The organism is Caenimonas sp. SL110 (assembly GCF_001044395.1).
Classification (GTDB): Bacteria; Pseudomonadota; Gammaproteobacteria; order Burkholderiales; family Burkholderiaceae_C; genus Ramlibacter.
In genome coordinates, this window is the sequence record NZ_JANU01000051.1 from 1 (window position 1) to 41,856 (window position 41,856).

The 41,856-nt window shown below is 61.7% G+C and carries 41 protein-coding genes, 1 tRNA gene and 1 pseudogene; 14 read left to right on the forward strand and 29 right to left on the reverse strand.

The features are described 5' to 3' along the window. Nucleotides 1-97 precede the first annotated feature (97 nt). A complete protein-coding gene (locus tag AQ12_RS19200; protein WP_048441580.1) occupies nucleotides 98-1,174 on the reverse strand; it encodes a tartrate dehydrogenase in 1,077 nt (358 codons plus the stop codon). 116 nt (nucleotides 1,175-1,290) lie between these two features. Between AQ12_RS19200 and AQ12_RS19205 the strand changes: the two genes are divergently transcribed. Continuing rightward, nucleotides 1,291-2,223, forward strand: coding sequence for a LysR substrate-binding domain-containing protein (locus tag AQ12_RS19205; protein ID WP_048441614.1), 933 nt, complete (start codon nucleotides 1,291-1,293; stop codon nucleotides 2,221-2,223). 13 nt (nucleotides 2,224-2,236) lie between these two features. Here the strand turns inward: AQ12_RS19205 and AQ12_RS19210 are convergent, their stop codons facing one another. The 4 genes from AQ12_RS19210 to AQ12_RS23570 all read right to left on the reverse strand — a co-directional run bounded on the left by AQ12_RS19210 (nucleotide 2,237) and on the right by AQ12_RS23570 (nucleotide 4,356). Further along, entirely contained in the window at nucleotides 2,237-2,806 is a 570-nt protein-coding gene (locus AQ12_RS19210; protein ID WP_048441581.1) for a histidine phosphatase family protein, read from the reverse strand. A 225-nt stretch (nucleotides 2,807-3,031) separates the two neighbouring features. Next, complete coding sequence (locus AQ12_RS19215; RefSeq protein ID WP_048441582.1) at nucleotides 3,032-3,361, reverse strand: AzlD domain-containing protein; 330 nt, start codon at nucleotides 3,359-3,361, stop codon at nucleotides 3,032-3,034. After that, nucleotides 3,358-4,077 carry an AzlC family ABC transporter permease gene (locus AQ12_RS19220; RefSeq protein WP_053076809.1) on the reverse strand — a complete coding sequence of 240 codons (720 nt, stop codon included), beginning with the start codon at nucleotides 4,075-4,077 and terminating at the stop codon, nucleotides 3,358-3,360. The genes AQ12_RS19215 and AQ12_RS19220 overlap by 4 nt, the downstream gene beginning before the upstream one ends. Before the next feature lie 78 nt (nucleotides 4,078-4,155). Further along, entirely contained in the window at nucleotides 4,156-4,356 is a 201-nt protein-coding gene (locus AQ12_RS23570) for a hypothetical protein (protein WP_152682865.1), read from the reverse strand. 650 nt (nucleotides 4,357-5,006) lie between these two features. Here AQ12_RS23570 and AQ12_RS19225 point away from each other — a divergent pair. From AQ12_RS19225 to AQ12_RS19250, 7 genes and pseudogenes are all read left to right on the forward strand, one after another. After that, nucleotides 5,007-6,461: a hypothetical protein gene (locus AQ12_RS19225; protein ID WP_048441583.1), complete on the forward strand. Its 1,455-nt coding sequence runs from the start codon at nucleotides 5,007-5,009 to the stop codon at nucleotides 6,459-6,461. A 4-nt stretch (nucleotides 6,462-6,465) separates the two neighbouring features. Further along, the gene (locus AQ12_RS19230; RefSeq protein ID WP_048441584.1) at nucleotides 6,466-7,260 is read left to right on the forward strand and encodes a hypothetical protein; all 795 of its coding nucleotides are present in this window, start codon (nucleotides 6,466-6,468) and stop codon (nucleotides 7,258-7,260) included. Between the two features lie 320 nt (nucleotides 7,261-7,580). Next, nucleotides 7,581-8,945 carry a hypothetical protein gene (locus AQ12_RS19235; RefSeq protein WP_152682866.1) on the forward strand — a complete coding sequence of 455 codons (1,365 nt, stop codon included), beginning with the start codon at nucleotides 7,581-7,583 and terminating at the stop codon, nucleotides 8,943-8,945. Then, nucleotides 8,942-9,631: a hypothetical protein gene (locus AQ12_RS19240; protein WP_048441586.1), complete on the forward strand. Its 690-nt coding sequence runs from the start codon at nucleotides 8,942-8,944 to the stop codon at nucleotides 9,629-9,631. Before AQ12_RS19235 ends, AQ12_RS19240 begins: the two co-directional genes overlap by 4 nt. Nucleotides 9,632-9,967: 336 nt before the next feature. Continuing rightward, a pseudogene (locus AQ12_RS23575) lies at nucleotides 9,968-10,214 on the forward strand (IS3 family transposase); the annotation flags it as partial. Nucleotides 10,215-10,313: 99 nt separating this feature from the next. Beyond that, complete coding sequence (locus AQ12_RS19245) at nucleotides 10,314-10,901, forward strand: thermonuclease family protein (RefSeq protein ID WP_082151693.1); 588 nt, start codon at nucleotides 10,314-10,316, stop codon at nucleotides 10,899-10,901. Between the two features lie 34 nt (nucleotides 10,902-10,935). Then, the gene (locus AQ12_RS19250) at nucleotides 10,936-12,735 is read left to right on the forward strand and encodes a DEAD/DEAH box helicase (protein WP_193388008.1); all 1,800 of its coding nucleotides are present in this window, start codon (nucleotides 10,936-10,938) and stop codon (nucleotides 12,733-12,735) included. A gap of 103 nt (nucleotides 12,736-12,838) precedes the next feature. On the opposite strand, the gene AQ12_RS19255 is transcribed toward AQ12_RS19250, so the two are convergent. The 6 genes from AQ12_RS19255 to AQ12_RS19280 form a co-directional block, all read right to left on the reverse strand. Continuing rightward, nucleotides 12,839-13,675, reverse strand: coding sequence for a phytanoyl-CoA dioxygenase family protein (locus AQ12_RS19255; protein WP_048441588.1), 837 nt, complete (start codon nucleotides 13,673-13,675; stop codon nucleotides 12,839-12,841). A gap of 95 nt (nucleotides 13,676-13,770) precedes the next feature. After that, nucleotides 13,771-13,860: transfer RNA gene (locus AQ12_RS19260), tRNA-Ser, on the reverse strand. Nucleotides 13,861-13,903: 43 nt separating this feature from the next. After that, on the reverse strand, nucleotides 13,904-15,226 hold the full coding sequence (gene serS / locus AQ12_RS19265; RefSeq protein ID WP_048441589.1) for a serine--tRNA ligase: 1,323 nt from the start codon (nucleotides 15,224-15,226) through the stop codon (nucleotides 13,904-13,906). Nucleotides 15,227-15,347: 121 nt separating this feature from the next. Beyond that, on the reverse strand, nucleotides 15,348-16,286 hold the full coding sequence (locus AQ12_RS19270) for a threonine/serine dehydratase (protein ID WP_048441590.1): 939 nt from the start codon (nucleotides 16,284-16,286) through the stop codon (nucleotides 15,348-15,350). Between the two features lie 102 nt (nucleotides 16,287-16,388). Further along, nucleotides 16,389-17,360 (reverse strand): 4-hydroxy-3-methylbut-2-enyl diphosphate reductase, encoded by a 972-nt coding sequence (gene ispH, locus AQ12_RS19275; RefSeq protein ID WP_048441591.1) that lies wholly within the window; start codon nucleotides 17,358-17,360, stop codon nucleotides 16,389-16,391. Further along, nucleotides 17,357-17,833, reverse strand: coding sequence for a peptidylprolyl isomerase (locus tag AQ12_RS19280; protein ID WP_048441592.1), 477 nt, complete (start codon nucleotides 17,831-17,833; stop codon nucleotides 17,357-17,359). Before AQ12_RS19280 ends, ispH begins: the two co-directional genes overlap by 4 nt. A 59-nt stretch (nucleotides 17,834-17,892) precedes the next feature. On the opposite strand from AQ12_RS19280, the gene radC reads away from it, so the two are divergent. Further along, complete coding sequence (gene radC, locus AQ12_RS19285) at nucleotides 17,893-18,570, forward strand: DNA repair protein RadC (protein ID WP_048441593.1); 678 nt, start codon at nucleotides 17,893-17,895, stop codon at nucleotides 18,568-18,570. 25 nt (nucleotides 18,571-18,595) lie between these two features. Beyond that, complete coding sequence (locus AQ12_RS19290) at nucleotides 18,596-19,234, forward strand: Smr/MutS family protein (protein WP_048441594.1); 639 nt, start codon at nucleotides 18,596-18,598, stop codon at nucleotides 19,232-19,234. Between the two features lie 10 nt (nucleotides 19,235-19,244). Here the strand turns inward: AQ12_RS19290 and AQ12_RS19295 are convergent, their stop codons facing one another. The 17 genes from AQ12_RS19295 to AQ12_RS19375 all read right to left on the reverse strand — a co-directional run bounded on the left by AQ12_RS19295 (nucleotide 19,245) and on the right by AQ12_RS19375 (nucleotide 36,792). After that, nucleotides 19,245-19,664, reverse strand: coding sequence for a hypothetical protein (locus tag AQ12_RS19295; RefSeq protein ID WP_048441595.1), 420 nt, complete (start codon nucleotides 19,662-19,664; stop codon nucleotides 19,245-19,247). A gap of 80 nt (nucleotides 19,665-19,744) precedes the next feature. Next, a complete protein-coding gene (locus AQ12_RS19300) occupies nucleotides 19,745-20,149 on the reverse strand; it encodes a group II truncated hemoglobin (protein ID WP_048441596.1) in 405 nt (134 codons plus the stop codon). A gap of 20 nt (nucleotides 20,150-20,169) precedes the next feature. Further along, complete coding sequence (locus AQ12_RS19305) at nucleotides 20,170-22,692, reverse strand: ABC transporter permease (protein WP_048441597.1); 2,523 nt, start codon at nucleotides 22,690-22,692, stop codon at nucleotides 20,170-20,172. 34 nt (nucleotides 22,693-22,726) lie between these two features. After that, on the reverse strand, nucleotides 22,727-23,581 hold the full coding sequence (locus AQ12_RS19310; protein ID WP_048441617.1) for a formate dehydrogenase accessory sulfurtransferase FdhD: 855 nt from the start codon (nucleotides 23,579-23,581) through the stop codon (nucleotides 22,727-22,729). A gap of 104 nt (nucleotides 23,582-23,685) precedes the next feature. Further along, the gene (locus tag AQ12_RS22265) at nucleotides 23,686-24,240 is read right to left on the reverse strand and encodes a hypothetical protein (protein ID WP_048441598.1); all 555 of its coding nucleotides are present in this window, start codon (nucleotides 24,238-24,240) and stop codon (nucleotides 23,686-23,688) included. Nucleotides 24,241-24,268: 28 nt separating this feature from the next. Further along, entirely contained in the window at nucleotides 24,269-25,486 is a 1,218-nt protein-coding gene (locus tag AQ12_RS19320) for a formate dehydrogenase subunit gamma (RefSeq protein ID WP_048441599.1), read from the reverse strand. After that, on the reverse strand, nucleotides 25,486-25,719 hold the full coding sequence (locus AQ12_RS19325) for a hypothetical protein (RefSeq protein WP_048441600.1): 234 nt from the start codon (nucleotides 25,717-25,719) through the stop codon (nucleotides 25,486-25,488). The genes AQ12_RS19320 and AQ12_RS19325 overlap by 1 nt, the downstream gene beginning before the upstream one ends. Beyond that, nucleotides 25,716-26,333: a formate dehydrogenase FDH3 subunit beta gene (gene fdh3B / locus AQ12_RS19330; protein WP_048441601.1), complete on the reverse strand. Its 618-nt coding sequence runs from the start codon at nucleotides 26,331-26,333 to the stop codon at nucleotides 25,716-25,718. The genes AQ12_RS19325 and fdh3B overlap by 4 nt, the downstream gene beginning before the upstream one ends. Before the next feature lie 19 nt (nucleotides 26,334-26,352). Then, on the reverse strand, nucleotides 26,353-29,328 hold the full coding sequence (locus AQ12_RS19335) for a formate dehydrogenase subunit alpha (protein ID WP_048441602.1): 2,976 nt from the start codon (nucleotides 29,326-29,328) through the stop codon (nucleotides 26,353-26,355). A 29-nt stretch (nucleotides 29,329-29,357) separates the two neighbouring features. Then, complete coding sequence (locus tag AQ12_RS19340; RefSeq protein ID WP_048441603.1) at nucleotides 29,358-29,567, reverse strand: formate dehydrogenase; 210 nt, start codon at nucleotides 29,565-29,567, stop codon at nucleotides 29,358-29,360. A gap of 144 nt (nucleotides 29,568-29,711) precedes the next feature. Beyond that, a complete protein-coding gene (locus tag AQ12_RS19345) occupies nucleotides 29,712-30,329 on the reverse strand; it encodes a molecular chaperone (RefSeq protein ID WP_048441604.1) in 618 nt (205 codons plus the stop codon). Further along, complete coding sequence (locus tag AQ12_RS19350) at nucleotides 30,326-32,368, reverse strand: 4Fe-4S binding protein (protein WP_048441605.1); 2,043 nt, start codon at nucleotides 32,366-32,368, stop codon at nucleotides 30,326-30,328. The genes AQ12_RS19345 and AQ12_RS19350 overlap by 4 nt, the downstream gene beginning before the upstream one ends. Next, entirely contained in the window at nucleotides 32,328-32,984 is a 657-nt protein-coding gene (locus tag AQ12_RS22555; protein WP_048441618.1) for a DUF3306 domain-containing protein, read from the reverse strand. The genes AQ12_RS19350 and AQ12_RS22555 overlap by 41 nt, the downstream gene beginning before the upstream one ends. Then, entirely contained in the window at nucleotides 32,977-33,525 is a 549-nt protein-coding gene (locus tag AQ12_RS19360) for a DUF3305 domain-containing protein (protein WP_048441606.1), read from the reverse strand. The genes AQ12_RS22555 and AQ12_RS19360 overlap by 8 nt, the downstream gene beginning before the upstream one ends. A 14-nt stretch (nucleotides 33,526-33,539) precedes the next feature. Continuing rightward, nucleotides 33,540-34,631: an iron-sulfur cluster carrier protein ApbC gene (gene apbC, locus AQ12_RS19365; RefSeq protein ID WP_048441607.1), complete on the reverse strand. Its 1,092-nt coding sequence runs from the start codon at nucleotides 34,629-34,631 to the stop codon at nucleotides 33,540-33,542. Nucleotides 34,632-34,697: 66 nt separating this feature from the next. Further along, nucleotides 34,698-35,432 (reverse strand): zeta toxin family protein, encoded by a 735-nt coding sequence (locus tag AQ12_RS19370; RefSeq protein ID WP_152682867.1) that lies wholly within the window; start codon nucleotides 35,430-35,432, stop codon nucleotides 34,698-34,700. Between the two features lie 25 nt (nucleotides 35,433-35,457). Continuing rightward, a complete protein-coding gene (locus AQ12_RS19375) occupies nucleotides 35,458-36,792 on the reverse strand; it encodes a hypothetical protein (protein ID WP_048441608.1) in 1,335 nt (444 codons plus the stop codon). Nucleotides 36,793-36,935: 143 nt separating this feature from the next. Between AQ12_RS19375 and metG the strand changes: the two genes are divergently transcribed. The 3 genes from metG to AQ12_RS19390 all read left to right on the forward strand — a co-directional run bounded on the left by metG (nucleotide 36,936) and on the right by AQ12_RS19390 (nucleotide 41,005). Then, nucleotides 36,936-39,023: a methionine--tRNA ligase gene (metG, locus tag AQ12_RS19380; RefSeq protein ID WP_048441609.1), complete on the forward strand. Its 2,088-nt coding sequence runs from the start codon at nucleotides 36,936-36,938 to the stop codon at nucleotides 39,021-39,023. Nucleotides 39,024-39,106: 83 nt separating this feature from the next. Beyond that, entirely contained in the window at nucleotides 39,107-39,334 is a 228-nt protein-coding gene (locus AQ12_RS19385) for a hypothetical protein (protein ID WP_048441610.1), read from the forward strand. 45 nt (nucleotides 39,335-39,379) lie between these two features. Next, the gene (locus AQ12_RS19390) at nucleotides 39,380-41,005 is read left to right on the forward strand and encodes a SulP family inorganic anion transporter (protein ID WP_048441611.1); all 1,626 of its coding nucleotides are present in this window, start codon (nucleotides 39,380-39,382) and stop codon (nucleotides 41,003-41,005) included. A 17-nt stretch (nucleotides 41,006-41,022) separates the two neighbouring features. Here the strand turns inward: AQ12_RS19390 and AQ12_RS19395 are convergent, their stop codons facing one another. Next, a complete protein-coding gene (locus AQ12_RS19395; RefSeq protein ID WP_048441612.1) occupies nucleotides 41,023-41,517 on the reverse strand; it encodes a hypothetical protein in 495 nt (164 codons plus the stop codon). Between the two features lie 35 nt (nucleotides 41,518-41,552). Here AQ12_RS19395 and AQ12_RS19400 point away from each other — a divergent pair, with 35 nt between their 5' ends. Further along, a complete protein-coding gene (locus tag AQ12_RS19400) occupies nucleotides 41,553-41,768 on the forward strand; it encodes a DUF3460 family protein (RefSeq protein ID WP_048441613.1) in 216 nt (71 codons plus the stop codon). Nucleotides 41,769-41,856: the final 88 nt, after the last annotated feature.

The following is a 41,856-nucleotide window of genomic DNA, read 5'->3' on the forward strand; positions in this document are numbered from 1 at the left end:
TACGAATCAAGCACTTGAGTGGTGTTTCTTAAGAGTCCGCAATGACAGCCGGATTTGTCATGCCGGACTCGATCCGGCATCCACCGCGCAGCGGCGACTACGCGTCGTTCGCTTCCAGCGCCTGGCACACGGCGCGTGTGACCTGCGTTGTTGTCGCAGTGCCGCCGAGGTCTCCCGTATGCAGCGCCTTGTCCGCCGTGACACGCTCGATCGCGCGCATGAGGCGATCCGCAGCGGCCTGCTCGCCCAGATGCTCCAGCAGCATCACCACCGACCAGAATGTCCCGACCGGGTTCGCAAGGCCCTTGCCCATGATGTCGAAAGCCGAACCGTGAATGGGCTCGAACATCGACGGGTAACGGCGCTCAGGGTCGATGTTGCCCGTCGGCGCGATGCCCAGGCTGCCTGCCAGTGCCGCAGCAAGATCGGAAAGGATGTCCGCGTGCAGGTTCGTCGCGACGATGGTGTCGAGCGATGCAGGCCGGTTGATCATTCGCGCCGTGGAAGCATCGACCAGTTCCTTGTCCCACCTGACGTCCGGAAACTCTTTAGAGATCTGCAAGGCGATCTCGTCCCACATCACCATTGCATGGCGCTGCGCATTGCTCTTGGTGATGACGGTCAGCAACTTGCGAGGACGCGACTGCGCAAGCTTGAACGCGAACCGCATGATGCGCTCCACGCCGGCGCGCGTCATGATCGATACATCGGTCGCCGCTTCGATCGGATGGCCCTGGTGCACGCGGCCGCCGACACCTGCGTACTCACCTTCAGAGTTTTCGCGAACGATGATCCAGTTGAGGTCTTCGGACTTGCAGCGCTTGAGCGGCGCATCGATGCCTGGAAGAATTCGCGTGGGCCGAACATTGGCGTACTGATCGAACCCCTGGCAGATCTTCAGGCGCAAGCCCCACAGCGTGATGTGGTCCGGAATGTGCGGATCGCCGGCGGATCCGAACAGGATCGCGTCCTTGTTGCGGATGGCCTCCAGCCCATCGCTGGGCATCATCACGCCATGCGCGCGGTAGTAGTCGCCGCCCCAGTCGAAGTTCTCGAACTCGAAGCGAAAGGGTGCGCTGCCCGTGGCGAGCACCTGCATGACCTCCTGCCCGGCGGGCACGACTTCTTTACCGATGCCGTCGCCGGGAATGGTTGCAATCGTGTATGTCTTCATGGGGTGTCCCTTGTTTTGCGTGCTGCTGAAGCATCAGACTTTAAGTCGCAGCACGCACTCCAGACTGCAGCCGAATTTGAGTCATTGTCAACTCAAGGTTGATAATGCCTTGCATCATGTCCAGTGCTGCCTCGCCCGCGATTTCGCCCGCCGACCTCGGCTTCTTCACCCTGCTCTCGTCATCGGGCAGCCTGAGCGCCGCTGCTCGCGAACAGGGGTTGACCACCGCCGCCGTCAGCAAGCGGCTCGCGCAGATGGAGGCACGCCTGGGGCTCACGCTCATCAACCGCACGACGCGCCGCATGAGCCTGACCGCCGAGGGCGAGGTTTACCTTGAACACGCCCAGCGCATCCTGGGCGAGTTGCAGGACATGGAGCAACTGCTGGGGCAATCGAAATCGACGCCCCGCGGACTGCTCCGGGTCAACGCCACATTGGGCTTTGGCCGCAGCCATGTCGCGCCGGTTATCTCGCGCTTCGCACGCAAGTACCCGCAGGTTGAAGTGCGCCTGCAACTGTCCGTGGACCCTCCACCGCTCACCGAAGATGCGTTCGATGTCTGCATCCGGTTCGGCCCGCCGCCCGATGCGCGCGTGATCGCCCGGATGATCGCGCCCAACCGACGGCTGCTCTGCGCGTCGCCCGCCTACCTGGCGCGTCATGGCGAACCCAGGGTACCGGCGGATCTCGCCAGTCACAACTTCATCGGCATCCGGCAAGGTGAAGAGGCGTACGGCGTTTTGCGCCTGACCCGCGGGCGCGCAGGCAAGCCGGAGAACATCAAGGCGCGAGGAACCATGGCGACCAACGACGGTGAAATCGCGGTCAGCTGGGCACTCGATGGGCACGGCATCGTGCTGCGCGCCGAATGGGACATCGAACGCTACCTGCGCAATGGGCGGCTCGTGCAGCTGCTGCCGCAGTACAACGCACCCAACGCCGACCTGTACGCGGTCTATCCGCAGCGCCACCAGGGCACGGCGCGCGTGCGGGCGTTCGTGGATTTCGTGGCGCTCTCGCTGGCTCGCAACATCGCAAGAGTGCAGTAGCCGCCCGGCTGAACTAGGGAATGCGCCCGATCACTTCAAGTGGGCCAGTGCCTGCAGGCACGCGCACCACAAGTCCATCACCAGACGACAGTGTCTCGCCGGTGAGCTGGGTAATGTTGACCTGATGCGTGACCACGACCAGCGCGCCAGGCCCTTTCCAGTTGGCCAGCAGCGCGCGGGCGCCGGATGTCTGCCTGTCCATTTCGCCGCGCCGCTCGAAAAACGAATTGAACAGCGGCTCATCGCGCAGCGGCGCCATGCCTTCAAATCCCAGCCGAGCCGTGTCACGCGTGCGGCACCACTGCGAGTGCAGCACCGACTGAACGCGGACGCCGCGCTCGCGCACCAGTTCACCCAGGCGGCGTGATTCGGCGCGGCCCTGCGCGTCGAGGTTGCGCTGCGTGGCGCACTGGTCGATCTTCATGCCGGGCGGGTCGCCGACACCGGGCGCAGTCGCGTGCCGCAACAGCACGATCGCGCCGGGCCTGGAGAGCGCAGACCAGCCGGCCTCGTCGGCAAGCGCGGTCAAGCTGGTGACTGCGAGCAACAAAGCGGCACCGCAACGCGATAGGTGGGAGAGCATGGCCGATGATAGGAAGAAAGAAAAAGCCTGCACGCGGCAGGCTCTTGAGGAATTGGTCGTGGGCTCTTACGCGACCCACGCTACGGCACATTCACATGCAGGAAAGCTCGTTATTGTTTTTCGTCGGAGAACTCTCGTTACGACGTGCGCCGTGAGATGCGGCTATGCCTGGCCAGGCAGTTCCGGTAGTGCAACTTTGCCGGAAGAGGCGCGATTGTAGCGGAACTACCACCCCAGCCACGCCCTTGCCGCCAGCATGGCCCCGGTGCCGACAACAATCGTCCAGAACAGGCTGCGCTTCCACAGGTAGAACGCAAGCCCGGCCACAGCGCCTACCAGGCGCGCGTCGAGCACGCTGTGGATGAGCTGCCCCTGCGTCATGAACAGCTCGGGCGCCACAACGGCTGCCAGGGCTGCAGTGGGCGCATAACGCAAGCCTTCGCGCAGCCATCGGGGCATGGGCAGTTCGCCTTCGGGCATCAGGAAGAACGCGCGGCAAAACAGCGCCACCAGGCCCATGCCGATCGAGGTGAAGAAGATTTCGACGGGGGTCATGCCTTCTCACCCGCGGGGCGCCCGTGATGCGCCAGCGCACCGAACGCGACCGCCGCCGCAATCGCCACCAGGATGTTGAGCTTCAAAGGCAGCGCGTACGCAGCAACGGCTGCGCATGCGGCCACGAGCGCAGCCACCCAGGTCGAGGGCGAGCGCAGCTGCGTGCACAGCATCGCAAGCAAGGCCATCGTGCCGGCAAAGCCCAGCCCCCACGACGTGGGAATCGCGCTGCCCGCCACGATGCCGATGGTGATGGAAACCTGCCAGGCCACAAACGTGATGAGGGCCGATCCGAGAAAGTATTGTTCGTACCGAACGCCGGGTTCGGGCGACTCGAACCGGCGCGCGAACACCGCGAAGTTGGAATCCCCGATCAGGTAGCTCATCGCCAGGCGCCGGCCGCGCGGCAGGTGCGCGAAGTACGGCCGGTAGTGAAACCCGAAAGCCAGGAAACGCAGGCACACGCACAGGCAGGTGGCGCAGACCACCCAGACCGGCGCGCCTGATGCGATGAGCGGCAAGGCTGCGATCTGCGCGGAGCCTGCGTAAGTGACGATGGACATGAAAAGCGCCAGCGGCACGCCCATGCCGCTCTTGGCCATGGCAACGCCCGCGACCAGACCCCATGCGAAGATGCCGATCGCCATCGGTGCGCCATCGCGCACGCCCTCGCGAAAGAGGGGTCGGCGCGTGAGTGCGATGAATTGAGAAACCAATTTACTTCCCTGCGGCCTGATGCTCGCCTGCCGTATTCTGAAGTGCAAACGAGGCTGCACAAAAATCAGGCGTCCCGTTCAATGTTCTTCCGCAGGGGAACCCGGCGCAGAGCGCACGCGTATGACGGTGGATGCGATGCCGCTGGCGATGATGAGCGCGATGCCCATCCAACCCATGAGCGTGATCCGGTCGTCGAACAGCACGAAGCCGCCGCTACACTCCCGCGCTCCGGCCTGCGGATGGGGACTGGCACCGGGACCGCCCGTACGATTTTGCACAGGCGTTAGGCGCCACTGCGAGGGCGGCGGCGCAAGTCATCTCGCATGACGTCGGAGTCGGAGCGAGAACGCTGTAACAGTGACGCGATCCCACGCAGTCCAGGGCCCCCAATGGGCTCGCCTGGACTGCGGCCACGGCTGAGGCGGTGATCACGACGGCGGCGCTGGACGAGGCCAGCCAGCGCATGGTGCCGCCAGCACCGGGTGTAACCGGTGCGGACTTCGCGAAGTGGCGCTCCAGTGCAACGGGGGCGCTTGCCCAGCTCGCAGTGATGCACTGCCCGACCCACGATCTTGCGGCTGTAGGAGTCCAGGATCAGGTACGTCTACTTCGTGCGCCACGTAGCGCTGGTAACGTCAAGCGTCAGGGTAATCCTCGTCGCGATCCGTAACCACTTGTGTATTGTGCTGCCTGTACTGCGATCTTCAATAAGCGCTTCCTCGACTAAAACAAGCCATGACGCTCAGAGTAACTCCAAGCTTCAAAAGGCTTCTAGAAATAGCCGCTCGGACTGCAGGTCAAAGCCTTACAAATTTTATCGATACGCCAGTTGCCCAAAACTGCAGGGGTACAGGCCTAACGGTGCGAAGCGAGAAGGAAGATGGTGCGTCAGAACCCTCAAAAACATAAAGCTCGGGGAAGGTGATCTATGGCAGCGATCAGCACTTACGCGGGACAGCTCGCGGAGAAATTACCAGACTATCGGGAATCCGGCCAGAAGGACGGCCGCAAAAATCGCCCGCCGCACGACGCTGCGAACCTCGATCAACATGAAGTCGGGCTCCGTGCGGAAGCAGAGAGTTATCTCAATCGCGAGCAGCAGCTATTCGACTCGGCGCTCACCGAAGCTTCGAGGGAAGCTACCCAAGCACGGCAGAAGTCAATTCAACATCAACTGGCTGTCGAACAACTCATCAGTGATACAGGGACCGTCGCCGCCGTCGAGGCAGAACTTTCTTCTGACCGTTCGGCGATTGTGCATGCCGTCGAGGCCAGACTCAGATCTGAGGCTGAGCTCAACTATTTCAGGGCTGTCAATTCAATCAATGAAGAGGCGCACTACCCGGAAAGCATCGTGTGGCACCTCGGCGTAATTGCGCTGCTAGCGGTTTTGGAGATGGTTGCGAACGCGTTCTTTTTTGAAAACAGTCAGGGCTTGCTCGGCGGTCTATTCGTAGCTGGAGGAATTGCGCTCGTAAACATGCTTACGGCACTCCTCCTCGGTCTTTCATTTCGATTTAGAAATCTCAGCGCGCTGGAAACGAAAATCGCTGGCTGGGCAGCACTATTCACGTTCGTGCTCGCGACGGTATTTTGTAACGCTCTTTTTGCCTCGTTTCGCAGTGAATATCAGCTGGTGACCGATCCCAGCGAGCCCACGCAAGTCAGCGAAGCATTTATCCAAGCGTGGCAGCAAGCCGTAAGGGTCTTTCAAGCTGACATGATCCTGAAGGACCAGCAGAGTTTCATCCTCTTTGTGTTTGGGATCACCCTCAGCGTACTTGCATTCTGGAAGGGATACACGATTGACGACCGATATCCGGACTATGGTCGTAAAGACAGAAAACACCGACGCCTGTTAGCCAACGAGGCTCGTCTAAAGGACACTGCCCGCCAACGAATCAAGGAACTCTTGCACACTAGGAAAGCTGCCGTCCATGCGGCTATCCAAGAACCGAACACTCAGGTCGGGATGCTGGCGCGCAGAGTCGCAGATCTGAACCATTCACGAACACACCTTCAAGCACAAGCTGCAGCCATCGTTCGAGAGTACGAAATGGTAATTGACGCCTACCGGCATGCGAATGTGAGCGTCCGGGCCATACCTCCTCCGGCGTACTTTGACGCTAAGCCTCAGCTGACTTTTCGAAGCGACCCCTCCCACGCTCAGGCAGTTCTTGATGAACTCGCAAAAGTGCAGGATGAAGTCAAAAGAATTGCAGACAGTAGCAAGGACGCCCTGAACCAGAGACTGCAAGCGCTCCAACAGGATACGTCTGAGGTCTTAAACAAGACGATGTCCGTATTTCTTGCTGATATTCACAAGGAAGCAAGCGATAACGTATCTGCAGGTGTACAGGTCATTCGTCGCGTCCAGGTCTAGGGCTATGGCATTCTCAAAAAAAGACAAGCAGGGCTTCGGACTTATTGCAGGGGCACTACTCATTGCCCTGACCCTCGTGGTCGCTAAGTTTCAATCCGAAAAGAGTCTGAAACCGGACGCCAGCGGTTGCATATCACCAGTGACCGCCGGGACTGTTTTCGTGATCGACAATACGGAAACAGTTTCCCAGCAAACCCGGGATGAAATCGTTGCTCGCGCTTTAGCCCACGTTGAACACAAGGTTCAGGCAAACGAACGCGTCACAGTCTTCAGCGTAACAGACGTGAGTCGGCAGAACTTAGTGCCTGTCTTTTCGAGGTGCAAGCCACAACGAGAAGGGAATCGACTGGTAGAGAGTCCTCGCCTACTCGAGAAGAACTTCAAAGCCAAATTCCATGAGCCGCTTGGAAAGGCGCTAAGCACCATCTCATCAGATTCAAAGGAATCGCCAGTCGCTCAAGCAATCATCGATATCTCCTTGACGCAATATCTGCGCAACAAAAAGAACTCGCTAATGGTATTTAGCGACATGCTGGAGCATGTTCCAGGGAAATTTACCATGTACCCGCCACAGGCTTGTCGTGATCAGCAATCCACGGTGAAAGCGTTCCGCGAATCCCGGAACGGTGCACGCGAACGCCCGACCTTTGTAAATACATCCGTCTCTTTGAACATCATCCCAAGAACACAGGTAAGCCGCGCAACGCTGGCCTGTCGCGATCAGCTTTGGCCATGGTTTTTTGGCGATAACCAAGGGCCGGACGTCTCATTCACTCCCGATTTCCTTCCAGGCTACTGACCATGTTTAACAGCGAGCCACAGCCATCGACTCAAAGCCAATTGGCACCGAAGTCGTTTTTTCCGACCATGCGAAATCTGGCAGCCTTGTCGTTTTTCCTCTTGGTAGGGGCCACGTTCTCCGGTCAGACTCCTTGGATAGCGACTTTGGTCGGGGTCGCCCCTCTCGTTTGGTACCACGTCGGCTATTTGAGTCCCCGTGCACGAACTGGACTCAGTCAAGCAGCAATCGACAGCGTTTACTATTTCGGCTTTCTAGTCACTATCGCTGCACTCGGGGTCAGTGCTGTGTCTCTAGCTACAGGGGGAGGCAAAGTCCCAATGGATGTCATTGCCTTTCAGTTCGGGCTCGGGCTTTTGGCCACTGGCTATGCAGTATTCGCCCGTATGCATCTGACCAGCATCTCTACATGGATTGACGAACAAAGCCCCGAGGTGGTACTAGACCGATACTTAAAGCGCACGCAAGAGCTGGTTACGAACGTTGAAATCGCTTCAACTCAGTTCTCCAGCTTTGCTTCGAGCTTAATGGCTCGTACGGAAGCAGCCACCACCAGTGCCACAGCAACCGCCGAGAAAAGCATGCTCGAGTTGGCCCGAGTATTCGATCAACAACTACGACAAACACTAGCGTCAGGAAACCAGGGTCTTACAGATCTACGATCTCTCGTGAATGAGACGTCGTTTGCAGAGGAACGAGAGGCGCTTGCGCGAAGCGTAAAGGTAACACTGGAATGTGTGCTTCACCTGAATAAGGCGCTCCTGGAGTTTTCGACGAGATCCACCGAAACCGCGGCAGCGACAACCCATTTGCACGACGTATCAATCAAATTGACCGACAGCATGGCTACCCTCTCAGACAGCCTCGAGCAGGTCGGAGGTCCAAATGGGACGATCATAAGAAGCGTCGATTCTTTCGAGGGCGCTCATTCCAATGCAGTTCGCACGACTCAAGCACTGAGTGAAGTCGTTGAAGAGCTATCCGCACTGGGCGGCTCTTTAGGCGGTGTTGGAACCACGTTCAAGCAACTCAAGACCCTAACGGCCAAAGCTCAGCAACAACTCGAGACTCTGGCACAAGCCTCTGGCCAACTTGAGCTCGCAACCGAGTCTTTCGTGAAGTCGAGTCACAGGACTCAAGAATTCGCCGATGGGATTGAGCGCGTTACGGGCGTACTTCCGGGAATGGGTGATCGCGTATTGGGACTCGATGGCCAGCTTGAACAACTCCGGGTGACAACCTCAGCGGTCGAGCACCACCTACAAGCGCTTCCAAGGCCGGTCGACGATGCGATCATGGTTACCAATGAACTAAGGTCAGCGTTGAGTGCCATGCAGGCGATGCTGCAGAGCGCGGGAGGAGATGCTCAAAACCTCTCGACAAACACGCAAGAGGCGTTGGATTACCTGAAGCAAGCTCATAAACTAACGGCAGACGTTAGTGGCCTTCAGTCAACAACGAAGGCCGTTAACGACCTGTTGGCGGAGATTGCCGCAAACGGCGTTAAGGCTACGGCCACCTTGACACAGACATCGGACGCTTTGCACAAAACAGTATCAATCGCGGCAAGTTCCTTAGACAAAGATGTCCAAACAGCAAGTCGAGCGGCCAGCCTATTCACCGAAAAGCTGACGGTTGTCGCGCAAAACATAATCGACGAAACGCGGAAGGCTCGGGTCGTATGAAGCAAGGGGACGATGTCTTCTTCTTCACGCTAATTGATTTTCTCCTGCAAGTTTTTTTCTTCGGGCTATTAATTTACGTTGTCGCTCAGGCTTTCGCGGGAAAGCCCCTAACTAAGGAAGAAGCTGCAGCAAGGCAGATGCTGCTCGAAGGCACCAAGGTGTCGAGTTTAGTTGAGCTGACCGATCTCCTTACAAAGATGGGGCCCCTAGAGCACCTCCCCGGTACCTCGGAGTTCTTCCAGAAGAACGGCGGTAGAGAAAGCGTGACCAAGGCAGTCGAAGCGGTGAAATCTTCAGGTGGCACCGAGAACGTTCGACGCATGAAAGCAGATATCGAATCCAGAGATCAAGAGCTTGAAGGGCTGAAGGGCGAAATGAAAGCTTGGGGTACCCCTTCTTGCGTCTACGAGACTGTAGGCGGAAAAGTGCGGCCAAAGACTATTGCCAGGGTGCGAGTGTTTGATGACAGGATTGAGCTTGAAAATCCGTCGCTCGAGATGGATTCGATCCTGAAAGGTTTGAACCGGGAGTTCGCCTCAGTTGAGAAGCTCAGCCATGCAAATTTCCGGGAGACATTTATGCCATTGGTGGCGCAGAAGCCGAACTGCAGATACTTTCTTGAAGTCATTGCTAGACCTTCTTTGCTATCTTCCATGAACGTAGTGTGGTCCGCCTTCAGGACATAACAAGCATGGACAAAGATCCACTCGCCGCTCTAAAAAAAAACTCGACGAAATGGAGCAGGCCATTGTCATCAGATTCCGGCCGACTGAGCAGCCAACCTCGCGGCCAAACCAGAGACCAGATCTTTCGTTCATTGGCAACATTGTTTCCTTCTTCCGCGGAAATCGAAGGTGACCGAGATACGCAGCCAAGCCTGCAAGCCCACTATTTTGGATTATCGTAGCTGGCGGCTGGCCTGCAACCTGATGCTTCTCACTCGGCTACGTGCAGATAGCGGCAACAAAGGAGATAACATGTGGCGCGGATTGTCACTGGGACAATACTACTCTCGCGAGACCGAGGCGCGAGCATGGGCAGCAGGCTTCGGGCGTTGGTACAACTTCGAGCATCGCCACGTGGCATTCGCTACGTCAGCCCGGCCCAGCGCCATGCCGGTGAGGATCATGCGATTCTCGCGGCGAGGCATGCGCCGTACACCCGCGTTCGCAAACGCAATGCGGCACATAGGTCAAGCGACAACAGCGACTGGACACCCATCGGCCGGTGACACTCGACCCCGAATGCGACTCGGGCATCAAGACGCACTCGGGTCGTAGGCATAAACCAGACTACAACGCTTTCAGTGAAATTGCGCTTTTCTCTGTTCTTCATCCAAGAACGGTCAGTTTTCTTCGGAAAGAGGCAATGAAAATTCAACGGACTTTGCAGTTCATCGCCCTTTCAATTTGGCTCCTATTCGCGAGCGGTGCGCAAGCAACCGAACTCGCTGGCCGTGTCGTTCGGGTCTTCGATGGGGACACCATAGACTTCCTGACCGATACTCACACGCTTGTCCGCGTGCGACTTGCGGGCATCGATGCGCCTGAGCGCAAGCAGCCGTTTTCACACGCTGCAAAACTCGCTTTGATCGATATGGCACTTTCCAAACGGGCAATGCTCCAGGTTGAAAAAGAGGACAGATATGGTCGCTTGGTTGCCAAGCTGATCGTAGAGGGGCGAGATGCCAATTTGTTTCTGATCCGACAAGGACTAGCGTGGCACTACAAGAAGTACGAGCATGAGCAAGGTGCGCAGGACCGAGTCCGATATGCCGCCGCGGAAGTCGCAGCCAAACGTGAACGATTGGGTCTTTGGGAACATCCCCTCCCAATTCCACCTTGGGACTTTCGCGCTCGAAGTCGCGCGCGTCCTCGGGAGGTCGCATACTTCACCGAGTCCATCACGAATGGCGTTGTAGGCGGACTTCTAGTTGTGATCAGGCGAGCCACATAGCTCGACGCGCGTATCCTCCGCCCAAGGGGAACCCATGGCAGTACTAATTCCAGCTTTAGGCGCATGTGCCAGCCGCATGACTTCCGGCGAGCGCCGTCTTGCCGAGCGCCTGGAGCAAAAGCTCGACGACGATTACGTGCTCTGGTATGACGTGCCGGTTGGCCCGAAGCAGACGCACCCTGACTTCGTTCTCATTCATCCTCGACGCGGTCTTCTCATCCTGGAAACCAAGGACTGGAAGCTCGACACAATCCAGGAATGCAGCAAACAATCCTGGACCCTCACGGTGGAGGGTCGACCCAAGGTCGTCATCAACCCCGCAGCGCAGGCCCGTCACTGCGCCATCCAGGTCATCAACGCACTGGAGCGCGACGCTCAACTCATTCACCCCGAAGGCCCGAATCAGGGAAAGCTGGCGTTTCCGTGGGGAAGCGGCGTGGTCTTCACCAACATCACGCGCAAACAGTTCGTTGATTCAGAACTGGATCAGACGATCGATGCCCACCTCGTCATCTGCAAGGACGAGATGCTCGAATCGGTCGAGCCGGAAGAATTTCAGCAGCGCCTGTGGAACATGTTTCCGCACGCATTTGGCAAGGCAATCTCTCTGCCACAGCTCGATCGCGTGCGGTGGATCATGTTCCCGCAGGTTCGCGTTCCCACACAGACGACGCTGTTCACAGATCAGGAAGAAGAGTTGCCCGACATGATGCGGGTCATGGACCTTCAGCAGGAGCAGCTTGCGCGCAGCCTTGGGGACGGTCATCGCGTCATTCATGGGGTCGCGGGCTCTGGCAAGACCATGATCCTGGGCTATCGCGCAGAGCACCTTGCCAAGCTTCCTTCGACCAAGCCAATCCTGGTCCTTTGCTACAACGAGCCGCTGGCCGTGAAGCTCGATGCGATGTTCAATGCAAAGGGTCTCGCCGACCGCGTGCACGCCCGTCACTTTCACAAGTGGTGCCGCCAGCAACTGGTCACCTATGGTCAACCCCTGCCGCCACAAGGCAAGGCGATGTTCGACCAGATGATCGACAACGTGATTAACGGCGTGGATCGCAAGCAGATTCCCTCGGGCCAGTATCAGGTTGTGATGATCGACGAGGGGCATGACTTCGAGCCGGAATGGTTGAAGCTCGTGACGCAAATGGTGGACCCGGAGACCAACAGCCTGCTCGTTCTCTACGACAGCGCGCAGTCGATCTATGGCAAGAGCAAAGCCCGCAGTTTCAGCTTCAAGAGCGTCGGCATCCAGGCCGCTGGGCGCACCACGATCCTGAAAATCAATTACCGCAACACGAAACAGATTCTGCAAACGGCCAACAAGGTCGCAGGGGAATTTCTGCAGCCCCATGCACAGGATGAGGATGGCGTGCCTTTGGTACAACCAGTGAGTTGCGGCCGCGATGGTCAGGCTCCGCTTGTCGTGCGGCTGCCCTCCCCTCGTGACGAACCGGCCAAAGTCGCAGAGCTATTGGCAGCAGCGCACGAGGAGGGTCACGCCTGGGGCGATATGGCCGTCCTTTGCAGGGACCATGCGGCAATGGACGCCTGCGCTAAGGCTCTCCATTTGCGTAAGCTCCCGCACAAGGTACGTCACCGTTCGGGTGACTTCGACCCGCTGGCAGACACGATCAAGGTCATGACCATGCATGCGAGCAAGGGGCTGGAATTCCCGGTGGTCGCAGTGGTCGGAATAGGGCAGATGCCCAGGGAAGGCGAAGAAGTTGCGGATGAGGCGAAACTGTTTTATGTCGCTGCAACACGGGCAACGCAGAGGTTGATGATGACTGTTGCGGGCGATGGTGCGTTTGCGAAAACGTTGACTGCGTAGAAAGCAAAGCGCGCAGTTGTGGTGATGGACGCAGTCGCCGCTGCGCGGTGGATGCCGGATCGAGTCCGGCATGACAGCCTTATGGAGAGTTGCCCGGTGAGCTTCACCCAACCAGCATCGGAAACAGCCGATGCGCCATCGCCGCACCCGCTGGCAATTCTTCCGCAAGCCCCGGAAAATCCGGCGACGTTTTCCACCGTCTTGGCGCGTGCCGGATGTCATCACCCAGGTACCTCACCGAAAACACGCGTCTGCGATTGCTGCCTTCCACTCCACCTGCCGCATGCAGGGTCAGCATGTGAAAGCACACCACATCGCCTGGCTCGATCTCCCAGCCGACGATGCGATGCGCGCTGCGATCGGCCTCGATATCCGGCAGGTCAGCGAGCGAGCCCTCCGGGAACCACTTGGCCTGGTTGTCCATGAAGGTGCGTGGCATCAGCCACGGTCCCTTGTGAGAGCCCGCGACGAATTCGAGCGTGGCCGATCGGGAGACCGGGTCCACCGGAATCCACATGCTCACATTCTGGTGGCCGTCGATGTTGTAGTAGGGCTGGTCCTGGTGCCAGGGCGTGCGCTGGCGCGTGCCGGGTTCCTTGACGAGCACATGGTCGTGATAGAAGCGCACGGTGCGCGACTGCATGAGGCGCTGCGCAACCAGCGCCAGCGGTGTCTCGCGGATGAAGCGCTCGTACTGCGCTATGTCTTGCCAGTTGCAGAAGTCTTCGATGAAGCGGCCCGGGTCGTCGGGACGGCTCGCAACGATGGCGCGTGGGCTGGGTGATGCCAGGTTGACCTCGATTCCCTCCCGCAGCAGCGCTACTTCGGCAGGCGTGAGGAGCTGGCGAATGCATACCGCGCCATCGCGTGCGAAATCGCTGATGTGCTGATCCGTCAGGCGGTCTTGCAGGCGCTGGGTGAGTGGCTGCGGGTCGATCATGGGGCTATGTTCCGGGTGATCTGGTGACAACGCAATATTACGGCGCAAAAAAAACGGCCTGAGCTATCAATTCAATAGCGTCAGACCGTTTGTAGTGGCGGAGAGGGTGGGATTCGAACCCACGGTAGGGTCGCCCCTACGCCTGATTTCGAGTCAGGTACATTCGACCACTCTGCCACCTCTCCAGATGATGTTCGCTGTGGTCGCGAAGACCGAAATTCTAACCGATCAAATGGCGCCTTCCGGACGCAGGGTTTCGATACCGCCCATGTATTTGCGCAGGGCCTCAGGCACCGTCACCGATCCATCCGCATTCTGGAAATTTTCAAGCAGCGCAACCAGCGTGCGGCCCACGGCCAGGCCCGATCCGTTCAAGGTGTGCACCAGCTCGTTCTTGCCCTGCGCATTCTTGAATCGCGCCTGCAGCCGCCTGGCCTGGAAAGCCTCGCAATTGGAGACCGAGCTGATCTCCCGGTAGACGCCCTGCGCAGGCACCCACACTTCGAGGTCATAGGTCTTGGCGGAACTTGGCCCCATGTCCCCGGTGCACAGCAGCATCACGCGATAGGGCAAGCCCAGCTTTTGCAGGATGGCTTCGGCGTGGGTGACCATGGCCTCCAGCGCTTCGTAGCTCTTGTCGGGGTGCGTGATCTGCACCATCTCGACCTTGTCGAACTGGTGCTGGCGGATCATGCCGCGCGTGTCGCGTCCGGCACTGCCCGCTTCCGAGCGGAAGCACGGCGTGTGCGCGGTCAGCTTGATGGGCAGGTCGCCCTCGGCCACGATCTCGTCGCGAACGAAATTCGTCAGCGTCACTTCGCTGGTCGGGATGAGGTAGAGCGCCGAGTTGTCGGGCTGCTCTTCGCCTTCTTGCCCGCCCTTTTTCGCGGCGAACAGGTCGCCCTCGAATTTGGGAAGCTGGCCCGTGCCGCGCAAGGTTTCGGCGTTCACGATGTACGGCGTGTAGCACTCGGTATACCCGTGCTCCTGCGTCTGCGTGTCGAGCATGAATTGCGCGAGCGCGCGATGCAGTCGCGCGAGCTGGCCCTTCATCACGGTGAATCGAGAGCCGGCCAGCTTCACACCCATCCCGAAGTCGAGGCCGAGCTTCTCGCCGATGTCGGCGTGGTCCTTGAGCGGGAAGTCGAATTCGCGCGGAGTGCCCCATTTGCGCACTTCGAGGTTGCCGTGTTCGTCTGCGCCGACAGGCACGGATTCATGCGGCAGGTTGGGCACAGCCAGCAGCAGGTTCTGCATCTCGGGCTGGATCTGCTCCAGGCGCGCGGCGGATGTATCGAGTTCGCCCTTGAGCGCAGCGACTTGCGCCATCACCGCATCGACGCTTTCGCCTTTGGACTTGAGCTGCCCAATCTGTTTGGACAGCGTGTTGCGCTGCGATTGCAGCTCTTCGGTGCGCGTCTGTATGGACTTGCGTTCGGCCTCCAGGGCGGTGAACGCATCGACGTCGAGAAAAGCCTGCGGGCTCTTGCGTGTCTCAAGGCGGGCGACCACCGAGGGCAGGTCTTTGCGGAGTTGGATGATGTCGAGCATGGGGGGATTTTATCGGGGCTGTTGAAGGCATGGATTGCGGATCGAGTCCGCAATGACAGCCATTGTTGTCATGCCGGAATCGATCCGGCATCCACCGCGAAGCGGCTACGGCGCTGAACGCTCAGGAAATCGTCGAAGGATCCAGGTTCGCGCCGCAGATCACCAGGCACACCTTCTCATCCGCGCGCGGCTTGTACGCACCGCTGTGCAAGGCCGCGAGGCCCAGGGATGCCGACGCTTCCACCGCGAGCTTCATCTCTTTCCACAGCCACAGTTGCGCGTGGCGTATCGCTTCATCGGGCAGAACCAGCGAATCCTTGACGTATCGCTGCGTGAGGTCCCACGCCAGCTCACCAATGCGTTTCGCACCGAGTGAATCCGCAGCGATGCCACTGACCGACACATCCACCGGCTTGCCCGCGCGGCGCGCCTCGAACAGAGTCGGCGCCAGTTCCGGTTCCAGCGCAACAACGCGCGAGCGACCCTCGAACCACGCCGCAATACCGGCGATGAGCCCTCCTCCGCCCACGCTCACCAGCACGCTGTCGGGCGTGCCCCCATCGGCCTCGATCTCCTGCGCGAGCGTGCCTGCGCCGGCCACGACTTCGCTCTGGTCGTAGGCGTGCGTGAGCAACGCGCCAGTGGCCTTCTGCCGCGCGAGGCAGGCTTGCAATGCTTCGGCGTAATTCGCGCCCGTGACCACGACATCGGCACCGAGTTCACGCAGCTTGGCCTGCTTCATCGCACTGGAGATCGTGGGCACGAAAACTTCGCATTTCACGCCGAGCGCCCTGGCTGCGGCTGCCGTCGCGATGCCCGCGTTGCCACCGGATGCAACGATCACGCCGCTCGCCGGGATGTCGTTGGCCAGCAGGCGATTGAGCATGCCGCGCGCCTTGAAGCTGCCGCCGACCTGCAGGTGCTCGAGCTTGAGCCAGACTTCGGCGCAGTCGATCTCGAAGTCCGCGCCGCGCAGTTTCCACAGGGGGGTGTGGCGGATGAAGCCGGGTTGGCGGGCGGTGAAGCGGTGTGCAGCTTCGGTGATCTGTAGAGGGGTCATGGAGTCAGGAAGTCAGGAAGGCATGGATGCCGGATCGAGTCCGGCATGACAGCCAATTGCAATCGGGTCCGGCAGGACAGCCAATGGAGTGCACAGTGGTTGTCAAGAAAGCTTCAGGCCCTTGGGCAGAGGAAACTTCACTGTCTCCTGGATGCCGTCCATCTTGCGCACCGAAACCGCGCCCATTTCCTTCACACGGTCGATCACCTGCTTGACCAGCACTTCCGGCGCCGAGGCACCGGCCGTCAGGCCCACGCGCGATTTGCCTTGGAGCCATTCGGGTCGCAGCTCATCGGCGTGGTCCACCATGTAGCTTTGCACGCCCAGCTTGCGCGCGAGTTCTGCGAGGCGATTGCTGTTGGAACTGGTCGGACTGCCCACGACGATGAGCACATCGACCTGCGGCGACATGATCTTGACCGCGTCCTGTCGGTTCTGCGTGGCGTAGCAGATGTCCTGCATCTTCGGTTCGCGAATCAGCGGGAAGCGCCTGCGAACAGCCGCCGATATCTCGGCGGCGTCATCGACGGACAGCGTGGTCTGGGTCACGACCGCGAGTTTTTCCGACTGCAGCGGCTGCACCGTCGCCACATCGGCCACGTCTTCGACCAGATGGATGCCGTGATCGAGCTGGCCCATCGTGCCTTCGACTTCGGGGTGCCCCTTGTGGCCGATCATGATGAATTCGTAGCCCTCTTTCGCGAGCTTGGCGACTTCGACGTGGACCTTGGTCACCAGCGGGCATGTCGCATCGAAGATCTCGAAGCCGCGCGCCCTGGCTTCATCCTGCACCGCCTTGCTCACGCCATGCGCAGAAAACACCAGCGTCGAGCCGGGCGGCACATCGGCGAGGTCTTCGATAAAGATCGCGCCCTTGGACTTGAGGTCGTTCACGACATACGTGTTGTGAACGATTTCGTGGCGCACATAAATCGGCGCGCCGAACTTGGTCAGCGCACGCTCGACGATTTCGATGGCGCGATCCACGCCTGCGCAAAACCCGCGCGGCTCGGCCAGCAGGATTTCGACATCACCTGCAGCATGGGTGTCTGCATCGGTTACCGCATCGGTCATAGGACGCCTATCACTTTGACTTCGAATGTCACGGGCTGGCCTGCCAGCGGATGGTTGAAATCGAACAGGACGGCATCAGCCTTGCCGTCACCATCGCCGTCCTTGCCCACCTGCCGCACCGAGCCCGCATAGCTCGACATGCCGTCAGGCGTGGGAAACTGCACGACATCGCCCACCGCGTATTGCTCCAGCGGATCGCCCATCTTGTTGAGCAGCGCGCGCGCCACCCATTGCATCATTTCGGGATTGCGGTCACCAAAGGCTTCGCCGGGCGGGATGTCGAAGCTGGCGTGCTGGCCTTCTTCAAGGCCCAGCAGACGCTGCTCGACCGCAGGTGACAACTCGCCGCTGCCCAATGTGAGCGTGGCCGGCTTGTCGTTGAACGTGTTGATGATGTCGCCGGCCGGGCCGGCGAGCCGGTAGTGCAGTGTGAGAAATGAACCCGGCTGGACCCGGTTGGCGGTGGAAGGCATGTTTGTACCGATAAACTGCCATTTTAGGATGGGCCCAGAGCCCTGGCACCTGCAGGCCCATGAATCTCAAAGACCTTCCCATCGACGCCCAGCCGCGCGAAAAGCTGCTCGCGCGCGGCCCGGCCGCCCTGTGCGACACCGAATTGCTCGCCATCTTGCTGCGCACCGGCACCGCCGGGCGCGGCGTGCTGCAGATGGCGGGCGAACTGCTGGGCAAATTCAAGGGCATTGCCGGCCTGCTGCACGCAAGCGCAGACGACCTGAAGGGCTTCAAGGGCCTGGGCGGATCTGCCAAGCGCGCAGAGCTGATCGCGGTGATCGAACTGGCCCGGCGCGCATTGGCCGAGCAACTGAAAGAGCGCACCGTTTTCAGCTCGCCCGATGCGGTGAAAGACTTCCTGCAATTGCACCTGGCGAACAGGTCGCACGAGGTGTTCGCCGCGCTGTTCCTGGATTCACAGCATCGGCTGATCGAAATGAAGGAACTGTTCAGGGGCACGCTGACACAAACCAGCGTCTACCCGCGAGAGGTCGTGAAGCACGCGCTCGCAGTCGATGCCGCATCGGTTGTGCTGTCGCATAACCACCCGAGTGGAAGCGTGTTGCCGTCGCGCGCGGATGAGGCGGTAACCCAGACGCTCAAGGCCGCGCTGGCACTCATCGATGTGCGCGTGCTCGATCACGTGATCGTGACGCAGGGTGCATCGCTGTCGATGGCGGAAAAGGGATTGATCTAGGCCTTCACAAGGACCGAGCCGAAGTATGAAAGCCAAGTCCCTCAAAGACCTCGTGCAGATGCAGCAATTGCTGGCCGACCAGCAAAAGGCGGCCGCGATTGCCGAAGCTGCGCGCCAACTGGCCGCGCGCAAGGCAGATGCCGAAAAGAATCTCTTTGTCCGTGCTGCGGGCAAGGTCGAGCCGCTGCGTGATCGGGCCCGGGTCCAGCTGCTGCGCGACCAGCCCGCGCCGATCGCGGTGCAAAAGCAGCTCGATGAGCAGCGCGTACTGCAGGAAGCGATCAGCGATGAATTCGATGGCGCGACGCTGCTCGATGTGGACGATGCCCTCAGCTTTCGTCGACCGGGAATCGGAACCGACATCACGCGCAAGCTGCGCAAGGGCGGCTGGTCGATGCAAGGTGAGATCGACCTGCACGGCATGCGGCGCGAAGAAGCCAGAGAGGCGCTCTCTGCATTCATTCGCGAATCCGTCAAACGCGGCTGGCGCTGCGTGCGGGTGGTGCACGGCAAGGGGCTGGGCTCGCCCGGCAAGACGCCCGTGCTCAAGGGCCGGGTGCAGGGCTGGCTGATCCAGAAAAATGAAGTGCTGGCGTTTGTCCAGGCGCGTGGGGACGAAGGTGGAGCGGGGGCGTTGGTGGTGCTGCTCAAGCCTACGCCCTGAGCCTGCGACCCTAGATCGTCACCCGCGTGAGCCCCACCGCAATCACCACGAGCTGCGCCAGGTTCAGGCCAATGCCCGTCACATGCAGCCTGCGAAATTTGCGAATCGCCTCTGTATCGCCGTCATGCATCGTGGTGCGCAGCTGGTCCATGCGTTTGAGAATCCAGTGGCGTAGCGCGAGCGCCAGCCCCGCAATACCGACCAGAAAAAGCGCCAGCGCAAAGCGCCCCTGCAACGCAAACCCGAGCGATGCAGCGGCCGCCATCACCGCCACCAAGCGGTAGCAGTAATGGAAAACCTGTCGCACGACTTTCGAATCCATCGGCACGTCGTGCTTGAGGATCAGGAGCGGCGTCGAGCCGAGCACGAAGAATCCCAGCGACATGAGCATGAGCACAGTCGATACCAGCGCGAGCACTTTGGGCAGCATGGCGTTCTCCAGATGGGCCGACGCCTATTCTCGCGCGGTTTCTTGCCCGGCCCTGACGTGCGGGTCGCTCGATTCAAGGCTCAGGCGGGGCTGTTGCGCATCCAGTCGGCCGTCTGGAAGAACGACGCTTTGAGCCGTTCACGCAGTTTGGGATCGACACCCGTCTCACCCATCGCCTGGTCCATGCACGCGAGCCACTGGTCGCGCTCCTTGATGCCGATGACAAACGGCATGTGCCGCATGCGCAGCTTGGGGTGACCGAAGCGGTCGGTGTAGTGCTGCGGGCCGCCCAGCCATCCGCAGAGAAACCAGAACAGGTGTTGACGCGCCTTGGTGAGGTGGCTGCCATGCGCGGCACGCAAGTCTGCGTAAGCGGGCTCAAGGTCCATCAGGTCGTAGAACCGCTCGACGAGCGCATGTACTTTGTCTTCACCGCCTATCCACTCGAAGGGCGTTGCAAAGGGGGGCTTTTCCTGGATCTGCATGGCGGTATTGTGTATGCGGTTTACTGCGCGGCCCGGCGCAGCGTCTCCACCACCGGACGGTTCAGGACTTCGCGCAATCCCCACCACCCCGCCGCAAGTGCAAGCGCGGCACCGGCCAGCGATCCGAACAAGGGCACCCACGCCGACGCCGTCCATTCAAAATCAAACGCGTACTTCGCCATGCCCCAACCGATGGCACTGGCAACGATGCTCGCCAGAAAACCCGCCAGCAATCCGACGCCGATCAACTCGGCTCGCTGCACCTTGCGAAGCAGGGAGCCACTCGCGCCCACGGCTCGCATGATTGCAAACTCACGCGCACGCTCTTCACGCGTGGCCTGCACCGCCGCGAACAGCACCACCACGCCGGCAGCCAGCGTGAAGGCAAAGAGAAATTCCACCGCTCGAATCACCTTGTCCAGAACGCCCTGCACCTGGTTGATGGTGCTCGTCATATCCACGTTGGTGATGTTGGGGAACGTGCGCACCAGGGCGTTGTCGAAACCCTTGCGCTCCGGCGCGCGAAACGCCGACATGTAGGTTGTCGGCACGCCTTCCAGCGATGTCACCGGATAGATCACGAAGAAGTTCGCGCGCATCGATCCCCAATCGACCTTGCGCAGCGACGTGATTTTTGAAAGGGTCTGGATGCCGCCGATATCAAAGCGCAGCTCATCGCCCAACTTCAGGCCCAGCGTCTTCGCAATGCCCTCTTCGACGCTGATCGCGCCGCGCTCTTCGGCCTTCCACTGCCCCGCCACAACCTGGTTGTGCTGGGGCTGCGCAGCGGACGCCGACAGATTGAACTCACGATCGACAAGGCGTTTGGCGCGGTCTTCGATGTAGTCCTCGGGTGTGACGGTCTTGCCGTTGACTGCAATCAGGCGGCCGCGAATCATGGGGAACCAGTCGAAGCGCTTCACGCCAGCATCGCGCAATGCCTTTTGAAACGCATCGCCCTGCTCCGGCATCACGTTGATGACAAACCGGTTCGGCGCATCGGGCGGAGTCGCCTTGCGCCAGCTCGATATCAGGTCGGTGCGCAGCAGCACCAGCAACACCAGCGCGAGCATGCCAACGGCAAGGGCGCTCACCTGCACAACCGCGTAAGCCGGCCGCGCTGAAATCTGCCGGGTCGCCAGCACCAGCCAGCGCGGCGCGGTCTGCTCGTTGACCAGCGGTCTCAGCAGCTTGACAGCAAGCCAGCTGAGACATGCGAAGAGCACGACAGCGCCCGCGAACCCGCCGACTGCCATCGCACCCAGCAACAGATCGCTGCTCGCGCCCAGCAAGAGCCCCGCGAACCCGATGACGCCAATCGCCAGCACGGCAAGCGATGCCGGCTTGAGGTTGCCCACGTCCCGCCGGATCACACGCAGAGGCGGCACCTGCGCCAGTTGCAGGACCGGCGGCAAGCCGAATGCAAGCAGCAGCGTCAGGCCCATGCCCATCCCGAACGCCGCCGGCCACAAGCTCGCAGCAGGCAACGCGGTTTCGACAAGGCCCGCGAGCAGCATGATGAAAACGAAATGCACGCCAAACCCGATTGCCACGCCCAGCAGGCTCGCAGCCAGTCCAATGACGGTGAACTCGAACGCGTAGCTCCACGCGATCGTGCGCTGGCTTTGTCCCAGCACGCGCAGCATGGCGCAGTCGTCCAGGTGGGATGCCGCGAACGCCCGCGCGGCGAGCGCAACAGCGACTGCGCTGAGCAGCGCCGCCAGCAGCGCAACCAGGTTCAGGAATTTCTCGGCACGGTCCAGCGTCTGGCGCATCTCGGGCCGGCCGCCTTCGAGCGACTCGATGCGCACCCCGCGAATCGCGGGTTGCTTGACCTCTTCCAGCGCCCACTTCACGAACTGCGAAACGCGCGCGTCCGGTCCGGCAACGGCGAAGCGATAGCTGATGCGGCTGGCCGGCTGCACCAGCTTTGTGGCAGCCACATCGTCCGCGTTGATCATCACGCGCGGAGCGAAGCTCATGAAGCCGGCACCGCGGTCGGGCTCCACCGTGATCACCCGCGCCAGGCGAAGCGAGGAATCACCCAGCAGCAACGAGTCACCGATCTTCAGGCCGATGGCTTCCAGCAGCGGTGCATCTACCCAGGCTTCGCCGCGTGCGGGAATATCACGGGTGTTGGCTCCGGGCTGCTCGGGCTGCGCCGCGACCTTGAGGTTGCCTCGCAAAGGGTAGCCCGCAGGAACGGCCTTCAGCGCCACAAGGCGCGCGCCCCCACCCTGCGCATCGCTTGCGCGTGCCATCGTCGGAAAGCCGATCGTCGCCACGCCTTCGAGCTTGAGCTCGCGCGCCTTGGCGAGAAAAGATTCAGGCGTCGGGTTGTCGCTGGAGACCACCGCATCGCCGCCGAGCAATTGGCGCGCATCGCGAGTCAGCCCGCCCTTCAAGCGGTCCGCAAAAAAACCAACCGCAGTGAGCGCTGCAACCGCCAGGGTCACGGCCACGATGAGCAGGCGCAGCTCGCCCGCGCGCAGGTCGCGCCACAGGGTGCGCCATCCGAGCAGCAAGGCTTTGGAATTGAGCATCGGCGGACTTTAGCGGGTCAGACTCAGGCGGGAGTTAGGTTGAAGCCATGGTCACGGGCGTACGCACCGTGGCCAGCTCGGGCTGCATCACCAGGCGATCCTGCCCCGAATAACAAAGGAAGTGCCGGTTGGTCGCCCTGCCGATGGCGCACAGCGCCAGCCGCTGCGCGATCTCGTGGCCCATCTGCGTGATGCCGCTGCGCGAGACAACAATGGGCACACCCATCTGCGCCGACTTGATCACCATCTCACTGGTGAGCCGGCCCGTTGTGTAGAACACCTTGTCATCGCTGGTCATGGCCGGCTGCTGAAGCCACATCCATCCTGCAATCGTGTCGATGGCGTTGTGGCGGCCCACGTCTTCGACGAACAGCAGCAGCTCATCTGCCTTGAACAGCGCGCAGCCGTGGACCGAGCCCGCCGATTTATACGTGCTTTCTTTCAGGCGGATTGCATTGACGATGCCGTAGAGCTGCGCTTGCGTAATCGATGCGGGTGGCAGCGAAATCGACTCGATCTCATCCATGAGGCCGCCAAACACGCTGCCCTGCCCGCAGCCCGTGGTCACGGTTTTTCGCGCGGTTTTCTCTTTGAGTTGATGAATGCCCGACCGGGTCTTGACCGCAGCCGCACCCACCTCCCAATCGACTGTGATGGAGACGACCTCATCAACCGAGCGAATGAGCCGCTGGTTGCGCAGGTAGCCTAGCACCAGCCACTCAGGCTGCGCACCCAGCGTCATCAGCGTGACGAGTTCCTGCTTGTCGACATAAATGGTGAGCGCCCGCTCTGCAGGGATCGCGATGCGCTCGCGCTGCGCGTGCTCATTGACGATCTCGATTTCACGCGTGAGCGGGGCGCGCGCTTCGGTGAGGAGGGGAAGTGGCATTTCACCCAAGCGTACCGCACTGCCAGCCGCACCGCCGGTGACCACCATCAAGTCCGCACGGGCCACGGCCCGCGCCCAAGGCCAAGGCCAAAGACGATGAGGCCTTACTTCTTGGCCGGTGCCATCTGCGCCGAATTAGCCTTCACGCTGGGCGGGCTCGCGGCGGTTCCGGTCGGTGAATGCGCGCCGGCGGTTTCCAGCGGCTTTTGCTCAGGCGGGTTGTACGCAAACGGTCCGGGCTCCAGGCACGGCGGAATGACGGCGGCGCTGGCCACAGGTGTGCCTGAAGCGGCAGCTGCCGGTGCGGCAGCCACCACTGCAGCAGCAGGCGCCACTGCGCCCGGCATTGCGGCAGCCGTGGCGCGTGCCGAGGCCGCAGCCACCGGCGCGGACGCAGCGGCCGTCGCGGCGCCCGCCTTCATGGGCGCACCCTTGTTGTCGGTCAAAGCCGGGGCGGCCTTGCCTGAACTCTTCACGTACGCTGCAGCGACCTTGTCTTGCGCCTTGCACAGCTGGTAGCCGTCGACCTTGGCTTGCCACGCACTTTTTGCGGCAGCTTCAGCCGCCTTGGCCTTCGCGGCGTCATCGAGCGGCGGCAGCTTGGCTACTGCTACACCGCACGCAGCCACACTCATCGCAGCCCACAGGAATTTCTTCATATCTATGTCTCCTGAATCGCCTGGCCGCCTACGCGGGCCGCACGTTGTCGATGTCGGCCGTGGGCACAGCGCTGCGTTGCTCGCTGCGCACTGCTGGAATCTTGCCGGCCTTGATGTCTTCATACCAGTAAGCGTGATGCTCCCTGGCCCATTCTTCACCCACCCAGCCCTGGCGCATCGCGGAATAAGCACCGCGCATGCCGATGGTGCCGATGTAGATGTGACCCGCGATCAGGCACATCATGAGCACGGTCGATGCAGCATGAACCATGTGGGCCACTTGCATCGACTGGCGGTCATACAGCATGCCCGGGATCAGCTTGTCGAGCACCAGGCCCGATGACGCAACAAAGAAACCGAGCACGAGCACACCGCCCCAGAAGATGACCTTCTCGCCCGCGTTGAAGCGGTTGGAAGGCGGCTCCTGGCTGGTCGATTTGCCAAAGAGCCCGCCACCGCGAAGCAGCCAGCCCAGGTCGCCGCGTTGCGGAAAGTTATCTCGCAGGAACGTGAAGAACACGACGATGAGCGAGACCACGAACAGCGGACCGGCAAAGTTGTGCGCCGTCTTGAGGATGTAGGTCAGAAAGCCGAAGAGCGCGCTGCCCATCACCGGCAGCAGGAAGAACTTGCCAAACGCCATCACGATGCCCGAGATAGCCAGCACCACGAAGGCGATCGCATTGGCCCAGTGCGCAGAACGCTCGAACGGCGTGAACCGCTCGATCTTGCGAGCGCCGTCACCGACTTCGGCGTGGCCGATCTTGCCCTTGGCGAAGTAGAAGATGGCCAGAGCGCCCAGCACGATCAGGAACAGGGAGCCGCCATACGGGATCAACCAGTTGTTGCGCACCTGCCGCCAGGCTTCGCCGGCCGTGGTCATGCGCGTGCCCGGGTATTGCACCTGGCCCTGGATCAGCACACCCGCTTCCGGGTCCTGCGACTTCGGAATGCTGGTAAAGCCTGCCACACCCGACACGACGCCACGCCACATCGGCGCGTTGTTGCCCGGCTGGACGCGGTTGCGCTCGCCGTTGCTCTGCTTCATGTAGTTGGGGTCGGCGCTGGCGTCGGGTTTGACCTCGGGCTTCACATCCATGATGTTCTGGCCCTGGATGCCGCCGGTCGCGCTGGGGGCGGCTGCGCCGGGCGCTGCCGCAGGCGCGGGGTCGTCGACAGGCTTGGTCTGCGCCATCACCGAAAGGCTCAGGCCCAGCGCGCACGACATGACGAGGTGGCGCAGCATCAGTTGGCCCTGTTGTAGTCGTTCTGTCCGGCCTGGGTGCGCACCTTGAGTTGCTGCTCCCAGCTCAGTTTGTCGCCCTGCTTCCAGCCGGGTACGGCGTAGGCCATGCCGGTTCCCTGGAATGACTGCGTGTCCTGCTTGATGTTGCTGCCGATGGTCTGTTCACGCTCGCCGCAACCCGCAAGACCAGCCAGACCCGCGCACGACCAGATGATGATGAGCTTGCGGTTCATGACTTGGCTCCTCCGGGCTGGCCGGCCTGCTTCGATCCGTAGGCCGTGCCCCAGCCCCAGGCTTCGGCGCCCTTGCCGCGCTTGACCACGCGATTGCGAAGGATGTCGGCCACGACGTCGCCGTCACCGGCCAGCAGCGCCTTGGTCGAGCACATTTCAGCGCACGCCGGCAGCTTGCCTTCGGCCAGGCGATTGCGCCCGTACTTCACGAACTCGGCCTGCGAACCGTTGGCTTCGGGGCCACCCGCGCAGAAGGTGCATTTGTCCATCTTGCCGCGCACACCAAAGGTGCCGGCCGAAGGAAACTGCGGTGCGCCGAACGGGCATGCGTAGCTGCAGTAACCGCAGCCGATGCAGGTGTCCTTGTCGTGCAGGACCACGCCTTCTTCGGTGCGATAGAAGCAGTTGACCGGGCACACCGCCATGCAGGGTGCGTCGGAGCAGTGCATGCAGGCCACCGAGATCGAACGCTCGCCGGGGATGCCGTCATTGAGCGTGACGACGCGGCGGCGGTTCACGCCCCACGGCACCTCGTTCTCGTTCTTGCAGGCGGTGACGCAGCCGTTGCATTCAATGCAGCGCTCCGAGTCACAGACGAATTTCATTCTTGCCATGTCTTGTCTCCTGCTTGTCTTATGCGGTCACTCGTTCGATGTTGCAGATCGTCGTCTTGGTCTCCTGCATCATCGTCACGCTGTCGTAGCCATAGGTCGTGGCCGTGTTCACCGCCTCGCCTCGCACCACCGGCGCAGCGCCGTTGGGGTAGTACGCCAGCATGTCCGCGCCTTGCCAGCGACCCGAGAAGTGGAAGGGCATCCACACGGTGTCGGCTCCGACGCGCTCGGTCACCATCGCCTGCACATTGAGCTGCGCGCCCGTGGGCGACTTGAGCCACACACGATCGCCGTTCCTGATCTGCCGCGCCGCTGCCGTCTTGGGATTGATCTCGACGAATGCTTCCTGCTGCAACTCGGCAAGCCACGGATTGGCACGCGTCTCCTCGCCGCCGCCCTCGTATTCGACCAGGCGGCCCGAAGTCAGGATCAGCGGGAATTTCTCGTGGACCTTGTCCGAAACGTTCTTGTCCTGCAGCGTCTTGTAGAGCGTGGGCAGGCGCCAGAACGCCTTCTTGTCGTCGTGCGACGGGTACTTGGCAACCAGGTCAGGCCGGGTGCTGTAGATGGCCTCGCGGTGCTGCGGAATGGCATCGGGGAAGTTCCACACCACCGCACGCGCCTTGGCGTTGCCAAAGACGTGGCAGCCGTGCACCTGCATCGTCACGCGGATGATGCCGCCGGAGTTGTCGGTCTTCCAGTTCTTGCCTTCGGCCGCCGCCTTCTCGACATCGGTGAGGTCATTCCACCAGCCCAGCTTCTTGAGCAGCACATGGTCGAACTCGGGGTAGCCCGTCTGCAGGTCCGCACCCTTGGACGCCGAGCCGTCTTCGGCCAGCAGGTTCACGCCGCCCCGCTCCACGCCGAAGTTCGCGCGGAAGTTGCCGCCGCCATCCATCACATGCTTGGAGGTGTCGTACAGATTGGGCGAGCCGGGGTGCTTGAGCTCTGGCGTGCCGAAGCAGGGCCACGGCAGGCCGAAGTAATCGCCGGTGAGGTCGTAGCCCGTCAGCGGATCTTTTCCGCCCTTGGACTTGAGCGTCTTCACGTCGAAGTTGCCCATGTTGCGCATGTGCGACTTCAGGCGCTCCGGGCTCTGGCCGGTGTAGCCGATGGTCCAGACGCACTTGTTGATTTCGCGCAGGATGTCCTCGGGCACGGGCTCGTCCATGCCCTTGACCTTCTGCATCTTGTAGTTCTTGACCAGCTCTTTCCCGAAGCCGAGCTTGTCGGCCAGCTGGTACATGATCATGTGGTCGGTGCGGCTCTCCCAGAGCGGCTCGATGACCTTCTCGCGCCACTGGATGGAGCGGTTCGATGCAGTGGCAGAGCCGCTGGTCTCGAACTGCGTGGCAGCGGGCAACAGGTACACGGCGCGATTGGCATTGACCTTCTCGCCCTCTTTCGCCGGCATGGCTGCCATGGCGGCCGTCGCTGATGGATAGGGATCGATCACCACCAGCAGGTCGAGCTGGTCCATCGCCTTTTTCATCTCGAGACCACGCGTCTGCGAGTTGGGCGCATGGCCCCAGAACACCACGCCGCGCAGGTTGGGCGTCTGGTCGATGAACTCGTTTTTCTCCATCACGCCGTCGATCCAGCGCGACACGGTGATGCCCGGCTTGGTCATCATGCCGGCGTTCTCGAAGCGGCCCTTGATCCAGTCGTAGTCAACGCCCCAGGCCTTGGCGAAGTGGCGCCACGAGCCTTCGGCGATGCCGTAGTAGCCCGGCAGCGAATCAGGATTGGGGCCGACGTCAGTTGCGCCCTGCACGTTGTCGTGGCCACGGAAGATGTTCGCGCCGCCACCGGAAACACCGATGTTGCCCAGCGCCAGTTGCACGATGCACGATGCTCGCACCATCGCATTGCCGATGGAGTGCTGCGTCTGGCCCATGCACCACACCAGCGTGGAGGGGCGATTCATCGCCATCATCTCTGCAACCTTGGCGACCTGCGCTTCGGGCACGCCACAGGCCTCCTCGACCTTGTCCGGCGTCCACTTGGCCATGACGTCCTTCTTGACGTCTTCCATGCCGTACACGCGGTCGTTGATGTACTTCTTGTCTTCCCAGCCGTTCTTGAAGATGTGATACAGCACGCCGAACAGGAACGGGATGTCCGAGCCCGAACGGATGCGCACGTACTCGTCGGCCTTGGCCGCCGTGCGCGTGAACCGCGGATCGACCACGATCATCTTCGTACCGTTTTCCTTGGCATGCAGCATGTGCAACATGCTCACCGGGTGCGCCTCGGCGGCGTTGGAGCCGATGTACAACGCGCACTTGCTGTTTTGCATGTCGTTGTACGAATTGGTCATGGCGCCGTAGCCCCATGTGTTCGCAACGCCGGCCACCGTGGTCGAGTGGCAGATGCGCGCCTGGTGGTCGCAGTTGTTGCTGCCCCAGTAGCTCACGAACTTGCGCAGCAGGTAAGCCTGCTCGTTGTTGTGCTTGGAAGAGCCGATCCAGTACAGCGCCTCGGGGCCGCTGGCCTTGCGCAGCTCCATCATCTTCGCTGCGATTTCGGAGTAGGCCGTGTCCCAGCTGATGCGCTCGTACTTGCCGTTGACCAGCTTCATCGGATAGCGCAGGCGGAATTCACCGTGGCCGTGCTCGCGAATGGCGGCGCCCTTGGCACAGTGAGCGCCCAGGTTGATCGGCGAATCGAACACCGGCTCTTGGCGCACCCACACACCGTTCTCGACGACAGCATCGATCGCGCAGCCGACGGAGCAGTGGCTGCACACCGTGCGCTTGACTTCGATCTTGCCCTGGCCGATGGCAGCGGAGGTGCCCTCGGCGGCCCTGGCCTTCTTCACGAGCGTCAGCGACGAGGCAGCGATGCCGACGCCGACGCCCAGGCCCGAGCGGCGCAGGAAGGCGCGGCGGTCCATGGTGGGAAGCGCTTTGGACAGGCCTCGTTGCAGGCTATGGACGAATGGCGAGCGCGCTGCGGTGACGGACGCGCCGGACTTCTTGGTCAACAGGGTCATGGGGGTCTCTCCTCGTGTGGGAGTTGAATTCAGGTCCGGGTGGTGCTGTAGTACTTCTTGACGTGGTCCGACAGCTGGTAGCCGCCTCCACGCTCAGGCATCGGTGCGACGGCCGCAGGCTCTGACACCACTTCCTGGACTTTAGGCAGCGCCACGACGGCTGCTGCTGCGGCGCCGGCTGTGGCAGCGCCAAAAACGAATCCACGCCGCGAGGGCTTTTTTTGTTCGGTGTCCGACATGCATGTCTCCTGCTATGAACTGCTTTTCATACTCTAGACCAGAGTGACTTGTGCTGCAATCGTTTGCATGCAAATACGACGGCCTGATGCGTAGGGGAAAACGATGAGTGCTGCTTCATGGCGCGAAGATCGGCTTGCCCAAGACTACGAAAGCATGTCAAAGCCCTGCGTCTCCACGCCGATGAACGCGCGGGTGAAGGCCGCAAGCGCTGCGTAGAAACGGGCCTTGGGGTGCGCAGTGACAGCGTCGCAAAAATCCAGCACCCAGGGCTGCAGATGCGCAGCGTAAAACGCCGACTGACGGGTGAGATTGGCGACGGCCACATCGTCGCCTGCGATGAGATACCGCATCACTTCAAACAGATACGCGATGTTGTCTTCGGTGTCTGGCATGGCCTCGTCGCGCGCAAGGCCGAGCTCCGCCAGGTCGTCGCGAAGACGCGCCAGGGGCTTCTCGTTGAGGAAGCCTGCGAGGTAGTGAGACCCGTAGAGATAAATGTCAGGTTTGCCCACACCTTCAAAAAGGGTATCGTGCTCAAGGCCGATCGCCTCATCGGACATCTCGCGTGCGCGGGTCACGACATCGCGCCACGGCTCTTCGAGGAATGCGCCGGCAGCCGGCGATTCGGTGGCTGCAACACGCAGCGCGGAGAGCAGGTCCGGCGAGGGACGTGCGTAAAAAAGCTGCGCGAGCAGGCCGTAGATTTCGGCGCGCGCGGTTTCTTCATCGAGCGCAGACGACACCGGAATGTTGGGAGTCATAGGTCGGTGATCTTCACTTCGTTTTCTGCGGAATAGATGTCGATCACGCGGCAGTCCCCGCACATCTTGAGCCGCTCCAGTGCTGCGCCCTGGAACATCGAATGGCCCGACAGCTTGGCCAGCATCACCTCGACGCCCTTGAGCGTGCCGAACGGCTTGGCGCAACGGATGCATTCATAGGGCTGCGTCTCGTTGAGCACGCGCGCTTCCTTGCGCTCGGGCGTGAGCAACAGGCGCGGTTGCAAGGTGATCGCGTCTTCCGGGCACGTCGTGGCGCACAGCCCGCATTGCACGCAGTTCTTTTCGATGAAGCGCAGCTGCGGCTTGTCCTGGTTGTCGAGCAACGCGCTGGACGGGCACGCACCGACGCAGCTCATGCACAGGGTGCACTTGTCCTTGTTGACGGCGATGGACCCAAATGGCGAGCCGAGGGCAGGCAGCTCGATGGATTCGGGCCGCGCCGTGGCGTGCAGGACGAGGTGGTCGATGGCGAGGTCGAGCGTGGCGCGTTTTTCTGCGGCCACGGAAAAGCGCGCAACCTTTTCAGGAACCTGCTGGCGCGTCTGTGACAGGGCCTGCAGTTTCGTATCGAGCTCCTGCGCCGAGTCGGCATGCTGCAACTGGAAGTGCGTGCCGGTGTAGCCGAGTCCATTGACGATGGTTTGCGCCAGCGCCATCTGTGCCTTGAGGCTGTCGATGTATTGCGGCGCCTCTTCGGATGTCACGACCACGGCCACTTGTGACGCGCCGAACGCGACAGCCGACAACCACAGGTCCAGGCCCACGCTGGCGGTGTGCCAGAGCGCGAACGGGATAACGTTGGCTGGAACGCCGTGCGCCTTCTTGAGTTGGGCAGCGCGGCCGAGTTCTTCAACCAGCACCTGACCTCGCTCCTGGCTGTGGAGAAGCACGACCGGCGATCTACCGCCAGCGCCTGCGTAAGTCGACAGCAGCGTCCTGAGCCTGGTGCCTTGTTCTGGCGCGCGCGGGTAGGCGTAGGTGATCGCGCCCGTCGGGCAGACCGTTGTGCATGCGCCGCATCCGACGCACAGGTTCGGATTGACCTTGATCTGCTGGCGTGACTTCTCGCTGCTGATCGCTTCAGCCGAACAAACCTCGATGCAGGCGTTGCAACCGACGGTTTCGTTGCGGCTATGCGCGCAGAGCTTTTGCTTGTAGTTGAAGAACTTGGGCTTGTCGAATTCACCGACGAGTTCGCGCAGCTTCAGGATGGTGGGCAGCGTCACGGCGCCGCTCGCGTGGAAATACCCCTGCGGCGGCGCGTGCTGCCTGAACGCAGGCTCTGCACGCAAGTCCAGCACCAGGTCGAACTTCTCGCTGAACGACTCGCTCTCGCGCGTGAAATCGATCGCGCCCGCTGCATCGCACACCTTCACGCACGCGCGATGCGATTGGCATTTGTCCATGTCGATCTGGTAGTCCAGGCCGATCGCATTTTCGGGACAGACAGCGATGCAGGCATTGCAGCGCGTGCACAGGTCCAGGTCGATCGGGTTGTTGGCGGTCCACGCAAAGTCGAATGCGCCCAGCCAACCCTTGAGCGAGTCAACGCGTCCGCCCAGGACCGGAAAGCGCCGCTCCTGCGCGCCCTCGCCGCCTTGCGCGAACAGCGTCACGTCGAGCACATCGCTCACCGCATTGGCGACCTGTTCTGCGGCCTGCACATTGCCGATGATCAACAGCCGGCCATTGCTCTTGAAGGTGACGGTGGGGACCGGCTCGGGCTCCGGCAGCTTTGCCTGCGCGAGCAGCGCCGCCAGCTTGGGCATGGCGCTTGCGGCATCTCGGCTCCAGCCGCCGGTCTCGCGGATGTTGACGAAGCGGATCGTGCTGGTCGCGCCCTCGGTCTGCTGCCCGATCTCGCCAAAGAGACGCTTTTCTTGCGTGCAGGCCACGACGACTTCGCCGCCACCCTTGATCGCGCGCTGGAAATCTGCAGCCTCGCGCCGGCAAAGGCTCGAATGGAGTTTCAGGTCTTCATGAAGCGCCGCGCCCAGGATCTTCTCCTGAAGCGGCATCGTCTGGTTGCAATCGCAAATCAGGGTTGGCATCGTCGGCGGGTTCGGGTACTGCTACTGGCTCTGACGGCGACTGTGCCACGGTTTGCGCTGCGGGGTTATCCGCAACTTCCCTTGGCACGGCTGGGTCGGCTTCCTTTTTTTCATCGAACAGGTTCAGGAATTTCACGCTGGCAAGCTGGCGCAGCATGGACTCGGGCATCGGATCGGGTTTCGAGTAGTCATCGATGTAGATATCCAGGCCGTCCATCACGTTGAAGTGCGGATCGGCAAACAGCTTTTTCATCGCCGCGTTCTTGACGTCGGGCGCAACGTCACGCGCGGCGAATCGGGTGAAGTCGGAAGATGGGGTCAGCAGGTCGGTGTCGGAAAGGGTGGGGGGAGGTGGGACTTCGGCGGTCGCTTCCCCCTCACCCCCACCCTCTCCCCGCAGGGGCGAGGGAGTAACAGCCGGCAGTCCGTCCAGTCTGACGTCGCTCCCGCTCCCGCTCCCGCTCCCGCTCCCGCTCCCGCTCGCGGGAGGGGGCTGGGGTGAGGGCGGCGATTGGGGATCCGCCTCAACCGCCTTCCCCTCCAGCTTGCGCCTGGACCATCTCCCCAGAAACCCGTCACTCATTGCCGCCCCCACCGAACTTCTTTTCGGTCGAGACCTTCGCCGGACTTCCAAACCGGTCCTGGAGCCCCCTGAAACTCTGCGGCCGCTGCCTGCGCTTGGGTTCCGGCACGTAGTGCTCGTCAACGAACGATTGCAGCCAGGCCACCACGCTTGCAGGCGCAGGCACCTGCTCCACGGTTTCCTGTGCGTCGAGCCAGCGGCCCGCATCGTGATAGCTCAGCGACACCATCGTGGGAATCGGCATCGGCTCATCACCGGGCGCCGCTTCTTCTTCCATGCGCCACAGCACAAAAAAGCACGGCGCGGGCGTGCTGGCATTGAGGTAATAACCCTCCGCGTCATCGCGGTAAAGCTCTACAACGAAGCCGGGGTGCAGCCAGCGTTCATCGTCGTCGCTCTTGCGAAGCAACTGCGGCTTGTCACCAAAACTCGCTTCCTGCGGCACCACATCTTCGAGCGCCCAGCGCCACGGCTGCCAGCGGTTGTCGATGCGCTCGCGGCGCATGACGACGGCGACTTCGATGCTGGGTCGTGTGCTCATGGCGACGCCCCCGTTCAGGTGTCCTTGGAAATCTTGATCGACGGAAATTTGGAAGAGAAGTCCTTGGCCCGCGCCGCGATCTTGATTGCCACCTGCCGCGCGACCGCCTTGTAGATGCCCGCCACTTCGCCGTCGGGGTCGGCAACCACCGTGGGCCTGCCGTTATCAGCCTGCAGGCGGATCTGCATGTCCAGCGGCAGCGCGCCCAGGTAATCCATGTTGTATTGCGCGGCCATCCGCTTGCCGCCACCTTCACCGAAGATGTGTTCGGCGTGGCCGCAGTTGCTGCAGATGTGAACCGCCATGTTCTCGACGATGCCCAGGATAGGCACGCCCACCTTCTCGAACATCTTGATGCCCTTCTTTGCATCAAGCAGCGCGATGTCTTGCGGCGTCGTCACGATCACCGCGCCGGTCATGGGCACGCGCTGCGACAGCGTGAGCTGGATGTCGCCGGTGCCAGGCGGCAGGTCGACGATGAGGTAGTCGAGGTCGCTCCAGTTGGTCTGGCGAAGAAGCTGCTCGAGGGCCTGCGTGGCCATCGGGCCGCGCCAGATCATGGCTTCGTCCTGGTTCACCAGGAAGCCGATCGACATGACCTGCACGCCGTAGTTTTCCATCGGGTCCATGGTCTTGCCGTCAGACGATTCGGGCCGGCCTTCTATGCCCATCATCATGGGCTGGCTCGGGCCGTAGATGTCGGCATCGAGCAGGCCCACCGCCGCGCCTTCGGCAGCGAGCGCCAACGCGAGGTTGACGGCCGTCGTGCTCTTGCCGACACCACCCTTGCCCGACGCGACAGCGATGATGTTCTTGACGTTGGGCATCAGCGCCACACCGCGCTGCGCTGCGTGCGCGACGATCTTCATCGTGACGTTGGCCGACACGTTCTTCACGCCGGCCACGCCTCGTGCGGCGCTCACCAGTGCACTGCGCAATGCGGGAATCTGGCTCTTGGCGGGATATCCAAGCTCAACATCAAACGAGACGTCGCCGTTGTCCACCTGCAGGTTTTTAAGCAGCCGTGTGCTGACAAAATCCTTGCCGGTGTTGGGATCGGTGACCGCCGTGAGGGCCTGGAGCAACTGTTCTTGTGTGACTGCCATTGGGATGATTTCCTGTTGGCGACGAGTGTAGCGAGTGCGAATTAGGCAACTCGCCATCAGTGCCAATCAGGGCGCGGCGGGCTTTCGTGGGGCCGAGCCCGGCGCAATGCGCACGATTTTTCCGTCGCGCATGACGATGAGGTCCGTGCCGGTTTGTTCGGCGAGACGGCGCGCGTTTTCGGCTGCACGCATGAGGGCCGCCGTCACACCGCGAACATAGGCATCATTTGTTCGCTGGTCGCCATATTGCGCCAATGGTTCTTGCACCTTCAAACTGGACGCCATATCTCCACTCATCTTGATGATCCGAGGTCTGCCACTCGCACTATCGTAAAGAATCCAGTGATCCACCAGTGGTTGGTACACCGTCTCAAAAAGTCGAAACCCTGCGCCGAACCTACGCCGGATTGTGGCTTCGGGGATGTCGTGACCACCTTGCACAACCCGCGCCGCAACTCTTTGGACTGCAACGTCGGCCGATGGCAAGCTGAGAAAAATCAACTCAACGCGATAGCCCAACTCGCGCCACCTCGGAATCTGCCTTGCATAGCTCAACCCCGACAGCGTAGTTTCAAACGCAAAGCTCTCAGATCTGGCCACATGCTGCGCCATACGCTGCAGCATCAGCCGGCCGGCCTGGATCGCCGCGCGCTCAGGTGCAAACGGCGACAGGCCTGCAGCAATGAGATCGGCATTGAGGAAGTCACGGCAAGCCGCCTCGTGCGGCAGGAACTCTCGCGCGAACGTGGTCTTGCCAGCCCCATTGGGACCGGCAACGATGATGATTCTTGGCTTGTTCATCTGACCGGATGAACTTTACCGCGCATCAATGGACGGCCGCAGGCATCGATTCCTGCGAGCGCCTTGCCTGCTCCATCGCCTCCTGGAATTCGCGCTCCGTTTCATCGGCATCAAAGCACGCTTCGATGTCATCCAGATCGATCCGGGAACACGGCTCATGGCCGGTGATTTCCGCAGGCACCTCAGGCGTCCAGCTCTCACCGGCCATCAGGCTGCCGACGACCTCGCGAAACTGGTTGAAGAGGGCGAATTTCGCCTGCGCGGCCAGTGCGGATTCAACAATCGAGAAACCGTGGGTCCGCATCAGGACATACGTTGTCGTTCTTGCGGCCATCAGGAAGTAGCGCGCAGCCGAGCGATCGACCATCGAGCTCGTCCGGTGCATCATCGTCTTGTGACCGCCTGAATACTCGCGCGGATTTTCGGGGACACCCGAGCGCCTGCCGCTGGTCCATTCGCTCAACACCGCTGCCGTGTTCAGGCCGTTCCTGGCCATGTTCGTGATGCAGGTCGCCAGCACGCTGGGCAACAGAGCGGCAAAAGAAATTTCCGCGCTCACACCGTCGTCGCCGGGCAGCATTGACGGTGCGAGGACGCCGTTCACGGCGATGCAGACACCCAGGTAAGGAAGCAGGGCCTTGACCAGCGTGTGCATGCGCGCCTCCAGCGTCAGCGCCTTGGGGTCAGCAGTCGGCCCGCAGGTGCTTGCCGCATCCTTGGCCAGCTCGACGGCGAGCGCTTCGACGAGCGAGCCGCATTGCCGCGCCACCAGGAAGCCATCGGTCGCCCCGCCCAGCCGCACCACCTTCAACTCGCCCGGCCATCGCGATCCCAGGGCGCAGTACGCGGCAATTGCCAGCGCTATCGCCGAGGCGATGACAGCCGCCTTCGTGCAGCCGCGCACATCCTGATGCGTGCGACGCGCATGCAGTCGTGCGGCCAACAGGCCGATCGCACCCAGCGCAATCGATGTTTCCGCCGCAAGCGCAATCGGCGCATTGCCAGCGACCGTTCCTGCGACCACCACGCCCGCCGCCAATGCGGCCATGCCACTCGCGACTTTTCCGCCTGCAGTGTCGGCGCCAAATTCATGGCTCGCCAGCTTCCAGCCCACCAGCGCGCCAGCGGACAGGCCCGCAGAAATGACGAGCCCGACCACTGAAGGGTCATGGCCTGAACTCCACGCGTAGTGGCTTGCCCACAGCGCAGTCAGGCCCAGCACCTTGGCCGGTGGTTGGGTGATGGCCTCGCGGCAGAAACTGATGCCGGCCGTGAATGCGTTGGCAGAGAACGTGGGAGGCTGCGACGTGCTGGAGATCGGCGGCGTAGGCGCTGGGCGCTGCGCGCTGGATGCAATCATTTGAAGAACCGGTGGACGTTGGCCGGTGCATTCTATGAATGAAATATGACTATTGTGTGTACATTGTTCTTATATACAAATGCGCGCGCCAGATGCCGCCCGTCCGGCGACGAATAGAATTCCCCGCTCCACTGTAGGCCCCCATGAACCCACGCAAGCTCTTCGTCACCACCGCCTTGCCGTACGCCAACGGCAAGTTCCATATCGGCCACATCATGGAGTACATCCAGGCCGACATCTGGGTGCGGTTCCAGCGAATGCAGGGCAGTGAAGTCGCATTCGTCTGCGCCGACGATGCGCACGGCGCGCCGATCATGATCGCGGCCGAAAAGGCGGGCAAGACACCGCAACAATTCGTCGCCGAAATCGCAGCGGGCCGCAAGGAATACCTGGACGGTTTCCACATCGCCTTTGATAACTGGCACAGCACCGACGCGCCGGAAAACCACGAACTCGCCCAGCAGATCTACCGCGACCTTCGTACAGCAGGGCTGATCGAAACCCGCACCATCGAGCAGTTCTTCGACACCGAAAAGAACATGTTCCTGCCGGACCGCTTCATCAAGGGCGAGTGTCCCAATTGCCATGCGAAGGACCAGTACGGCGACAACTGCGAGGTCTGCAGCAAGGTGTACAGCCCCACCGACCTGATCAACCCGTATTCGGCGTTGTCGGGTGTCAAGCCGGTGCTGCGCACGTCGGACCATTTCTTCTTCAAGCTGTCCGATCCGCGCTGCCTGAAGTTCCTGGAAGGCTGGACGCAAAGCGGCGCCGTGCAGACCGAGGTGCTCAACAAGATCAGCGAATGGCTCACCCCCGATCCGGACGGGCGCACGGCCCTGGGCGATTGGGACATCAGCCGCGACGCGCCCTACTTCGGCATCGAGATTCCGGATGCGCCGGGCAAGTATTTTTATGTCTGGCTCGATGCGCCTGTGGGCTATCTCGCCTCGCTCAAGAACTACCTGGGCAAGATCGGCGTGGACTACGACAGCTTCATCGCCGACCCCCATGTGGAGCAGTACCACTTCATCGGCAAGGACATCATCACCTTCCACACCTTGTTCTGGCCGGCAATGCTGCACTTCTCGGGCCGCAAGGTGCCCAACCAGGTGTTCGTGCACGGCTTTCTCACCGTCAACAACGGCGAGAAGATGAGCAAGAGCCGCGGCACGGGGCTTGATCCGCTGAAGTACCTGTCGCTGGGCATGAACCCCGAGTGGCTGCGTTACTACCTGGCTGCCAAGCTCAACGGCCGCAATGAAGATATCGACTTCAACGCCGATGATTTCATGGCACGCGTCAACAGCGACCTGATCGGCAAGTACGTGAACATCGCAAGCCGCGCTGTGAAGTTCGTGCCGGGTGGCAAGTTGTCGGCTACGGGCGGCGAACTGGCCGCGATCCGCGCGCCGGAGTTGACCCGGAACATCCAGTCGCTGTACGAGTCGCGCGACTATGCACGTGCGCTGCGCGAGATCATGGCAATTGCCGATGAAGTCAATGCTGCGTTCGACAGCGCCGCGCCGTGGAAGCTGGTCAAAGATGGCAAGGTCGATGAGGCTGCGGCTGTCGGCAGCTATTGCCTGCAGATGTTCAGGCTGCTCACGGCCTGCCTCAAACCTGTGCTGCCCCGGTTGGCTGCGCAGGCGGAATCCTTCCTTCAATGCGAGCCGCTCGATTGGGTCAACGCCCGCACGCCGATGGCCGCAGGGCACACGGTGGGTGAGTACAAGCATTTGATGCAGCGGGTGGATGCCAAGCAATTGGTTGCACTGTTTGAATCGCCTGAAGACAAGGCGCAGGACGAAGCCAGGGGCGCAGTGCCCGCACCCCAGTCCTCCTCCAGCGGGCAAGGCAGTGAGCATCCGGGGGGCGAACCGATTGCAGAGACCATCGGCATCGAGGATTTCGCGAAGATCGACCTGCGCATTGCGAAGATTGTCGAGTGCAAGGCGGTCGAAGGATCGAAGAAGCTGCTGCAACTGACACTGGACGCTGGCGAGGGACGCATGCGCAATGTGTTTTCGGGCATCGCGTCTGCGTACAAGCCCGAGGACCTGGTGGGCAAGCTCACGGTGCTGGTCGCCAATCTCGCGCCGCGCAAGATGAAGTTCGGCGTGAGCGAAGGCATGGTGCTGGCCGCCAGCCACGCCGATGAAAAGGCCCAACCCGGCATTTATGTCCTGGAGCCGTCCGCTGGTGCGCAACCCGGCATGCGTGTTCGATAAGTTCGCGCGCGTGTCGCGCGAGCCACTTCACGCGCGGGTTACATCTCATCCCTAGAATCGGCCTGATCCTATAGGGGACCCGGATGAATAGCAGTACCTCCTTCGTCAAGAGCGCCCTCGGTGCGATAGCGCTTTCGCTCCTTTTATCCGGATGCGCCGTCCTCACGGTGGCCGGCGCTGTCGTTGGCGTGGCGGCGACGGGCGTGGGCATCGCAGCCGATGTTGCGGTGGGCGCTGTGAAAGTGACGGGCGCCGTTGCCGGCGCCGCCGCCAGTGCCGTGCTGCCATCCGACGACGACAAGAAGAAGTAGCCGCTTGGGCAGCTCATCCGCGCGGCGTAAACTGACGCGGCATTGATGCCCTCTTTCGCATTCCGTCCCCGCCTTCTTGACGCCACTCGCGGCTATGACCGCGAACGGTTCGTGCGCGACCTGGGTGCAGGCCTGACCGTCGGCATCGTCGCCCTGCCCCTGGCCATGGCATTCGCAATCGCCTCGGGACTCAAGCCTGAAGCCGGCTTGTGGACGGCCATCATCGCGGGCTTTCTCATCTCGGCCCTGGGCGGCTCCAACGTGCAGATCGGTGGACCGGCGGGTGCGTTCATCGTCATCGTCTACGGCATCGTCGAGCGCTACGGGCTGGCCAACCTCTTGATCTCCACGGCCTGCGCCGGCGTCATCCTCTTCATGCTGGGACTGCTGCGGCTGGGTCGCATGGTCCGGTTTGTGCCGGTGAGCATCGTCATCGGTTTTACCAACGGCATTGCGGTACTGATCGCCAGTTCGCAAATCAAGGACTGGCTGGGGCTGGACATCGCGCGCATGCCTGCGGATTTCTTCGCCCAGCTCCAGGTGATCGGGCAGAACCTGGACAGCTTCAACCCGTTCGCCTTCGCGCTGGGCGCGGCGTGCGTGCTCGGGCTGTATGTGTGGCCCCGCCTGTGGGGGCTTCGCTCGCCCATTCGATCCGCCCTCGACCTGCCGGGCATGCAACGGGCCGCCCTTGTCGGCGCGCGATTGCCGGGACCTATCGTGGCGCTGGTCACGCTGTCGCTCGCTGCATGGTTTTTCAAACTGCCGGTGGAGACGATAGGCACGCGCTTTGGCTCCATCCCGCAAGGACTTCCGGCGTTCGCGCTGCCGGCGTTCTCATGGGAAACCGTCAAGCTGCTCGTGACGCCCACGATCACCATTGCGCTGCTTGGTGCGATCGAGTCGCTGCTCTGCGCACGCGTGACTGACCAGCTGAGCACCCTGCCCCGGCATGATCCCAACCAGGAACTGATGGCGCAGGGCATCGCAAACATGGTGGTGCCGTTTTTTGGCGGCATGCCCGCCACCGGCACTGTCGCGCGCACCGTCACCAATGTCCGGTCGGGCGGCACCACGCCGGTCGCGGGCATCATTCATGCAGCGACGCTCGCCGCCGTCGTGCTGCTGGCGGCGCCCCTCGCGCTCCATGTGCCGTTGTCGGTGATGGCGGGCATTCTTCTCTTTGTTGCGTTCAACATGGGCGAGTGGCGCGAGTTCGCCCGGCTCAAGTTCTACAGCACGCATTACCGGGTGCTGATGCTCGGCACGTTCTTCCTGACGGTGGTTTTCGACCTGACGGTGGCCGTGCAGGTCGGCCTGGTGCTGGCCTGCGCGCTGTTCATCCGCAAGATGAGCGGACTGTTTCGCGTCGAGCTGGTGTCTGCCGATGGCGCAGCGATGCGCTACAAGCTGTATGGGTCGCTGTTCTTCGGCGCCGTCGCCAAGGTCGATGAGGTGGTGCAGGCCGTGGAAAGCGGCCCGGATGCGCCGGCGGTCGTGCTCGATGCGATGCAGCTGGTGCACCTGGATACATCAGGCCTGGATTCGCTCAGGCAGCTGCACAAGGCGGTGCTGCTGCGGGGCGGAACTCTGGTGTTTGAAAACCTGCAGCCCCAGCCGGAAGAAGTGATCGAGCGGTCCGGATTTGGCGGCGATTTGCGCTGCATTTAATTGGAATCTGACCCCAATTATTTGATCTGCTCGACGGTGGTGGCGGTACGCACGACGCGCATGTCCTTGTCGAGCCAGACGGTGAAGATCATGGGGGTGGTAGGCGGCTGCATGTAGCGCCAGTCCCAGGCTTCTTCGCGGCTCAATTCGTAGGGCGTGCGCTTCATGGGTTTGCCCAGCAACTTGCGCAGGTCTTCCATCGGCATGCCGGGTGTGACGCGCGCGAAGTTGGTGGGGGTTAGCACCTGGCGCAGCGCGGTCATCTTGCCGTCGGGGCCTATGCTGATCATGTAGTTCTGGTGACCCGAGGGCTGGCGGTTGTACTCGAACACGCGCTCGCCGTTCGGGCCGTCCCAGATGTTTTCGGGCTGGCCGAATTGCGCGCGGACATCGGCTTCGGTGGCGACGCCCTCTTCGAGCTGCTCGATGCGCTGCGGATCGCAGGCGGACAGCGCGAGCGCCAGGACGACGGCGACAGGTAGAACACAGAGGCGATGGAAATTGGTGTTCACGGGTGGGGCTTAAAATCGTGCAAAAGGCCAAGTCTATGTCCCTGCTCCGTTTTTTCCGTCGCGCCGACTACACGTCCGACATCACCAACTTCATTGACCAGCTCAAGGCCGAGAAGCCTGACCTCGAAGCGCGCCAGCGCGCAGGCCGCGCCCTGCTGTGGGACAAGCTGGTCAACCGTGAAGCCTGGAGCGAGTGGCGCCAGGCCCGCGTCGCCCAGAAACCCTACGTGTACCAGAACGACGTGAAATGACGGCTCAGGCACTGGCGTCGCTGCCCGATACGGCGGGCGAGGGGCTCGCCGCCATGCCGGACGTGGTTGACCAGGTCGCGCTCGCCCG

Excerpts from the sequence above, each read along its gene's own strand:
- serS (WP_048441589.1), bottom strand. The coding sequence starts at position 15,226 with ATGCTCGACATCATCCAACTCCGCAAAGACCTGCCCTCGGTGGTCGCC.
- AQ12_RS19310 (WP_048441617.1), bottom strand. The coding sequence starts at position 23,581 with ATGCCACTTCCCCTCCTCACCGAAGCGCGCGCCCCGCTCACGCGTGAA.
- AQ12_RS19350 (WP_048441605.1), bottom strand. The coding sequence starts at position 32,368 with ATGCCGCTTCAGGAGAAGATCCTGGGCGCGGCGCTTCATGAAGACCTG.
- AQ12_RS19250 (WP_193388008.1), top strand. The coding sequence starts at position 10,936 with ATGGCAGTACTAATTCCAGCTTTAGGCGCATGTGCCAGCCGCATGACT.
- fdh3B (WP_048441601.1), bottom strand. The coding sequence starts at position 26,333 with ATGGCAAGAATGAAATTCGTCTGTGACTCGGAGCGCTGCATTGAATGC.
- AQ12_RS19400 (WP_048441613.1), top strand. The coding sequence starts at position 41,553 with ATGTCCCTGCTCCGTTTTTTCCGTCGCGCCGACTACACGTCCGACATC.
- AQ12_RS19255 (WP_048441588.1), bottom strand. The coding sequence starts at position 13,675 with ATGATCGACCCGCAGCCACTCACCCAGCGCCTGCAAGACCGCCTGACG.
- AQ12_RS22555 (WP_048441618.1), bottom strand. The coding sequence starts at position 32,984 with ATGAGTGACGGGTTTCTGGGGAGATGGTCCAGGCGCAAGCTGGAGGGG.
- AQ12_RS19345 (WP_048441604.1), bottom strand. The coding sequence starts at position 30,329 with ATGACTCCCAACATTCCGGTGTCGTCTGCGCTCGATGAAGAAACCGCG.
- AQ12_RS19370 (WP_152682867.1), bottom strand. The coding sequence starts at position 35,432 with ATGAACAAGCCAAGAATCATCATCGTTGCCGGTCCCAATGGGGCTGGC.
- metG (WP_048441609.1), top strand. The coding sequence starts at position 36,936 with ATGAACCCACGCAAGCTCTTCGTCACCACCGCCTTGCCGTACGCCAAC.
- AQ12_RS19390 (WP_048441611.1), top strand. The coding sequence starts at position 39,380 with ATGCCCTCTTTCGCATTCCGTCCCCGCCTTCTTGACGCCACTCGCGGC.
- ispH (WP_048441591.1), bottom strand. The coding sequence starts at position 17,360 with ATGACCGATGCGGTAACCGATGCAGACACCCATGCTGCAGGTGATGTC.
- AQ12_RS19360 (WP_048441606.1), bottom strand. The coding sequence starts at position 33,525 with ATGAGCACACGACCCAGCATCGAAGTCGCCGTCGTCATGCGCCGCGAG.
- AQ12_RS19340 (WP_048441603.1), bottom strand. The coding sequence starts at position 29,567 with ATGTCGGACACCGAACAAAAAAAGCCCTCGCGGCGTGGATTCGTTTTT.
- AQ12_RS19210 (WP_048441581.1), bottom strand. The coding sequence starts at position 2,806 with ATGCTCTCCCACCTATCGCGTTGCGGTGCCGCTTTGTTGCTCGCAGTC.
- AQ12_RS19320 (WP_048441599.1), bottom strand. The coding sequence starts at position 25,486 with ATGCTGCGCCACCTCGTCATGTCGTGCGCGCTGGGCCTGAGCCTTTCG.
- AQ12_RS19295 (WP_048441595.1), bottom strand. The coding sequence starts at position 19,664 with ATGCTGCCCAAAGTGCTCGCGCTGGTATCGACTGTGCTCATGCTCATG.
- AQ12_RS19200 (WP_048441580.1), bottom strand. The coding sequence starts at position 1,174 with ATGAAGACATACACGATTGCAACCATTCCCGGCGACGGCATCGGTAAA.
- AQ12_RS19235 (WP_152682866.1), top strand. The coding sequence starts at position 7,581 with ATGGATGTCATTGCCTTTCAGTTCGGGCTCGGGCTTTTGGCCACTGGC.
- AQ12_RS19225 (WP_048441583.1), top strand. The coding sequence starts at position 5,007 with ATGGCAGCGATCAGCACTTACGCGGGACAGCTCGCGGAGAAATTACCA.
- AQ12_RS19245 (WP_082151693.1), top strand. The coding sequence starts at position 10,314 with ATGAAAATTCAACGGACTTTGCAGTTCATCGCCCTTTCAATTTGGCTC.
- AQ12_RS19230 (WP_048441584.1), top strand. The coding sequence starts at position 6,466 with ATGGCATTCTCAAAAAAAGACAAGCAGGGCTTCGGACTTATTGCAGGG.
- AQ12_RS19325 (WP_048441600.1), bottom strand. The coding sequence starts at position 25,719 with ATGAACCGCAAGCTCATCATCATCTGGTCGTGCGCGGGTCTGGCTGGT.
- apbC (WP_048441607.1), bottom strand. The coding sequence starts at position 34,631 with ATGGCAGTCACACAAGAACAGTTGCTCCAGGCCCTCACGGCGGTCACC.
- AQ12_RS22265 (WP_048441598.1), bottom strand. The coding sequence starts at position 24,240 with ATGAAGAAATTCCTGTGGGCTGCGATGAGTGTGGCTGCGTGCGGTGTA.
- AQ12_RS19290 (WP_048441594.1), top strand. The coding sequence starts at position 18,596 with ATGAAAGCCAAGTCCCTCAAAGACCTCGTGCAGATGCAGCAATTGCTG.
- AQ12_RS19335 (WP_048441602.1), bottom strand. The coding sequence starts at position 29,328 with ATGACCCTGTTGACCAAGAAGTCCGGCGCGTCCGTCACCGCAGCGCGC.
- radC (WP_048441593.1), top strand. The coding sequence starts at position 17,893 with ATGAATCTCAAAGACCTTCCCATCGACGCCCAGCCGCGCGAAAAGCTG.
- AQ12_RS19280 (WP_048441592.1), bottom strand. The coding sequence starts at position 17,833 with ATGCCTTCCACCGCCAACCGGGTCCAGCCGGGTTCATTTCTCACACTG.
- AQ12_RS19205 (WP_048441614.1), top strand. The coding sequence starts at position 1,291 with ATGTCCAGTGCTGCCTCGCCCGCGATTTCGCCCGCCGACCTCGGCTTC.
- AQ12_RS19375 (WP_048441608.1), bottom strand. The coding sequence starts at position 36,792 with ATGATTGCATCCAGCGCGCAGCGCCCAGCGCCTACGCCGCCGATCTCC.
- AQ12_RS19300 (WP_048441596.1), bottom strand. The coding sequence starts at position 20,149 with ATGCAGATCCAGGAAAAGCCCCCCTTTGCAACGCCCTTCGAGTGGATA.
- AQ12_RS19385 (WP_048441610.1), top strand. The coding sequence starts at position 39,107 with ATGAATAGCAGTACCTCCTTCGTCAAGAGCGCCCTCGGTGCGATAGCG.
- AQ12_RS19270 (WP_048441590.1), bottom strand. The coding sequence starts at position 16,286 with ATGACCCCTCTACAGATCACCGAAGCTGCACACCGCTTCACCGCCCGC.
- AQ12_RS19240 (WP_048441586.1), top strand. The coding sequence starts at position 8,942 with ATGAAGCAAGGGGACGATGTCTTCTTCTTCACGCTAATTGATTTTCTC.
- AQ12_RS19215 (WP_048441582.1), bottom strand. The coding sequence starts at position 3,361 with ATGACCCCCGTCGAAATCTTCTTCACCTCGATCGGCATGGGCCTGGTG.
- AQ12_RS19305 (WP_048441597.1), bottom strand. The coding sequence starts at position 22,692 with ATGCTCAATTCCAAAGCCTTGCTGCTCGGATGGCGCACCCTGTGGCGC.